This is a genomic window from Pseudomonas fulva NBRC 16637 = DSM 17717 (assembly GCF_000730565.1).
GTDB lineage: Bacteria > Pseudomonadota > Gammaproteobacteria > Pseudomonadales > Pseudomonadaceae > Aquipseudomonas > Aquipseudomonas fulva.
The window spans coordinates 1-55,686 of sequence record NZ_BBIQ01000013.1; the positions used below are offsets into that span (position 1 = coordinate 1).

Consider the following 55,686-nt stretch of genomic DNA (forward strand, 5'->3'; position numbering starts at 1 on the left):
TCAAGATCAAGATCAACAGCAACAGCAACAGCAACAGCAACAGCAACAGCAACAGCAACAGCAACAGCAACAGCAACACGCATCGAGCATTTCTTCCTGGCCGATATCATGAGCTGTAATGTAAGGGCCGTGATCTATCAAAAGAAGGAGTTGGGTGAACGGGTAATGCCATACAACATGCATCTTACAAACTTTGGAAAACTCTTCCACTATGCATGGAGCGTCCGCCTTGCACCGTACTCCAAAGGCAACGAATTCCGCGTGGGAGCGGCCTCGTGCCGCGATGGGGCGCGCAGCGGCCCTGGCAATATCAGGTGCGAAGCTGAACGCTTGAGGCCACCGCGCCCCCCTCAAGCCCGGTCAGGCGCCCCTGAACCGGCGGGTGCCCCGACAGCCCCACTTGGCCCGCGTCCCTGGAATGCGCCACAATACCCATCATTTGCGGAGCCCTTCATGACCGACCTCACCCCCGATGCCACCCTCGACGCCACCGGCCTCAACTGCCCGGAGCCGGTGATGATGCTGCACCAACACGTGCGTGACCTCGCCGCCGGCGGACTGTTGAAAGTCATCGCCACCGACCCCTCGACCCGACGCGACATCCCCAAGTTCTGTAACTTCCTGGGCCACCAACTGCTGGAACAACAGGAAGACGCCGGCACCTTCCTCTACTGGATCCGCAAGAAAGCCGACTGAGCCGCTCTGGAACACGCTCGGCGTTGAGCCTACACTGCGTTCCCCAGACAGGAGAGCGCCATGCTGATAGTTGCCGACGAAAACATCCCTTTGCTCGATGCCTTCTTCCAAGGGTTTGGCGAGATTCGTCGCTATCCTGGGCGTAGCCTCGACGCCGCTAGCGTCCGGGAGGCCGACATCCTGCTGGTCCGCTCCGTGACCAAGGTCGATCGGCACCTGCTCGAAGGCAGTCGCGTGCAGTTCGTTGGCACCTGCACCATCGGCACCGATCACCTTGACCTCGACTACTTCGACCAAGTGGGTATCCGCTGGAGCAGTGCCCCCGGTTGCAACGCCCGGGGTGTGGTGGACTATGTGCTGGGTAGCCTGCTGACCCTCGCTGACCTTGAGGGTGCATCGCTGCCCGAGCGCGTTTACGGTGTGGTGGGTGCAGGCCAAGTAGGCGGGCGGTTGGTGAGCGTGCTGCGCGCCTTGGGGTGGAAGGTGATGGTCTGCGATCCACTGCGCCAGGCCGCTGAAGGCGGTGATTACGTCGAACTCGATACGCTCCTGCAAGCCTGCGACGTCATCAGCCTGCACACGCCCCTCGAACGCGGTGGCCAGTACCCGACCTGGCACCTGTTCGGCCCTGCGGAACTGGCGAAACTGCGCCCCGGCGCCTGGCTCATCAACGCCAGTCGAGGGGCGGTGGTGGACAATGGCGCGTTACGAGCGCTCCTGCAGCAGCGCGATGACCTGCACGCGGTGCTGGACGTGTGGGAAGGCGAGCCCCAGGTCGACTTGCAGTTGGCAGACCTGTGTACCGTTGCCACCCCCCACATCGCCGGCTATAGCCTCGATGGCCGTCAGCGTGGCACCGCCCAGATCTACCGCGCGCTGTGTCAACATCTGGGCGTGAATGAGGTCATTCAGCTTGCCGACCTGTTACCGCGTCCACCCGTGGCGCAGATCGAATTGGATGCCGAGGTCGATCTGCAATGGGCACTGGCGATGCTGTGCCGCGCCGTCTACGATCCGCGCCGCGATGATGCCGATTTCCGCCGTAGCCTGAGCGAAGACGTGCAGCAGCAACGTGCCGCTTTCGACGCGTTGCGCAAACATTATCCGCCGCGCCGTGAGATCGAAGGACTGTCCGTGCGCATCCATGGGAGCTCGCCCGAGCTCGCGCGGCTGATTGACGCCCTGGGAGCCAAGAGGGTCTGACGCTCGGATGCAGCCCCAGGGCAGAGCAGCATGCATAAAAAACCCGGCGCGAGCGCCGGGTCAGGAATGGGGTGATCAGTTTTTCTGCGAGCGCTCGACCCGGCTTTCTTCCAGGGCCTTGCAGGCCTGCTGGATCATTTGCTCGGTGATCGGCACCTCCCGCCCTTGGGCGTCGATCAGGGCGCCGCTTGCCTGGGGCGACGGTGCGTGACGGGGCGTGTGGTGTTCGCGGTCATGGTGCAAGCTCATGCAGGGTCTCCTCTTCAAATGACGACTGGGGTCAACCTTGCGCCTGGCAGATCGTCGACGCGGGTGCGGCGCAACCTGGGGCAGGGCCTTAGTCCACCAGAGATGGCGAAAAAGTGCCAGAGCGCGGTTAGAACAATAGGCTATAGCAGCACCGGACAGTTCCGTTCTGCGGCATGAATGGTAGGCTGCACGTTCCGCCTTCGTGAGCAGATCCATGGCCTCTACAACTCCGCGCCCCAGCCGCGCTTTGCGCCTTGGCTGGCATTTTGTTCGTCCGTATTGGCGGCGCCTGGTGATGGCCTTGCTGGCACTGGTGGTGACCGCCGGCATTACCTTGTCCATGGGGCAGGGCATCCGCCTGCTGGTGGATCAGGGGTTCATGACCGGTTCTGTCCATCAGCTCAACCAGACACTTGGGCTCTTCCTGCTGCTGGTGTTGGCCCTGGCGGCAGGGACCTTCAGCCGGTTCTACCTCGTCTCCTGGATAGGTGAGCGGTGCGTGGCGGACATTCGTCGCGCTGTTTTCGACCATCTGCTCGAGCTTCACCCTGGTTTTTTCGAAGACAACCGCAGCTCGGAAATTCAGTCTCGGTTGACGGCCGACACCACGTTGCTGCAATCGGTTATTGGCTCTTCCCTCTCCATGTTCCTGCGTAATGCGCTCATGGTGGTGGGCGGTGTGGCCTTGCTGTTCATCACCAACCCCAAGCTGACCAGCATCGTGGTCGTGGCATTGCCGGTGGTGCTGGCCCCGATCCTGCTGTTCGGTCGCCGTGTGCGCAGCCTCTCACGCCAGAGCCAGGACCGGGTGGCAGACGTGGGTAGCTACGTGGCCGAGACCCTGGGCCAGATCAAGACCGTGCAGGCCTACACCCATCAAGCCCATGACCGGGCACTGTTCGCCGATACGGTGGAGTCGGCATTTACAGTGGCCCGCCAGCGCATCGCGCAGCGGGCCTGGCTGATCACCGTGGTGATCGTGCTGGTACTGGGCGCTATCGGCACCATGCTGTGGGTCGGCGGCATGGACGTCATCGCCGGGCGCATGTCGGGGGGTGAGTTGGCGGCGTTCGTGTTCTACAGCCTGGTGGTGGGCAGTGCGTTCGGCACACTCAGCGAAGTGATTGGCGAGCTCCAGCGCGCTGCTGGGGCAGCAGAGCGTATAGCCGAATTACTGGCAGCGCAAAGCCAGATTCTGGCCCCGTCCAGTGGGCGGCAGCTGGCGGGAGGCCGTGCACGGGGCTGCCTGGCGTTTCAGCACGTGGTGTTTGCCTATCCGTCGCGACCCGAGCACAAGGCTATCGATGACCTGAGCCTGGTCATCCAGGCAGGCCAGACGCTTGCATTGGTCGGCCCTTCCGGTGCAGGTAAATCCACCCTGTTCGACTTGCTTCTGCGCTTCTATGACCCCCAGCACGGGCAGATTCTGCTCGATGATCAACCCATCGACCAGCTCGACCCCGACCACCTTCGCCAGCAGTTTGCACTGGTCGCACAGCAACCGGCACTGTTTCGGGGGACAGTGGCGGACAACATTAGCTATGGACGCCCTGACGCTTGCCTGGCCGACATCGAAGCTGCAGCGCGCGCAGCCCATGCCGACTCGTTCATACGCCAGTTGCCAGAGGGCTACCAGACTCGCCTGGGGGAGGGCGGGGTGGGTTTATCGGGTGGGCAGCGCCAACGGTTGGCGATCGCCCGTGCGTTGCTGGTGGATGCGCCGATCCTGCTGCTTGACGAGGCGACCAGCGCGCTCGACGCTCACAGTGAGCACCTGATCCAGCAAGCTTTGCCGCGCCTGATGGCAGGGCGGACGACAGTGGTGATTGCGCACCGTCTGGCCACGGTACAGCACGCCGACCGCATTGCCGTGGTCGACCAGGGCAAAGTGGTGGCCATTGGTACCCACAGTGAGCTGATAGAAACCAGCCCTTTGTATGCACGGCTGGCGGCGCTGCAATTCACGTCAGCCTGAAGGGCTAGCCGACTGATGCAGGTTGCAGGTACGAGCCTGAACCGTGAGTAACAAAAAACCCGCACAAGGCGGGTTTTCAAAGGATTTGGTCGGAGAGACAGGATTCGAACCTGCGGCCTTCTCGTCCCGAACGAGACGCGCTACCTGGCTGCGCTACACTCCGATGAACAAAATCCTACTGCATCCGAAATTCGCCCGCAAGTCCTTGTAAAAGAACGAAGCTTTGGCCAGGTCGGATGGGCTATCAGAGTTCTTTGACGGTGCGAATCTGGTCTTTATTCAGACGCATGCGCTTGCCATCGAGCTGCTCGAACTCGTAGAAGCCGGAATCTTCATCATAGGACGGCTTGTCCACCGCCTGGATTTCGCGACCGTCGTTCAAGGTGATGACGGTTGGGGTCGAGCAGCCGGCCAGGGCAGCCAGGCCCAGGGCGAGCATGAAGGCGGGAAGGGTCCGTTTGATCATCGTGTTTCTCCAGTGCGATGGTGCAAGATGACTGTTAAGACGCGGGACGTTAGTGCAAGTTCCTTGCGCGTGCAGCATAACGGCATTCGCTTGACGCAATCCAGTGCAGGCAGCGCTCCCGCACGCCGGCGGGAGTGCCCTGTGATATAACTGCCGTCATTGCCATTACCAGTGACGGATACCTATGAAAGCCTCGGCAGACACCCCGTTCGTTCCCCTCAACATTGCAGTGCTCACGGTCAGCGACACGCGCACATTCGAAAACGATTCGTCGGGCCAGGTCTTCGTTGACCGGCTGACAGCGGCAGGCCACCGGCTCGCCCAGCGCGTGCTGCTCAAGGATGATCTCTACAAAATCCGCGCCCAGGTCGCGACCTGGATCGCCGACGACAGCGTGCAGGTGGTGCTCATCACCGGCGGTACCGGTTTTACCGGACGTGACAGTACGCCCGAGGCGGTCACTTGCCTGCTCGACAAGCAGGTCGACGGCTTTGGCGAGCTGTTCAGACAGATCTCCGTGGCGGATATCGGTACCTCGACTGTGCAATCGCGGGCACTGGCAGGGCTGGCCAACGGTACCCTGGTGTGTTGCCTGCCTGGCTCGACCAATGCGGTGCGCACCGGTTGGGACGGTATCCTTGCCGAACAGCTCGATGCACGGCACCGCCCCTGCAACTTCGTCGCCCATCTGAAGCAGGCGGCGGCCTGTGAAAGCCGTGGCTGAGGCCGTGCAGCCCAGGCCACTGATGCCGGTGGAGCAGGCCCTTGAGCAATTGCTGGCTTTGGCCGATGCCGCGCCGATTCGCGAGACCGAGCACGTGCCGCTAGCCGAGGCACACGGCCGTGTGCTGGCCACTGCCCTAGTGGCTTCGCTCGACCTGCCGCCCTGGCCCAATAGCGCAATGGACGGCTATGCGCTGCGCCGGTCCGACTGGCAGGGGGCGCCGCTGCCCGTCAGTCAGAGAATCTTCGCCGGGCACGCACCTGAGCCACTGCAGCCTGGCACTTGTGCGCGGATCTTCACGGGTGCACCGGTTCCCGAAGGCGCCGACTGCGTGGAAATGCAGGAAAACACCCAGGTTCATGCCAATGGCCATGTGGCGTTTTTGCACCCCCTCAAGGCGCTGCAGAACATTCGTCCTCAAGGTCAGGAAACCCGCAAAGGCGAGCAGGTGCTCGACGCCGGCACGCGTCTTGGGCCAATCGAGTTGGGCTTGGCCGCCACCCTGGGTTATGGACAGCTCGATGTGGTACGCAAGGTGCGGGTGGCGGTGCTGTCGACCGGGGATGAGCTGGTCGAGCCAGGGCTGCCGTTGGGGCCTGGGCAAATCTACAACAGCAACCGTCGCTTGCTGGTGAGTTGGTTGCAGCGCCTGGGATGCGACGTCACCGACGCCGGTATCCTGCCTGATGACCTGGCTCGGACCCGCGCGAGTCTGGCTCAGTTGCAAGGCGTGGACCTGATCCTCTCGACAGGGGGCGTATCGGTGGGCGAGGCCGATTATCTGGGCGCGGCCCTGCGCGAGGCCGGTGAGCTGGCTTTGTGGAAACTGGCGATCAAACCCGGCAAACCGTTGACCTTCGGTCACTTCCAGGGCGTGCCAGTGATCGGCCTGCCCGGTAATCCGGCCTCTACACTGGTCACGTTCGGCCTGCTGGCGCGCCCCTACTTGTTGCGCCGCCAGGGCGTGATCGATGTCACCCCCCTGCGCGTGTGCCTACCCGCCGGTTTCGATTGGCCCAAAGCCGGGTCACGGCGTGAGTACCTGCGGGCGCGCATCGAGCAGGGCAGGGTATGCCTGTACCCTAACCAGAGCTCCGGCGTGTTGCGCAGCGCGGTGTGGGCCGATGGGTTGGTCGAGGTGCAGGAGGGCACTACGCCCAGCAAGGGTGACCTTGTACCCTTCATCCCCTTCAGCGACATCCTCGGTTGACGCGCGCCAGTGGCGCAGGCTCGCTGCAGTGCGCGAGCCCTGCGCCGCAATATTTGAACGGCCGTGCAACAATTAGTAACGGCTGAGCGTCAAGATGCAAATGGTCAATTATGGAGACACCCACATGCAAGCGCGCAAGGCAATGCTGATTCTGCACGGCAAGCAAGCCATGAACGAAGACGTACGTACCGCCGTGCACGACCTGCGCGACACTGGCTGGGCATTGGACGTGCGTGTGACCTGGGAGGGCGGTGATGCCCAGCGCTTGGTCAAGGAGGCACTTGCCGCTGGATACAGCCACATCGTCGCCGGCGGTGGTGATGGCACCTTGCGGGACGTGGCCGAAGCCATGGGGCTCGCGGGCACCGAAGCCAGCCTCGTCTTGCTGCCGCTTGGAACCGCCAACGACTTCGCCAAGGCGGCCGGTATTGCGCTTGAGCCTGCCCAGGCGCTGGCGCTGCTCAATGAGCCGGCCCAGGAAGTCGATCTTGGGCAAGTGGGCGAGCAGCTGTTCCTGAACATGGCGACCGGCGGCTTTGGTAGCCAGGTCACAGCCAGCACATCCGAAGACCTGAAGAAGTTGATGGGTGCCGCCGCCTATGTGTTCACCGGCTTGTCACGCTTCAGCGAACTGGAGGCTGCCTCGGTCGAGTTGAAAGGCCCTGACTTCCATTGGCAAGGGGAGCTGCTGGCGCTGGGGATTGGCAACGGTCGCCAAGCCGGGGGAGGGCAGGAGCTTTGTCCGGATGCGGTGGTCAATGACGGGTTGCTGGATGTTGCGATCCTGCCCAAGCCGCAGGAAGTGGTCGGTGCATTACGCGATTTGCTGGCAGGCGATGGTCTGTTCATCCGGACGCGATTGCCGTGGGTGGAGATCAACAGTCAACAGGGCCTGGATATCAACCTCGACGGCGAACCGCTCAAGGCGGACAGCTTACGTTTCGAGGCGCGTCCCAAGGCCTTGCGCCTGCACCTGCCGCAAGGGTGCCCATTGCTCAGTCATCGAGGCTGATGATCTTCTCGCGCACGGCAAACAGTACCAGTCCGGCGACGTCGTGAATCTGCAAGCGTTTCATCACTTGCGAACGATGGGTTTCGACCGTCTTGATCGACAAGCCCAATCCATTGGCGATTTCGCGGGTAGACTTGCCGCGCACGATCAGGCGCAGAATCTCCAGCTGCCGGGCTGTCAGGTTGTGTCGCTCGCATGCCGGGCGTCTGGCTGGCCTGGTATGACGTAAAGCCTGATTGATGACGGTGTGGGCAATGGCTGGGCTCAGGTAGCGCTCCCCGTTGCGCACAGCGCGCAGCGCTTGCTCAAGCTCCGATGCGCTGGTGTCCTTGAGCAGATACCCATGGGCACCGCCCTCGAGGGCGCGCATGATCAGCTCAGGGTCGGTGTGCATGGAGAGGATCAGCACTTTGCAGGCGCTGCCGCTGGCATTGAGCTGGGTGAGGGCGTCCAGCCCGCTGGTTGATCGCATGGAGAGGTCCAGCAGGATGATGTCAGGCATCAAGGTTCGCGCCTGATCCAGCAACTGCCCGCCATCGTCGGCCTCGCCGATTACCTCGTACCCGGGTATGTCACTGACCAGGGCGCGGACGCCCGCTCTGATCAACGAATGGTCATCCACAAGCAACAATCTACAGTTCATGGGTATCCACTCGGTCCGCGCGTTGCCGGCTGCGGGGCGGCCAAGGGAAGACGGCCTCGATCCGGGTGCCCTGGCCAATATCGCTGGTGATCTGCAGGCTGCCGTTCAGGGCAGTGACCCGCTCCAGCATGCCAGCCAGCCCACGCTGACTGGCAAGGTGCGGGTGCCTGGCAGGCTTGAAGCCGCAGCCATCGTCCTCGATCGATAAAGCCAGGCCCAGCTCGGTACGCTGTAGGTGGATGACAAGGTTGCGCGCTCCGGCGTGACGCAACATATTGGTCACCGCCTCCTGGGTGATGCGAAACACTGCCATTGCGACATTTTCGCCAATGCCCCCAAGGCGTTGCTTGCAAGACAGGCTCCACTGCACGCCGCTGCCATCCAAAGTGCGCAGCAAGTGCGCGCGCAGGCTGGCCTCAAGGCCAAGGCTTGCCAACTGACGGGGGTTGAGCAGGGCAGAAACGTCGCGCACAGCGCTCAACGTATCGTCCAGCGTGGCATGCAAGGCATCGCAATGCCCCTGCACATCCCCGGGCATTCGTCGCTGCAGCCATTGCAACTGCAATTTCGCAGCGGTCAGCAGTTGGCCGATGTCGTCATGAAGCTCCCTGCTCAGGTGCTGGCGCTCCTCTTCTTGCACTTTTAGCAGGCGCTCGGCGAGTTCCGCAGGGCGCAAGCTGATCGAGCGCGCCTCCCTACGCAGTTGCACGGCAGCGACCAAGGCAGCGGTCAGTTGCAGCAACACCAGGCCGATGGGCACAGGTCGCTCGGCCAGGTGTAACGCCAGGCAGGCGAGGCAGGAGACCACGCTGATGCCTGCCGTGGCCCAGCACAGACTGGTGTACGGGGCGCTGCAACGAAAAGAGGTCATCAAGCGTGGGAACATAGGTAGGGGAGCCACTGAAGTATTGCTGATGGAGGCCTTGCACATTACTGCTCAGAGGCTTTTGCGCCGTACTTTCGATGTTTTTTCGACCACGTGTTCATTCAACCTTGCGTCAAGTTGAAGCGTTTCGGTGGGGCATACTACCACCTCGAATTCCTGCGGTCGCCGCCGAATACGACTTCCTCAAGGCAAAGCTTATTGTGGTGAACTAGTACGGGCACCGACGGACTTGCTTGGTTGAGGCTATTTCCTACAACTTTGTAAATCGAAGCTACAACTTTCAGTTTCATCAAAGTTGCACTTCTGGCATGCAACTGCGCGATGGCAATTTGCCCTACGGCTTGTCGCTGAGATCGGGCTGCTGACAGTCAAGCGCTGCGCCTTCATCTGTGACGCAGGCTAATGCCAGAGAAGGTCGAGCCGCATTGGCCAGTTCGCCGAGCAACACAAATTGCTCTCCAGCGTCCAGGTCCAGCCGCCCCGTGTGCGTGTCCAGCAGCTCGAGCTGCCAGGCCAGGAGCCTCAGGCACGCAGCCGTAATGCGCAGCGTTGCGCGATGCAGGCACGCGCCTTGGCAACAGGGGGCCAGTATCTGCTGAACGGAGGTCGTGAAGTGGGCTACTTCAAGCAGCCCCAAACGCTGTGCGTCGTGTGCCAAGTCGCTTAACGCGGCGTCCAGGCACCTGCAGGCATCAGGGTCATTTTCGATGAGCTCAAGATGCTGCAAGCAGTCCTCTGCTCTGTTGAGGCGCTTCTGGGCCCTCTCGCGAAAACCCCTAAGCGCCTCGCAGAAGGGTAAGGCACTGTCCATCATGGTGTCTCCATGGGCAGGACAGGCGGTAGAGACGGGCACGCCGTTACGATAGCTAGCAAAGCCTGACTCCATTCATGCAGTGAGAATGGCGTCACATTAATGGCTAAAGGATAGAGCGAACATCAGGTTGTACCTGATTGCCACTAGGGGTTTCCCTGATAGGCAAGAAAAAAACGGAACTTTTCAGCGTGTGCGAGTGGAATTAGGAAACCAGTTAAGCATGCTGTTAAAGTGATATCAAATTAGGCAAGGGTGTGGCGTTTCTTGGGGTCAAGATGCTACTCCGGCTGCCGATATACACACAATCGCGCACATTTTCGACATGAGCCTGGGGGCTTACCAATGGCTGGCATTCTCGACACAGTAGACCAACGCACACAACTGGTAGGGGAGAACCGGCTGGAAATCCTGATGTTCCGGCTGGCTGGGCGTCAGCTTTTCGCGATCAACGTCTTCAAGGTGCAGGAGGTGTTACAACTGCCCAAGCTGACACTGATGCCGCAACGTCACGCGTTCGTCTGCGGTGTGGTGAACCTGCGAGGCCAGACACTCCCGGTAATCGACCTGTCCCAGGCGATCGGCATGCGCCCCATTCAGCCAGGCCCCGACAGCACCATCATCGTCACCGAATACAACCGCTCGGTGCAGGCGTTTCTGGTGGGCGGGGTCGACCGCATCGTCAACCTCAATTGGGAATCCATCATGCCGCCACCGACCAGTGCCGGCCGTCAGCATTACCTGACTGCCATCACCAAGGTGGACGACAAGCTGGTGGAGGTGATCGATGTGGAAAAGGTGCTTGCCGAAATCGTGCCTTACAACGCCCGCGTTTCGGGTGAGAAATTGGCCGATCCGGTACTGGCGAGGGCGCGTGGTCGCGAGGTGCTGCTGGTGGACGATTCCAGTGTGGCCCTGGCCCAGTTGCGCGACACGCTCTCGCAGTTGGGGATGAAACTGCACGTTGCCAGCGACGGCCTCAAAGCCTTGCGCATGCTCAAGGCGTGGGCCGATGCCGGGGAGGACATGTGCGAAAAGCTATTGATGATCTTCACGGATGCCGAAATGCCGGAAATGGACGGTTATCGCCTGACGACCGAAATCCGCGAGGATGCGCGCCTGCGCAAACTGTACGTGGTGCTGCATACGTCGCTGTCCGGCAGCTTCAACGAATCCATGGTCAAGAAAGTGGGTTGCGACAATTTCCTGTCCAAGTTCCAGCCTGATCGGCTGGTCGATGTGGTCAAGCAGCGCCTGTTGCTGGACACCACCAACGCGTGATTGCGCGCCCTGCTGGGTATAAGCTGGCGGTTTGGCGATTTATGAGGCAGCAGGGATGTTTCTCAGTGAGCTCTACCGGTATCCGGTCAAGTCGGGGCGGGCGCAAGGCCTGCAGGTCTCTCCCGTTGGTGTGCTTGGGCTTGAAGGAGACCGCCGTTGGATGCTGGTCGAGGAACAGAACGGGCGCTTTCTGACCCAGCGCGTCTGGCCCCAGCTCGGGCAGCTCGAGGCAGTCGAGACAGGCGGAGTACTGTTGCTGCGGGCGCCTGGGCAAGTGCCGCTGAAGGTGGTGTCCCCGGCCGACGATGCCCCGCTGCGAGGGGTGACCTTATGGCGCGACACCTTTCGTGTGCCGGATGCCGGTGATGAGGCCGCCGCTTGGCTCAGTGGCTGGCTAGGCAAAGCGGTGAGGTTGGTGTATTGCCCGCAGCAGCGGGCCAGGTACCTGCCCAATGGCTATGGCACCGACCGGGACCGTGCCGCCTTTCCCGACGGTTTCCCGTTGCTGCTCATTGGCCAGGCGTCGCTCGATGAGCTCGATCGCCGTGTCGGCCGGCCCATGGACATGCTGCGGTTCAGGCCAAACCTGGTGGTGCAGGGGGCCGAGGCTTTCGCAGAGGATGGCTGGAAGCGCATTCGCATCGGTACGGTGGAGTTCCGTGTTTTGAAGCCAAGCGTGCGCTGCATTTTCACCACCATCGACCCTGCCACGGGGCAGCGCAGCCCTGACCGCGAGCCCATGACCACGCTTCGGACGTTCCGGGAAAAGGAAGGGGACATATTGTTTGGGCAAAACCTGGCCGCCGATGGCGACGGGCACCTGGAGGTTGGCATGAAGGTCCAGGTGCTCTGAGTTGTCGGGTAGCCGGACGCCGGTGTGGTCGGCGCCCTGGCTTGATCAGCCGCTAATGGCCTCCTTACATGTCGTCGAAGTAGCGCTCGTGCCAGTCCACCAGGGGTTGTGGCATGTTGAGCTTTTGTCCGTAAATCACCGAATAGGACAGCACGTTCTGAACGTACTGACGGGTTTCATCGAATGGAATGGACTCGACCCACACGTCGAAGCTCAGGTGTTTGGCGCCTTTGAGCCATTGCCGTACGCGGCCTGGGCCTGCGTTGTAAGCGGCTGAGGCCAGTACTCGGTTGCCGTTGAACTGGCTGTGCACCTGGCTGAGGTAGGCAGCCCCCAGCTGGATGTTCTTGTCCGGGTTCAGGACCTGTGCGGGCGAAGCCAGTGGGATGCTGAACTTGCGCGCGGTTTCCTTGGCTGTAGCAGGCATCAACTGCATGAGCCCGCTGGCGCCCACTGGGGAACGGGCATCCTCCATGAAGGCGCTTTCCTGACGGGTGATTGCGAATACCCAGCTCGAGTGCAGGCCGCGCACCTTGGCTTCGCGTACCAGGGTGTCGCGGTGCGCCATGGGGAAGCGTACGTCCAGGTCATCCCAGTATTTGGCCTGGCTGATGGTGCGGATGGCCGGGAAATACCAGCGCAACTCGTAACCCAGGCGCGCCTGGGCGACCATTTCGTCCCGGGTGAAGTGACGGCTCACGTGATACCACTCGCGGCGACCTTCGACGATCTGACCGCGGGCATGGAATTCGAGGGCGCGTTGGATGCCAGGTGTATTGCGCACCTTCTTGACCAGCTGTGGGCTGAGCACCAGGGGCTTGTTGTTCAGTTGGTAGGGGGCTTGCGCACGGTCTGCAGCCAGGAAGCCATAGAAATCGCGCTCGCGGGCAACGGCCTTGTACAACTGCGGGACTTGCGGGTTCTTCGGCTGCGCCAGCTCCAGGCTCCGCGCCTGCCAGTACTTCCAGCGGCTGCTCTGGGCCAGGTCGCCGCTCAGGCGCTTGGTGAGGGCATAGGCATCTTCCCACCGGCCCAGGCGCAGCAACAGGCGCAAGCGCCATTCACTGACGGTATCGTCCCGCAGTTCGGGGTCGTAGCGGGTCATGAGGTCAAGCGCGCGCGGGTCATAGCGCCGGGCCAGGGTCAGGCCGATCTCGCGGGCAATGGCCACTTTTTCATCGCGGGAAAAGTGCATGCGCTGGGCATAGTCGTCAAGCAGCCCCATGGCGCGCTCCGGGTCCTGCCGTGCAAGGCGGCGCAGCCCGAGACTGACGACGTCCGAGGTCGCTTCGTCGGCCTGGGTGAAGCGTGATGGCTGGTTGAGCAATTCGGGTTTCTGCGCCACATCGATCAGCAGACGGCCTTGTGGCGCCAGCGTGGTCAGGGTCTTGACCAGGTTCTCGGCCAGGCCGTAGTTGCGTGCCTGGGCTGCAAGCTTGGCCCGCTCCCAGCGCTTGGCCTCCGTGAGCTGCCCCTCGGCAGCCCACATGGCGAACAACGGGTCGCAGGCAGCAGGCTGGGACTTGCCCACCGACCACAGCTTGTTTGCCGTGGCAAAGCCTTCGGTGCGCATCCCGTGGCTGAGCTGGTACTGGCCGTTCAGGCAATCGAGCTCGGTGAAGTTGAGCTTGGGATCGTAGTACTTGGCGAAGGTCTGCCACTCACCGCGTTCGGCCAGCCAGCGCAACCAGCGCAGTTTCATCCAGTTGGCCTGGGGCAGGTCGCCGTGCTTGGCCAGGAAACCCTCGATCTCCTGGTTGCTGGCAGATTTCAGGCGCGCGGTCAGTTCGTCATAGGCCAGATACGGTGTCAGCGGATAATCGTCGAGCGCCTGGGCATAGCGCAGGTACGGGCCCTTGTCGCCCTTGGCCAGCGCACGCTTGGCTTCATCATAGTATTGGCGTTGCACGGTAATGTCGGTGGCCTGGGCCGCGCCGGTGGCAGCGGTGAGCAACAGGCATGTAGCAATTTGTAACAGGCGGCTGCGCATGATACGTCCGGGCAGTTGAACCATGGGAAAGTGGCGGCGGGGCCAGCACTGTTGAAAACGATGGCCCTAGCTTAGCCGTTTGCGGATGACAGGTGAAAGCACTGTGCTTGTATCGGGATATTAAGTTCGACCGGGTGTCGCCGTGCGCGACGGGTGCAGGCCGTGCGGATGTCGGCGCAGGGCTAACTCAGGTAGAATGCGCGCCCGATTTATGGAGACGAACATGACCCTGCTCAAATTCAGCGATGTGTCCCTCGCATTCGGCGCCATGCCGCTGCTGGACAAGGTGTCCTGGCAGATCGCTCGTGGCGAGCGGGTGTGCATCATCGGCCGCAACGGCACCGGCAAGTCGAGCATGCTGCGCCTGGTCAAGGGCGAGCAGAAAGGCGATGACGGTGACATCTGGCGCGCCCCTGGGCTGAAAATCGGCGAGTTGCCCCAGGAATTGCCGCTGGCCGACGAGCGCACGGTGTTCGACGTCGTGGCGGCAGGGCTGGATGGCGTCGGCGAGCTGCTGGCACAGTTTCATCACCTGAGCCAGAACATCCAGGGCGATGAAGACCTGGAAAAACTGATGCACGTGCAGCACGAGCTGGAGGCCCGCGATGGCTGGCGCCTGCAGCAAGTGGTTGAAAGCACCCTGAGCCGTCTGCAGTTGCCGGCAGACAAGACCCTGGCGGAGTTGTCCGGCGGCTGGCGTCGTCGTGTACTGCTGGCCCAGGCGCTGGTGTCCGAGCCCGACTTGTTGCTGCTCGACGAGCCGACCAACCACCTGGATATCGGTGCCATCGCCTGGCTCGAGGAAGCACTGCGCGGGTTCAACGGCGCCGTGTTGTTCATCACCCACGACCGATCCTTCCTGCAGAACCTGGCCACCCGCATCCTCGAGTTGGACCGCGGCGGCCTGATCGACTGGAATGGCGACTATGCCAGCTTCCTGGTGCACAAGGAGGCCGCGCTGGCCGCCGAGGAAACCGCCAACGCGCTGTTCGACAAGCGCCTGGCCCAGGAAGAGGTGTGGATTCGCCAGGGCATCAAGGCCCGTCGCACCCGTAACGAAGGCCGCGTGCGGGCGCTCAAGGCGCTGCGCGTGGAGCGCGGTGAGCGCCGTGAGCGGCAGGGCAAGGCCAACATTCAGATCGAGGCGGCCGACAAGTCGGGCAAGCAGGTCATGGTGCTCGAGCACGTCAGCTTCTCGCACCCGGACGGGCCGATGCTGGTGAAGGATTTTTCCATGGTGCTGCAGCGCCAGGACCGGATCGGCCTGCTGGGCGCCAACGGCACCGGCAAGACCACCTTACTCAAGCTGATGCTGGGTGATCTGGAGCCCACTTCGGGCAAGATCGAGCGCGGCACCAAGCTTGAGGTCGCCTATTTCGACCAGATGCGCCATCAGTTGGACCTGGAAAAGACCGTCATCGACAACCTCGCCGAGGGCCGAGACTTCATCGAGATCGAAGGGCAGAACCGGCATGTGCTGAGCTACCTGGGCGACTTCCTGTTCAGTCCGCAGCGGGCCCGCACCCCGGTCAAGGCATTGTCCGGCGGCGAACGTGCGCGCCTGCTGCTGGCCAAGCTGTTCAGCAAGCCGGCCAACCTGCTGGTGCTCGACGAACCCACCAACGACCTGGACGTGGAAACCCTCGAGCTGCTCGAAGAGGTGCTCTCCAACTACAAGGGTACCGTGCTGATGGTCAGCCACGACCGGGCGTTTCTCGACAACGTCGTGACCAGCACCCTGGTGTTCGAGGGCGATGGCTTGGTTCGCGAGTACGTGGGCGGTTACGAAGACTGGATTCGTCAGGGCGGTTCGCCAAAGCTGCTCGGCGTTACGGAGAGTAAAGGCGGCAAGTCGGCGCTCAACAGTGCGGTGGTGGAGAAGGTCGAGGCCAAGCCGCAAGCCGTCGCTGCGCCAGTGGCCGAGGAATCGAAGAAAAAGCTCAGCTACAAGCTTCAGCGTGAGCTGGAGATGCTGCCGGGGCAGATCGACGCGCTGGAACAGCGCATGGCCCAGGCTCAGGAAGAGGTGAGCGCGGTTGGTTTCTACCAGCGTCCGATCGCAGAGACGTCAGCGGTGCTGGCGAACATCGAGAAGCTGCAAGGTGAGCTCGATGCCCTGGTGGAGCGCTGGGCCGAGCTGGAAGGCTAAACAGGCAGGGCGTTGATCGCCTGCGCGTAGCGGGCGAGCCCGCTGCCAGGTGCCAGAGGGAGGATGCAACCCCAAGGCACCTGGCGTGGCCGCTTAACCCCTGGCGGTAGACAGGCTCAGTCCTTTTTCTGCAGTCGCACTGCCAGCACATCGCAGGGTGCGCCGTGCAGCACGTCGTTGGCTGTGGAGCCCAGCAGCAGCGCCAGGCCGTGGCGACCGTGGCTGCCCACGACGATCAGGTCGCAGTGCTGTTCTTTGGCCAATTGATGGATTTCCTGGCGGGGCTGGCCGTAGGTCAAGTGCGAGTCGCCGCGCTGGATGCCCGGATACTTGCTGAACAGGCGATCCATGCGTTCCTTGGCCTGATCGAACTGCTGCTGTTGCAGTTGCGACAAGTCCATCGGCACGTCGCCGCCAAACGCCATGGCCATGGGTTCGACGATGTGCACCAGTGACACCTTGGCGTTGGTAGGCTGGGCCAGCGCCATGGCGCGCTTGATCACAGGGTCGCATTCTTCCGTCAGGTCGACGGCGACCAGCAGATGTTGGTAGGTCATGAGCTGTACTCCAGGCAATCGCTATAGAAGAAGTATGGTCGCTTTCGGGCGGGTCATGCGTGAAAAATGGCTAACCAGCTCATTTGCAACGGTTTATGGGAGCTACTGATATGACGGTATTGCTGGTGGTGTCAATCCTTGCGCTGATTCTCAGCCCGCTTTCCTGGCTGCGCAACTCGCGCAATCAGAGTGAGCAGATGCGCCTGCGCCTGGAGGCGCGGCGCATGGGCCTGGCCATGCAGCTGGCGCCTCAGCAGTGGCCGCACTGGCTGGAAAAACAGCCGCCGAGCCCTTGCCCGCAATATCACCGGGCACGCAAGCGGGGGCATGTCGACAGCTTCAGCTTCTGGCAGATCAGCCCTGGCGTATGGTGGAACCAGTGGCGCGAGCCGTGCGAAGACCCGCGCTTCTTGCAAGCCCTGGCCCGTCTGCCAGCAAGCGCCTACAAGGTCGAGGCCGATGCGCGGATGATAGCGCTCTACTGGACGGAGCGGGGGGACACGGCTGTATTGCAGGATGTTGCCTACGTGCTGGAGACACTGGCCTGACTCCAAGGGTGCTCGGCGGGCTGTCCATGGCCCCTGACACGCAGCGCAACGAGAAAGCGGCGATTCGGCGGTTCCTGACAGGAACCGGTCAATCGCCGCTTTCTCGTTCTACCACGCCAAAAGGCTGGGCAGGCCGTTGAATTCACTCCGTCAAGTAACGCCTGGCGCTTGTGCCTGGATCAGCCAGACTGCAAGGGGTGCCGAGGCTGGCAAGGTGTGAGGATTGCCAGCATGAATGGCCAGCGATCAGCGGCATGATCGGTCGTACCCGGCTTGTGGAAAGTGACCGCAAAGTCGGCTTTTCTCCCCGTGGGTGCAGCATTTGACAATGCAGATCTTTTCGGAGAATGTGTGCACACCCAAATCAAACGGGCGTATGAATTGAGCGTTTGCATTGCACGCCACTCATTCATGCGTACGACTCGCGCGCTGACGGGTGTGCCTGGAGCAGGTGGCCATGACGGCTGCGGTGCTGCAGTGATCGGCGTGTACAGTTCAGCTTCCATATCTTGGAGATCAGTTGATGATTTACGAAGGTAAAGCCATCACGGTTAAGGCTCTTGAAAGTGGCATCGTCGAGCTCAAGTTCGACCTCAAGGGTGAGTCCGTCAATAAGTTCAACCGCCTGACCCTGAGCGAGCTGCGCCAGGCTGTAGACGCCATCCAGACCGATGCTTCGGTCAAGGGTGTCATCGTTAGCAGCGGCAAGGACGTGTTCATCGTCGGTGCCGACATCACCGAGTTCGTCGACAACTTCAAGTTGCCCGAGGCCGAATTGGTCGCCGGCAGCCTGGAAGCCAACCATATCTTCAACGCCTTCGAAGACCTCCAGGTGCCTACGGTTGCAGCCATCAACGGTATCGCCCTGGGCGGTGGTCTGGAGATGTGCCTGGCAGCGGACTACCGCATCATGGCCACCACCGCGCGCATCGGCCTGCCCGAAGTGAAGCTGGGCATCTATCCAGGCTTTGGTGGCACAGTGCGTCTGCCGCGCCTGATCGGCTCGGACAACGCCGTCGAGTGGATTGCCGCGGGCAAGGAAAACAGTGCCGAAGACGCCCTGAAAGTCGGTGCCGTCGATGCCGTGGTAGTGTCTGAGTTGCTCATGGCCGGTGCCCTGGACCTGATCAAGCGCGCCATCAGTGGCGAGCTGGACTACAAGGCCAAGCGCCAGCCCAAGCTCGAGAAGCTCAAGCTCAATGCCATCGAGCAGATGATGGCCTTCGAAACCGCCAAAGGTTTCGTCGCTGGGCAGGCCGGCCCTAATTACCCAGCGCCTGTCGAGGCGATCAAGTCCATCCAGAAAGCGGCCAACTTCGGTCGCGACAAGGCACTTGAAATCGAAGCGGCAGGCTTTGCCAAGCTGGCCAAGACGTCGGTTGCACAGAGCCTCATCGGCTTGTTCCTGAACGATCAGGAACTCAAGCGCAAGGCCAAGGCCCACGACGAGATTGCCCGTGACGTCAAGCAGGCGGCCGTGCTGGGCGCCGGTATCATGGGCGGCGGCATCGCCTATCAGTCGGCGGTCAAGAGCACGCCGATTCTGATGAAGGATATTCGCGAAGAGGCCATCGAGCTTGGGTTGAACGAAGCGTCCAAGCTGCTGGGCAATCGGGTCGAGAAAGGTCGCCTGACGCCGGCCAAGATGGCCGAGGCGCTCAACGCGATTCGTCCGACCCTGTCGTACGGCGATTTCGCCCACGTGGACATCGTGGTCGAGGCGGTGGTTGAAAACCCCAAGGTCAAGCAGGCCGTGCTTGCCGAGGTGGAAGGGCAGGTGAGGGAGGATGCGATTCTGGCATCCAATACCTCGACCATTTCCATCAATCTGCTGGCACAAGCGCTGAAGCGCCCGGAAAACTTCGTGGGCATGCACTTCTTCAACCCGGTGCACATGATGCCGCTGGTGGAAGTGATCCGTGGCGAAAAATCCAGCGAAGTGGCAGTTGCTACCACCGTCGCTTACGCCAAGAAGATGGGCAAGAACCCAATCGTGGTCAACGACTGCCCAGGGTTCTTGGTCAACCGTGTCCTGTTCCCGTACTTCGGCGGCTTCGCCAGGCTGGTTAGCGCGGGGGTGGACTTCGTGCGCATCGACAAGGTCATGGAAAAATTCGGCTGGCCCATGGGCCCGGCGTACTTGATGGACGTGGTGGGCATCGACACCGGGCATCATGGCCGTGACGTCATGGCCGAGGGCTTCCCCGATCGCATGAAGGACGAGCGCCGCTCGGCCATCGACGCCTTGTACGATGCCAACCGCCTGGGCCAGAAGAACGGCAAGGGCTTCTACGCCTATGAAACCGACAAGCGTGGCAAGCCGAAGAAAGTCGCCGATGCCGGCGTGCTTGAGGTACTCAAGCCCATCGTGTACGAGCAGCGTGAAGTCAGTGACGAGGACATCGTCAACTGGATGATGATCCCGCTGTGCCTGGAAACCGTTCGCTGCCTTGAAGATGGCATCGTCGAGACGGCCGCCGAGGCGGACATGGGCCTGGTCTACGGCATTGGCTTCCCACCCTTCCGTGGCGGCGCGCTGCGCTACATCGATACCTTGGGTGTAGCCGAATTCGTCGCCCTGGCCGATCGCTATGCCGACCTGGGGCCGCTGTACCACCCGACCGCCAAGCTGCGTGAGATGGCCAAGACGGGCCAGCGCTTCTTCAACTGAGCGGTCAACGAGCTAGAGCGAGAGATTTGATATGAGCCTTAATCCAAGAGACGTGGTGATCGTCGACTTCGGTCGCACGCCAATGGGCCGCTCCAAGGGTGGCATGCACCGCAATACCCGTGCCGAAGACATGTCGGCGCACCTGATCAGCAAGTTGCTTGAGCGCAACGACAAGGTCGATCCCAAGGAAGTCGAGGATGTGATCTGGGGCTGTGTGAACCAGACCCTGGAGCAGGGCTGGAACATCGCCCGCATGGCCTCGTTGATGACCCAGATCCCGCACACCTCTGCGGCGCAGACCGTCAGCCGGCTGTGCGGCTCGTCGATGAGCGCACTGCACACCGCCGCCCAGGCGATCATGACTGGCAATGGCGACGTGTTCGTGATTGGCGGCGTCGAGCACATGGGGCACGTGAGCATGATGCATGGCGTAGACCCCAACCCACACCTGGCGCTGCATGCGGCCAAGGCCTCGGGCATGATGGGCCTGACGGCCGAGATGCTGGGCAAGATGCACGGCATCACGCGTGAACAGCAGGATCAGTTCGGCGTGCGCTCGCACCAGCTGGCGCACAAGGCCACCATCGAGGGCAAGTTCAAGGACGAGATCATCCCCATGCAGGGGTATGACGAGAACGGTTTCCTGAAAGTGTTCGACTTCGACGAAACCATTCGTCCGGAAACCACCCTCGAGGGCCTGGCGTCGCTCAAGCCGGCCTTCAACCCCAAAGGCGGAACCGTGACCGCAGGTACTTCTTCCCAGATCACCGACGGTGCCTCGTGCATGATCGTGATGTCAGGCCAGCGTGCGATGGACCTGGGTATCGAGCCTCTGGCGGTCATTCGGGCCATGGCAGTGGCGGGCGTCGACCCCGCGATCATGGGCTACGGCCCAGTACCGGCCACCCAGAAAGCCCTCAAGCGCGCGGGCTTGAGCATGGCCGACATCGACTTCATCGAACTCAACGAGGCGTTCGCCGCACAGGCGCTGCCTGTGTTGAAAGACTTGAAAGTGCTCGACAAGATGAATGAGAAGGTTAACCTGCACGGCGGCGCGATCGCCTTGGGTCACCCGTTTGGTTGCTCCGGGGCGCGTATTTCCGGCACCCTGCTCAACGTCATGAAGCAAAATGGCGGCACGCTGGGGGTTGCGACCATGTGCGTCGGCCTTGGCCAAGGTATCACCACTGTCTTTGAACGCGTCTAAGGCGCAGGAGAAGGACAGCAACCGGGGCCTCGTGCCCCGGTTTTGTTTTTTGGGTTTCGATGGCATCAGGAGGAAGACGACATGCAGATCCAGCCAGGTGTGTACCGGCATTACAAGGGCCCGGAGTACCGCGTGTTCAGTGTTGCGCGGCACTCCGAGAGCGAGGAGTGGATGGTGTTCTACCAATGCCTGTATGGTGATTACAGCTTCTGGGTGCGCCCGCTGTCGATGTTCCGCGAGTCGGTGGAAGTCGATGGCGAACAGGTGCCCCGCTTTGCGTTGATCAAGGCCGAAGAAGGGCTTTGCGGGATGTCGGACAAGTCGCAGGCGTGATGTTCTGAACTTGACCTCGCAGTTTTGCCACTATATATAGCGGTGCCGCGTCTGGTACCTGACGTGTTTTCAATCTTCAGATTCAGGAATACTCCGATCCATGGGCAAATCGCTGGTCATTGTGGAATCCCCGGCCAAGGCCAAGACCATCAACAAGTACCTGGGCAACCAGTACGTGGTGAAGTCGAGTATCGGCCATATCCGAGACCTTCCCACCAGCGGTTCGGCTAGCGCGAGCAAAGAGCCGGCCGCCAAGCGTGGCAAGGCGGCGGGTGAGGCACCGGCCCTTTCGCCCAAAGAAAAGGCGCGTCGCCAGCTGGTTGCACGCATGGGCGTCGACCCGGACCAGGGCTGGAAAGCCAAGTACGAGATCCTTCCCGGCAAGGAAAAGGTGATCGACGAGCTGCGCCGCCTGGCCAAGGACGCCGACACCATCTACCTCGCGACCGACTTGGACCGCGAAGGGGAGGCGATCGCCTGGCACCTGCGTGAGGCCATCGGTGGCGACGACACCCGCTATAAGCGCGTGGTGTTCAACGAAATCACCAAGAAAGCCATTCAGGAAGCGTTTTCGCAGCCCGGTGAGCTCGACATCGATCGGGTCAACGCGCAGCAGGCGCGCCGTTTTCTCGATCGCGTAGTGGGGTACATGGTGTCCCCGTTGCTGTGGTCCAAGATTGCCCGTGGCCTGTCGGCCGGGCGTGTGCAATCGGTAGCGGTCAAGCTGGTGGTCGAACGCGAACGCGAGATTCGTGCCTTCATTCCTCAGGAATACTGGGAAATCCATGCCGATCTCGGCACTGCCAAGAACGCCAAGGTTCGCTTCGAAGTCGCCCGTGAAAATGGCGAGGCCTTCAAGCCGCTGAACGAAACCCAGGCCATGGCCGCGCTGGAAAAGCTCAAGGCATCGAGCTATAGCGTCGTCAAGCGTGAAGACCGCCCGACCAGCAGCAAGCCTTCAGCGCCCTTCATCACCTCGACCCTGCAACAGGCGGCGAGCAATCGCCTGGGGTTCGGCGTGAAGAAAACCATGATGATGGCCCAGCGTCTGTACGAAGCGGGTTACATCACCTACATGCGTACCGATTCGACCAACCTGTCGAGCGATGCGCTGGAAATGGCCCGTAGCTACATCGAGCGGGAATTCGGCAAGCAGTACCTGCCCGAAACCCCGCAGGTCTACGGCAGCAAAGAGGGGGCTCAGGAGGCGCACGAAGCCATCCGGCCTTCGGACGTGAGCACCCACCCGACCAAGCTCAGCGGTATGGAGCGCGATGCCGAGCGGCTGTACGAGCTGATCTGGCGTCAGTTCCTGGCCTGCCAGATGCCGCCGGCCCAGTACCTGTCCACCAGCGTGACCGTGGCAGCAGGCAGCTTCGAGCTGCGTGCCAAGGGCCGTATCCTGAAGTTCGATGGCTACACCCGCGTGTTGCCGCAGCAGAGCAAGCCTGGTGAAGACGACGTGCTGCCCGAAATGGTCCAGGGTGAAGCGCTCAAGCTGATGCAGCTTGATCCTACCCAGCACTTCACCAAACCGCCTGCACGGTTCACCGAGGCCAGCCTGGTCAAGGAAATGGAAAAACGCGGTATCGGCCGTCCATCCACCTATGCGGCGATCATCTCGACCATCCAGGACCGTGGCTACGTGACGTTGCACAACCGTCGCTTCTACTCGGAAAAGATGGGCGATATCGTGACCGAGCGGCTTTCCGAGAGTTTCTCCAATTTGATGGATTACGGTTTCACCGCCGGCATGGAGGAGAACCTCGACGACGTCGCCCACGGCGAACGCGACTGGAAGAACGTGCTGGACGAGTTCTACGGCGACTTCAGCAAAAAGTTGCAGACGGCCGAATCCAGCGAAGGCGGCATGCGCGCCAACCAGCCGACGATGACCAACATTCCTTGCAAGGAGTGTGGCCGGCCGATGATGATCCGTACAGCGTCCACGGGCGTGTTCCTGGGCTGCTCTGGTTACAGCCTGCCACCCAAGGAGCGCTGCAAGTCCACGGTCAACCTCGTGCCTGGTGACGAAATTGCTGCAGACGACGAGGGTGAATCGGAGTCGCGCGTCTTGCTTGGCAAGCACCGCTGCCCGGTCTGTGCGACGGCGATGGACGCCTACCTGCTCGATGAAAAGCACAAGCTGCACATCTGTGGGAATAACCCCGATTGCCCGGGTTACGAGATCGAAGAGGGCAGCTATCGCATCAAAGGCTACGAAGGCCCAAGCCTTGAGTGCGACAAGTGCGGCAGCGAAATGCAGCTCAAGACCGGGCGCTTCGGCAAGTTCTTCGGGTGCACCAACCCTGCGTGCAAGAACACGCGCAAGCTGCTCAAAAGCGGTGAAGCGGCGCCGCCGAAGATGGACAAGGTCGACATGCCTGAGCTCAAGTGCGAGAAGGTGGACGACACCTATGTGCTGCGCGATGGTGCTTCGGGGCTGTTCCTGGCTGCCAGCCAGTTCCCGAAGAACCGCGAAACGCGTGCGCCCCTGGTGTGCGAGATTGTTCCGCACAAGCATGAGATCGATCCCAAGTACCATTTCCTGTGCGAAGCGCCCCAGAAGGATCCGGACGGTCGTCCTACCGTGATCCGCTACAGCCGCAAGACCAAGGAGCAATACGTCCAGTCCGAAGTGGACGGCAAGCCTACTGGTTGGAAGGCGTTCTACGATGGCAAGACCTGGAAAGTCGAAGACAAGCGCTGAGGACTAGCGTTCAAGGATGGGGCCGCGCGGCGGCTTTTCGTGAGCTGATGCCACGAAAGGCCGCAGCACGGCCCCTTTCATTTATGATGCAGCAATCCGCTTAGCCACCTGATGGGAGGGCGACACATGGCCCAGGAGCTCTATACCCGTACCAATCAAAAACTGTTCTTTGCCGGGCTGGCACTGGAATCGATGGCCAAGGCTGAACAGAGTCAGGCCATGAACGCCCAGGGGCTGGTGCAGGCTGAGCGGGAGTCGGCATTGTTTCATCTGCACGGTGCATTGCTTGGCCTGTGTCACGAAATCAGTGGGTACTATCGCTTGCCTGCGCTGGCAACCGTCGAGCAGGCCCTGGCCCATGACGCCTTCAACGGCATCGCCATACCAGAAGTTGCCGAGCTTCTGGAGCTTGCCCGGCAACGGGAGACCTGGCTGGCGCAGATGCTGGCTGCGTATGCTGACTTGTTCCGAGCGCCCGTGATGCGCAAACCACCCAAGACTGACGTCACCCAGCCGCTGATCCAGGCCGTCAGCCTCGATGAGCAGGTGCCTGCGCCGCTGTCCCGTGCCGAGCTTGAAGCGTGGCGCAGCAACCTCAAGGCGCTTGTCAGGCGTTTTCGTGATGCGTTGAGTGAGTGCTGACGGCCTCGAGCGCTGGTACAATGCTCGCCTTTCGTGGAGAACCGCCCTTTATGTCTACGTCTTTTCTGGAAATTGTCGAGTTGCCTGATGGCCGCATCGAACTGCGTCGCGCCGAGGATGAAGGCTCACTGGTAACCCTGGATTTCTCAGAGGATGCCAAAGTATTTCTGCAAGGTCAGCACGTCGAGGTGGCCAAAGCCATGCTCAGCGTGGGGGTACAGATGGCTGGACGGCTTGTGGATGGCGAGCTCGAACGTGACGAAGGGCCGCGCGTTCTGCACTGAAACGCGCAGTCGTGTGATCGCTGTCACCGGCCTGGCCGGTGATGGCGGCAAGCGTATCAGACGGATGAATGTGGGGCAGTCGGAAAGGCGTTGCGCTTTCCCGGCGATCTTTACTCGTCAGGGTGAGCATGGCCTGGGAGCGGTCAGGCTGGTAGCGCGAATGCCGCAGTGTTAGCCGAAACGAATGTTCAGGCTTTGCGCGTTACCCACGCTTGCTGCACGCAACAGCAACTGACGTGCATTGGCATTGACGCTCCCCAGCCAGCTGACCACGGTGTGGCTACGGCCCAGGCGTAGGGCTTCACACGCCAACTGAAGGGGAGGCTGGTTGCCGCGCGGATGAAGCAGCAGAATGCGCTCGCGGTTTAGGCCAGCCCTGCGCAGCCAGGCCTGTGTCAGGCTCGACGGTGGCGCAATGAGGGTCAGCCAGCGCGTTTCGTCTTCTTCGCTGAGTTCACGTAGTACAGGTGCCAGCAAGGTATGACAGTGACTGGGGGCGCCGTGCAGTGACAATTCGCTGAACAGGTCGGGCAAGTCACTCTTGCGCGCCAGTTCGCTGGCCTTGAGGCCAGGCAGGACGGGCTGGGCGAGGAATGCTTCGAACAGCGGCAACTGGACTTGCTCGGTTGTATGGGTGAATGGCTGCATGACGCCTCCTGATTCAGCGGCGAATGACGCCGACGCTCAAGCCCTCGATCACCAGTTCCTGATCTTTCAGGTTGACTTCGATAGGGGCGAATTCCGGGTTTTCGGCCAGCAGCCAGACCTTGTTGCCTTCGCGCTTGAAGCGCTTGACGGTGACTTCGTCGCCGATGCGCGCCACGACGATCTGGCCGTTGCGGGCTTCACGGCAGGTATGCACCGCCAACAGGTCGCCATCGAGGATGCCCACGTTCTTCATGCTCATGCCGTGAACACGCAACAGATAGTCGGCCTGGGGGTGGAAAAAGGCGGGGTTGATGTTGCAGGATTGCTCGATGTGTTGCTCGGCAAGGATTGGGGCGCCGGCAGCAACGCGGCCGATGATCGGGAGCCCGGCCTCCTCGGCCTTGGCTTCGAGGCCGGGAATGCGAATGCCTCGGGAGGCGCCGGGCGTCATCTCGATAGCGCCTTTACGGGCCAGCGCCTTGAGATGCTCCTCGGCGGCATTAGGGGATTTGAAACCCAGCTCCTGGGCAATCTCGGCACGGGTCGGCGGAAAGCCGTTGTCCTCGAGGCTGCGCTTGATGAAGGCGAGGATTTCGGCTTGGCGTGGCGTCAGTTTCAACATGATCAGCGCTCTGTCTTTTTGTACAGTGACTGGGATTATATACAGTATTGGTCTAGCCGCAAGCTTTGGCAGTCTCTGGGTAAGCCGACTGGAGCAGATCACCTCGAGATCACCGCTTCACGACCTTGCAATGGCTTGACTGACCGGCCGGTCACGAGCGCTTGACAGATGTGGGGTTGAAACGTATGTTTCAAACACCTGTTTGTATGGCGGAGTGCTCGGAGTAGTCATGGCCCAATCGGAAACCGTTGAACGCATCCTCGATGCTGCCGAGCAGCTGTTTGCCGAGCGCGGGTTCGCCGAAACCTCGTTGCGGCTGATCACCAGCAAGGCCGGGGTTAACCTGGCGGCGGTGAACTACCACTTCGGTTCCAAGAAAGCCCTGATCCAAGCGGTCTTCTCTCGTTTCCTGGGGCCCTTCTGCGCCAGTCTCGAACGCGAGCTGGAGCGGCGTCAGGCCCGCCCCGAGCACAAGCCTACCCTTGAAGAATTGCTGGAGATGCTGGTCGAGCAAGCCCTTGCTGTGCAGCCGCGCAGCAACAACGACCTGTCGATCTTCATGCGGCTGCTTGGCTTGGCGTTCAGCCAGAGCCAGGGCCATTTGCGCCGTTACCTCGAAGACATGTACGGCAAGGTCTTCCGCCGCTACATGTTGCTCGTCAACGAAGCCGCGCCACGCATTCCTGCGATCGAATTGTTCTGGCGTGTGCACTTCATGCTCGGGGCTGCTGCGTTCAGCATGTCGGGCATCAAGGCGCTGCGGGCCATCGCCGAGACTGACTTCGGCATCAACACCTCCATCGAGCAGGTGATGCGCCTGATGGTGCCGTTCCTGGCTGCCGGCATGCGTGCCGATACCGGCGTCACCGACGCGGCCATGGCCAGCGCCCAGTTGCGCCCGCGCAGCAAAACCGCCAACGGTGCAGCTCCCGTCAAGGCATAACTTGGCCTGTTGCCAGCCGCAAGCGGGCTTTTCCCTGTCTCTATTGAAGGATTTCTCATGACCGTCAGCCTGCAAGGCTCCTTGATGGTGGATATCGCCGGCACCTGGCTGACCGCCGAAGACCGGCAGCTGTTGCGCCAGCCTGAAGTGGCGGGGTTGATCATCTTCGCCCGCAACATCGAAAGCCCGCGGCAGGTGCGCGCGTTGTGCGCCTCCATTCGCGCACTGCGCCCTGACCTGATCCTGGCCGTCGATCAGGAGGGAGGCCGAGTGCAGCGTCTGCGCCAGGGGTTCGTGCGCTTGCCGGCCATGCGTGCCCTGGCCGACACTGCCAATGCCGAGTACCTGGCCGAACAATGTGGCTGGTTGATGGCGACCGAAGTGCTTGCCGTTGGCCTGGACCTGAGCTTCGCCCCGGTGCTGGACTTGGATCACCAGCGCAGCGCGGTGGTGGGCAGCCGAGCCTTCGAGGGCGATCCGCTTCGAGCTACGCAACTGGCGGGCGCATTCATCCGCGGCATGAACGCGGCAGGCATGGCGGCCTGTGGCAAACATTTCCCAGGCCATGGCTGGGCAGAAGCTGATTCCCACGTAGCGATACCCACTGACGAGCGTAGCCTGGAGCAGCTGCGAGCGGCGGACCTGGTGCCGTTCAGCCGGCTGAGCGGTCAATTGGCGGCAGTGATGCCTGCCCATGTGATCTATCCGCAGGTCGACAACCGCCCGGCAGGCTTTTCCCGCCGGTGGCTGCAAGATATTTTGCGCGGCGAGCTGGGTTTTGACGGGGTCATCTTCAGCGACGACCTGTCCATGGCCGGTGCTCATGTGGTGGGTGATGCGGCCAGCCGCATCGAAGCTGCGTTCACTGCCGGGTGTGATATGGGGCTGGTTTGCAACGACCGGGCTGCAGCCGAATTGGCGCTGGGCGCGGCTCAGCGCCTGCGGGTCACGCCGTCGCCTCGGATCGCCAGCATGCGCGGTCAAGGCACGGCCTGCACCGATTATCGCCAACATCCGCGTTGGCTGCAGGCGCTGGGTGCGCTCAAGGACGCGCAGTTGATCGACTAGCCGCTTATTGCCAAGCAGGCTGTCGGGACGCGTTCACCCAGCCAGTGCGCGTCCCGACAGGTTTTACCGACCCCGCTTGCCCGGCAAGGGCGCAAACAACGCTTCGATTTCCTCGTCCCCCAGTCGCCACTGCCCAGCCTTGCCTCCGTCAAGCAGGCTGGTGGCCAGCGCTGCTTTCTCCTGCTGCAACAGCTGGATCTTTTCCTCCACCGTGCCCCGGGTGATCAGCTTGAACACGAACACGGGCTTGTCCTGGCCGATGCGGTAGGCCCGGTCGGTCGCCTGGTTTTCGCTGGCCGGGTTCCACCACGGGTCGTAATGAATCACGGTGTCGGCTGCTGTCAGGTTCAAGCCCACCCCGCCTGCCTTGAGGCTGATCAGAAAGACCTGGCTATCCCCCGCCTGGAATTGCTGGACAGGGGTGCGACGGTCGCGGGTGTCACCGGTCAACAGGCTGTAGGAAATGCTGCGTTTTTTCAGTTCCTGCTCGATCAACGCCAGCATCGAGGTGAACTGGGAGAACAGCAGCACGCGGCGACCTTCGCTCATCAGCTCTTCGAGCATCTCCAGCAGCGCGCCCAGCTTGCCCTTGTCGCTCTGGTTGCCCTTGATGTCCACGCCCTTGACCAGGCGCAGGTCGCAACACACCTGGCGCAGCTTGAGCAGTGCGTCGAGAATGACGATCTGGCTGCGTGCGGCACCATTACGGGCTACCTCGTCGCGAACCTTCTTGTCCATCGCCACCCGCACGGCCTCGTAGGTGTCACGCTGTGCGTCGCTCAGTTCGACCCAGTGCACCAGCTCCGTCTTGGCTGGCAGTTCGGTGGCGACTTGCTCCTTCGTGCGGCGCAGCAGGAAGGGGCGAATGCGCGTGATCAGGTGGGTCAGGCGCTCGGTATTGCCCTGGCGCTCAATGGGCGTGCGGTAGTCCTGATTGAAACGCTTGAGGTCACCCAGCCAGCCGGGCATCAGGAAGTGGAAGATCGACCACAGCTCGCCGAGGTTGTTTTCCATCGGTGTACCGGTCAGGCACAGGCGCTGGGTAGCCTGCAGTTGGCACACAGCCATGGCGGCCTTGCTTGTGCTGCTCTTGATGTTCTGCGCCTCGTCGAGCAACAGCAGGTGCCATGGCTGCGCACGCAAATGCGCGAGGTCGCGGGGCACCAGGGCATAGGTGGTCAGGATGAGGTCGTAATCCTGCAGACGGGTGAAATGCTTGCTGCGTGCTGGCCCGTGCAGGGCCAGCACCCGAAGGTCAGGTGCAAAACGCTGCGCCTCGTCCAGCCAATTGGGTAGCAGGCTGGTCGGCATGACCGCCAGTGCTGGCGTCGTCAAACGGCCCGCTTCTTTTTCCAGCAGCACATGGGCAAGGGCTTGCAAGGTTTTGCCCAGGCCCATGTCATCCCCAAGGATGCCACCGGTGCCCATCTCCCGCAGTGCTTGCAGCCAGTTGAGCCCTTGCTGCTGGTAGCCGCGCAGGCTGGCGTGCAAGCCGGCAGGTGGGGCGACCTGCAGATCCCTGGCATCCCGCAGGCGGCGACCCAAATCGCGCACATGCTCCCCGCCTTCCCAATGCAGCGGCAGCGCTTCGATCCCGTTCAGGCGCGCAGCGTCTGCTCGGCTCATGCGCAGTGCCGTTCCGGCTTCGGGTTCGCTCATGTACAGCTCGCCCAAGGTCGCCATCACGGCCTTGACCCGGCCATAAGGCAGTGCCACGCGCAGGGCGGAGGCGTCGATCCGGCCGCGGTTGAGATCGATCAGCAGGTGCTCCTCGTCATTGCGCTTGGCCAGTTCGCTGGGACGCAGCAGTTCAGGGCTATTGCGCAACAGCTGCAGCACGATGGGCAGCAGGCTGTGCCGCTGTCCATCGACGACGATACCCAGTTCGAGGTCGAACCATTCATGGCCTGGCGTTTCATCGACGGTGGCGTACCAGTCCTCCACTTCCTGCAAGTCGAACGCGAAGTCGCGGTTGACATCCACCTGCCAGCCCGCCTCACGCAGCCGGGGCAGGTCTGTGCGCACGAACTGCAGCCAGGCTTCGTCGTCGGCGAGCAGGAACATCTCGCCCGCGCTGTCGGGCAGCGCCTTGCTCTGCCGGGTCGCGACCTTGAACCCCATGTCGCGCAGGACATTGCGCAGGGCTTGCTCAGCCTTGGGTTGACGGCTGATGCGCTGGCTCACACTGCCCACCAGGCGCGTGAGCGGCTTGTCGGTATTACCGCTGGCCGACAGGCCGTCGTAGTCGAACGACAACGCGGCGCGATGCTGCATCTGGCGCTGCATGCGGCCGGTCTTGGGCATGTAGGCGGTGAACTCCAGGCTCCCGAGCGCGAGGTGCGCCTTGGGCTGGATGTCATCGACGTGTTGCTCTTCGACCTCGGTCGGCGTCGGCACGGCATGGCTCAAGGCATTGAGCTTGTGGCTGAGTGGCACGACCAAGTGCTCCGGCACCTCGGGTGCGAGGGTCAGTTGCATTGCAACGTGGGGGTTGAGCCCATGTTCGAGAATACCGATCTCATGGGTGACCATGTCCAGGTAGTACAGCGGAAGCAACGGGATGACGCAGTTGGTTTTATCCCCGCCGGTGAACCACAAGCCACGGTACGCACCATTGTCCAGGCGCACCCAGCGAAACTCGCCCTGGCGCACCGGCCCGGGCACCAGTTGCGGTTGGGTGTCGAACAGGTACAGTCGGCCCGTGTCGATGATGCGCTGGAGCAACTCACCGCCTTCGGCCCCGGTCAGCCTGTAGCCTCGCTCCTGGCCGCCCCCCTGATTGAGCGAGGAGAGCAGACGCAGGATGCGCGCGTCTTCTTCGGTCACGAACTTCGGTCGGTCGTACAGGAAGTCGTAGACCGACTGCACCCGGCTGAAGCGAATGCCGTCTTCGGTTTCGGCGCCCTTGCGCACGACCACTGAGCAACTGGCATCGTCCTGAAGGCGCAAGTTGTAGCAGACCGAGCGCCCGCGCCTGTCTTTGCCCGGTTCGACCGGCGCGGGCGCTTGTTCGAGATTGCTGAGCCAATGTTGAAGCTCGGCTGACATCTTTGCAGAGGTGGGCTTGGCTATCAGTGGCGTGTCGAAGGGGTCGCTGATCAGCAGCAGCGCAGCTGCGCAGTGCTTGCAGTTGCGCGCAACAGGGCAACTGCACCGGCCTTTTACGAGCAGGCGCCCGGCATGCACGCTCACTTCGATGTCCTGCCGGTAGGTTTGTCCTGCACTGCCTTTGCACAGAGCGGAAAACCTTTGCCCGTTTAGGTACTCCAGCTCGGACATGCCCTTGCTCGCGTAAACCTCGCCTCGCCTCAGAGTGCCTGCGTCGAAACATTCGATCCAGTTGGGGTACTCGTTCAGCAGCTCGAAGGCATCCGGTCCATTGCGGCTCATGGGCTACTGCTCCAGCATGTCCAGCGATGGCATCTTGGGTGTGCCGGGTGGGGTGATCTTCAGGAGCATGGCCAGATGGCCGCCGTCCAGGTAGGTCAGTTGTCCGCCTTTCACATTGCTGTTGGCCTGGCGAAACTGCTCGCTCTGCAGCACGCTGCCGTTGCTGTCGAGCTGGTTGACCCAGAGGTTGGCTTCAACCTGGATGAAGCGGCCCTGGGTGATGCTCAGGTTGCCCTCGATCGGGAAATGGCCGAACTGCTCGGCACCCTCACCCAATGCGATGCGACTGGGCCCATCGCCTACCTGCTGTTGCCAGGCCCGATGCATGAGCACCGTGTAGTCGGCCGTGGCGCCCAGGCGCGTGGCCTCGTCTTCCAGGGCTGGGCGCTGCTCTGCGCTCTTGTCCAGCCGTGGCGCCCCGGCGCTCCAGTCTTCGGGAGCGAAGGGGCTGGTAAACGCGGGTACGTTGTTCTGCCGTACCAGGATCATTTCGACCTGGTACGGGCCCTGGGCGAATGCCGCTGGGGCAAACGCCACCAGCAGCAGGGTCAGACAGCGAATGGCGCGCATGGATCTTCCTTAGGCAGGCTTTGGTGTCAGGCGCTCGAACAGCGCCTCAAGGGTGTTGAAGCGCTCATCAGGCCGTTCCATCGGAACCAGGAAGCGGAACTGAGTGGCGCCCTCGAACTTGTAGCGCTTGGGCTGGCTCTGGATCAGCTTGATCAGGGTCAGAGGATCGACCGGCGTTTCGGCCTCGAACTCCAGCTTGCCGCCGTTGGGGCCGGCGTCGACTTTCTTGATGCCGAGTTTCTCCGCCTGCAACTTGAGCAGCGTCAGGCGCATGAGGTTCTTGGTGGGCTCTGGCAGAAGGCCGAAGCGGTCGATCATTTCGACCTGCAGGTCCTTGAGCCCTTCCTCATCGGCTGCCGAGGCGATGCGCTTGTACAGGATCAGCCGCGCATGCACGTCCGGCAGGTAGTCCTCGGGGATCAGGGCCGGCAGGCGCAGGTTGATTTCCGGGCCGCCGCCCAGTGGTTGCTCCAGGTTGGGCTGGGTGCCCTTGCGGATCGCCTTGACGGCGCGCTCGAGCATTTCCATGTACAGGGTAAAGCCCACCGCCTGAATCTGGCCGCTCTGGCCATCCCCGAGCAATTCGCCAGCCCCGCGGATTTCCAGGTCGTTGGTCGCGAGCACGAACCCGGCGCCCAGGTCTTGAGTGTTGGCGATGGCTTCGAGGCGTTTTTCGGCGTCGCCGCTGACCTTCTGGCGCGTTGGCGTCAGCAGGTAGGCATAGGCCTGGTGGTGGCTGCGACCGACTCGGCCACGCAGTTGATGCAGCTGGGCCAGGCCGAACTTGTCGGCACGCTCGATGACGATGGTGTTGGCGCTGGGCACGTCGATGCCGGTTTCGATGATGGTCGAGGCCACCAGCACGTTGAAGCGCTTGTGGTAGAAGTCGCTCATCACCTGTTCCAGCTCGCGCTCGCGCATCTGGCCGTGGCCAATGCCGATGCGCGCCTCGGGGACCAGCTCGGCCAGGTCGGCGGCGCATTTCTCGATGGTTTTCACATCGTTGTGCAGGTAGTACACCTGGCCGCCGCGCAGCAGTTCGCGCAGCAGCGCTTCCTTGACGGTGCTGTTGTTCTGTTCCATGACGAAGGTGCGTACCGACAGGCGCCGCGCCGGTGGCGTGGCGATGATCGACAGATCGCGCATACCCGCCACAGCCATGTTCAAGGTGCGCGGGATGGGCGTGGCGGTCAGGGTGAGGATGTCCACTTCGCTGCGCAGCGCCTTGAGCTGCTCTTTCTGACGCACCCCGAAACGATGCTCTTCGTCGATGATGGCCAGGCCCAGGTCCTTGAAGCGCACGTCGTCCTGGAGCAGCTTGTGGGTGCCGATCAGGATGTCGATCTTGCCCTCGGCCAGCTCGGCCGCGGCGTTGGCCACTTCCTTGGCCGACTTGAAGCGGCTCATTACCTCGACGGTGACTGGCCAGTCCGCGAAACGGTCGCGGAAACTGTTGTAATGCTGCTGGGCCAGCAGGGTGGTGGGCACCAGCACAGCCACCTGGCGACCACTGTGCACGGCGATGAACGCTGCACGCATGGCCACTTCGGTCTTGCCGAAGCCCACGTCGCCGCACACCAGGCGGTCCATGGGCTTGGGCGCCAGCATGTCGGCGCGTACCGCTTCGATGGCCGCTTGCTGGTCGGGGGTCTCCTCGAACGGGAAGCCTGCGCTGAACGTGGCGTAGTCGGCGGCGGGGTCGGCGAACGCATAACCCTTGCGCGCTGCTCGGCGGGCATAGATGTCGAGCAGCTCGGCGGCGACGTCGCGTACCTGTTCGGCAGCCTTGCGCTTGGCTTTCTGCCAGGTTTCCGAGCCCAGGCGGTGCAGGGGCGCCAGCGCGTCATCGCTGCCAGTGTAGCGGGCGATCAGGTGCAGGTTGGCAACCGGCACGTAGAGCTTGGCGCCCTCGGCGTATTCAAGGGTAAGGAACTCGGCGGCCTGGCCGTCGATTTCCAGCGTGGCCAAGCCCAGGTAGCGGCCTACGCCATGGTCGATGTGCACCACCGGTGCGCCTTCGCGCAGCTCGGTCAGGTTCTTGATGACGGCGTCGTTGGCGGTTTCGCCGCGCTTGTCGCGGCGGCGACGCTGCATCACCCGCTGACCGAACAGCGGGCTTTCGGCTATCAGGGCCATGGCCGGATCGTCGAGCAGCAGGCCTTCGTCGAGCGGTGCGATGGTGATGTTCAGGCGTTCGCTGCCGGTGACGAAGTCGGTCCAGCCTTCGACCGTGTTCGGGCGCAGCTTGAGCCGTTCGAGCAGCTCGAGCAGCACTTCGCGGCGCCCGGCCGACTCTGCGGTGAACAATACGCGGCCATCGAACTGGTCGAGAAACCCTGCCAATGCCGCCAGCGGCTGGTTGGCCTTGGCTTCGATGGCAAGGTCGGGCAGGGCGCGGGCGGCGAAGCGCTGGCGCCCGGCGCCGGGGTCCAGGTCATCACGGCTGACCACCACCCTTGGCCACTGCTTGAGGCGTGCGAAACAATCTTCCACTGGCATGAACAGCTCGGCCGGCGGCAGCAAGGGCCGGCTCAGGTCGCCCCGGCGGTCCTCATAGCGCCCGCGCACGTCGTTCCAGAAATGCTCGGCCGCCTGCTCGACGCCCGGCAGCGAAAACACCTGGGTATCGGCTGGCAAGTAGTCGAACAGGGTCGAGGTTTCTTCGAAGAACAGCGGCAGGTAGTACTCGATGCCTGACGGGATGATGCCGCTGGCCAGGTCCTGGAAGATCGCGCTGCGGCGAAAATCCACGTCGAAACGCTCGCGAAAGCGTGCCTTGAACCGGGTGACTTCCTCTTTTTGCATCGGAAATTCGCGAGCCGGCAGCAGGCGAATGGAGTCGACCTTGTCGATCGAGCGCTGGGTCTCGGGGTCGAACGTGCGCAGCGTCTCGATTTCGTCGTCGAACAGGTCGATGCGGTAGGGCAGCTTGCTGCCCATCGGGAACAGGTCGATCAAGGCCCCACGCACGGCGAACTCGCCATGCTCATAGACGGTGTCGACGCAGCGGTAGCCACTGGCTTCGAGGCGGCTGCGCATCTGCTCCACATCGATGGTCTGACCCACGTCCAGCACCAGGCTGCTGCCCAGCAGGAAGCGGGTAGGGGCCAGGCGATGCAAGGCCGTGGTAATGGGCACCACCAGGATGCCGTGGCTCAGCTCGGGCAACCGGTACAGGCTGGCGATGCGCTGGGAGATGATGTCCTGGTGGGGCGAGAACAGGTCGTAGGGCAGGGTCTCCCAGTCGGGAAACGGCAGCACTGGCAACTCGGGCGCGAAGAACTTCAGTTCCTGCTCCAGGCGGTCGGCGGCCTGGCTGTCTGCCGTCAGTAGCAGGGTAAAGCGGCCAGCGCTGCTGGCGGCCTCGGCGATGGCAAGGCTGAGGGCGGCACCGGGCAGGTTGCCCCAGGTTTGTTTGCCGGCGGTAGCCGACAGTTGCGGTAGGCGCAGAACTGACACGGGAGATTGCACTCCAAGCGTTTCGGCAAAGAGACCGATTGTACCGGTGACGCTGGCGGCTGTCAGGCTCCAATGGGGCAGGATGATCGATGTGCGTGACCTCGACAGGCGCTCATTGCCGGTTACGCATCGGGGCGTCATAATGTAGCCCCTTTTTTCTGTCCCTACATGTGGAAGGTTCCCGTGACTCAGAAGCCCGACCAGTGTCTTGGTGAGTGGATCGATCGTGAAGCCCTGGCTGAAGCGATGATCCCGCTTATCGGTCAGCTCTACCGCAACAACAATGTGGTGAGCTCGATCTATGGCCGCAGCCTGATCAACCGTTCGGTTATCTCGATCCTCAAGGCACACCGCTTTGCGCGTCATCGCCAGACCGACGAAACCGAACTGTCCGTTCACGAGACATTCCCCCTGCTCAAGGCCATGAGCGAGCTGAAGCTGGGCGCCGCCTCGGTCGACCTGGGCAAGCTGGCCAACAAGTTCAAGCTCGAAGGCAACGGCCGCAGCGCCGAGCAGTTCGTGCGTGAGGAGCTGGCCGACGTGGTGGGCCAGCAGAACGCCGCTGCGCGCAAGGGCACCGACGTCGTGCTGTATGGTTTCGGCCGTATCGGTCGCCTGCTGGCGCGTATCCTGATCGAGAAGACCGGTGGCGGCGACGGCCTGCGCCTGCGTGCCATCGTCGTGCGCAAAGGCGCCGAGAACGATCTGGTCAAGCGTGCCAGCCTGCTGCGTCGTGACTCGGTGCACGGGCCGTTCGATGGCACCATCACCATCGACGAAGCCAACAACACCCTGACGGCCAACGGCAACCTGATCCAGATCATCTATGCCAAGAACCCGAGCGAAGTCGACTACACCCAGTACGGTATCGACAACGCGCTGATCGTGGACAACACCGGCGTATGGCGTGATGCCGACGGCCTGGGCCAGCACCTGGCGTGCCCGGGTGCCAGCCGCGTGATCCTCACCGCACCTGGCAAGGGTGCCCTGAAGAACATCGTGCACGGCATCAACCATGGCGAGATCACGGCCGATGACAAGATCATCTCCGCCGCCTCCTGCACCACCAACGCCATCGTGCCGGTGCTCAAGGCCGTCAACGACCAGTACGGCATCGTCAACGGCCACGTCGAAACCGTTCACTCGTTCACCAACGACCAGAACCTGATCGACAACTTCCACAAGGGCAGCCGCCGTGGCCGCGCCGCGCCGCTGAACATGGTCATCACCGAAACCGGTGCTGCCACCGCCGCCGCCAAGGCCCTGCCAGTGCTCAAGGGCAAGTTGACCGGCAACGCCATTCGCGTGCCGACGCCGAACGTGTCGATGGCCATCCTCAACCTGAACCTGGAAAAGGCCACCAGCCGCGAGGAAATCAACGAGTACCTGCGCCAGACGGCCATGCACTCGGACCTGCACAAGCAGATCGACTACGTCAGCTCCCAGGAAGTGGTCTCCACCGACTTCGTGGGCTCGCGCCACGCCGGTGTGGTAGACGCCGAAGCCACCATCTGCAACGACAACCGCGTCGTGCTGTACGTGTGGTATGACAACGAGTTCGGCTACAGCTGCCAGGTCGTGCGCGTGATGGAAGACATGGCCGGGGTCAACCCACCTGCCTTTCCACGCTGATCGGCCGTTCAGACGCTGAACACACGGGAACCTTCGGGTTCCCGTTTTCGTTTGGGCGGCCGGGCACGGGTGCTTGTACTCGCAGAGCGCAGGGGGCACCGAGTGACTCAACGCGACATTTCAGGGACAATGACCGCCGTTTGGCAGGTGCCTGAGCGGTTTTTTCGCCTGAGCAGGTAGTGAAAGGTGATCGAAAGCGGGGACGAGGATGATTGCCGCCAAGGAGAAGGTGGTTTATGTAGTGCGGGCGAAATTGGCCTACGACGCGACCAAGGGTTAATGTGCGCGCCGTTCATGCTTGATTAGACTGCACCCGATTTTTTCTCATGGCGCCCAGGCGGCATGATCGTGCGCCGCAAGCGACCGTGGCTTGCGGGCCAGTTCTGAAGGAGTACGCATGGCTGTCTACAACTACGACGTAGTGGTGCTGGGTTCCGGCCCAGCCGGGGAAGGTGCGGCAATGAACGCCGCCAAAGCAGGGCGCAAGGTGGCGATGGTCGACACCCGCCGCCAGGTCGGGGGTAACTGCACCCACTTGGGCACCATCCCCTCCAAGGCACTGCGTCACTCGGTGCGGCAGATCATGCAGTTCAACACCAACACCATGTTCCGCGCCATCGGCGAGCCGCGTTGGTTCTCCTTCCCGGACGTGCTCAAGAGCGCCGAGAAGGTCATCGCCAAACAGGTGGCCTCGCGTACGGGCTACTATGCCCGCAACCGCGTCGACCTGTTCTTCGGCACCGGCAGCTTCGCCGACGAGCAGACCGTCGAAGTGGTCTGCCCCAATGGCGTGGTAGAAAAACTCAACGCCAAGCACATCATCATTGCCACCGGTTCGCGCCCTTACCGGCCAGCAGACATCGACTTCAACCACCCGCGTGTGTACGACAGCGACACCATCCTCAGCTTGAGCCATACCCCGCGCAAGCTGATCGTCTATGGCGCCGGCGTGATCGGGTGCGAGTACGCCTCGATCTTCAGCGGCCTGGGTGTGCTGGTCGAGCTGGTGGACAACCGTGGGCAATTGCTCAGCTTCCTGGATTCGGAAATCTCCCAGGCCCTGAGCTACCACTTCAGCAACAACAACATCACCGTGCGCCACAACGAAGATTATGAGCGGGTCGAGGGGCTGGACAACGGTGTCATCCTGCACCTGAAGTCGGGCAAGAAGATCAAGGCCGATGCCTTGCTCTGGTGCAACGGGCGTACCGGCAACACCGACAAGCTGGGGCTTGAGAACATCGGCATCAAGGTCAACAGCCGCGGCCAGATCGAAGTGGACGAGGCCTACCGCACCAGCGTGCCGAACATCTACGGCGCCGGCGACGTGATTGGCTGGCCAAGCCTGGCCAGTGCCGCGCACGACCAGGGCCGCTCGGCCGCAGGGAGCATCGTCGACAACGGCAGCTGGCGTTTCGTCAACGATGTACCGACGGGTATCTACACCATTCCGGAGATCAGCTCGATCGGCAAGAACGAGCAGGAACTGACCCAGGCCAAGGTGCCCTATGAAGTGGGCAAGGCCTTCTTCAAGAGCATGGCCCGGGCGCAGATTGCCGGTGAGCCCCAGGGCATGCTGAAAATCCTGTTCCACCGCGAGACGCTGCAGGTGCTGGGTGTGCACTGCTTCGGCTATCAGGCGTCGGAAATCGTGCATATCGGTCAGGCGGTGATGAACCAGCCGGGCGAGCTGAACAACCTCAAGTACTTCGTGAACACCACGTTCAACTACCCGACCATGGCCGAAGCCTATCGGGTAGCGGCCTATGACGGTCTGAACCGGCTTTTTTGAGCGGCTCCGACCGGTGGCCTGAGCCGGTCGGAGAGACCGAATTCAACCCTGCCCGAGGGTGGTCCTGGCCAAACCGGGAAAGTCTGTAATCAGGCTGTCCACGCCAAAATCAGCGAGCCGGCGCATCAGTGCCGGCTCGTTGACCGTCCATACCGACACGTGCAAGCCCTGCTTTTGCGCTTTTTGCAGGCGTTCCGGGGTGCACAGCGTCCAGTTCAAGGCCAGCATCTGGCAACCATAGTTCTGTGCAACTTTCAGCGGGTCGAGCCAGGCGTACTCGGCCACCAGGCCGCGTTGCACATCCGGCACCAGTTCTTGAGCGGCGCCCAGCACTTCGCGTGAACTGGAGGTGATCGTTACCTTGTCCAACAAGCCAAACTGTTGGGCCAGTTCGCGAATGGCCAGCACCGTGCTGGCTGCGCGGGTGCGCGAGGCGCTCTTGACCTCCAGCTGCCAGTGCTCGAACGGGCATTTCTCGAACAACTCTTCCAGGCGTGGGATGGGGCAGGGCTGGACCCAGCCCGGGCCACCCTGACGTGCGTCGAGCTTGACCAGGTCTTCGGCCGGGTGCTCGACCACCTTGCCGCGCTTGCCGGTGGTGCGCTTGAGGGTAGGGTCATGGATCACCATCAGCTGGTTGTCGGCCGACAGGTGCAGATCCAGCTCGCAGCGCATGATGCCGTGGGACAGGCACTGGCGGAAGCTGTTCAGGGTGTTCTCGGGCGCTTCGCCCTTGGCGCCGCGATGGCCATAGATCAGGGTCACGTTCGTTCCTTCAGTGAGAAAAATGGAGTCAGGATGATGGGGCGTTCTGTTCCAGTTGCTGGCGTCTTTGCTGCTGCTGGCGCTGCAGGATGTAGCGGGCAAGCAGCTGGCGCTGGGCATCGACCATGTCGATGAACTCGATGCCGACCTCGAAGCCCTCCTCGGGCCTGGCCTCGCAATGGGTGATCTTGCCACGCAACAGCAGGCCATGGGCGCGTGGCATCAGCACCATTTGTACCTTCACTTGGGTACCCGGTGCAAAAGGCCCTGGCTGGACGCACTCCAGGCCGCCTTCGGACATCACCACTGCCTGCGGTTGGCCTACCTCGCCCAGCAGGGTATGGGCGACCACGGCGCTGAGCACGTCCAGGCGCTTGTTCTGTACCCGCAGAAACGCTGCGAGGGTGCGGTCCTTGTCGCTGAGCTGGCGCAGCAGGTGCTGGGCCTCGAAGTCGGCCAGGTGCAGCTCGCTGAGCAGATTGAACAGTGGGGAATCATCCTGCAACACATCTGGATCAAGGGCTTGGGCCGCGCTCAATGGGCTGATTTGAAGTGCGATCCGATCAGCAATGCGGTAGTATTCGCGGCGATCTTCTTCGTCTAATGTCGTCATGGCGAACCCATGGTAGCGGCGGTGGTCCGAGTGTAAAGCCGCCGTAGGCGCCTCGCCACAAGGACGTTCCCTTCCATCCGAACAAGCCCCGACATGTTCAGACCTCTTTTCGCATTCATCGGCACGCGTTATACCCGTGCCAAACGTCGCAATCACTTCGTCTCGTTCATTTCCCTGACCTCGATGATCGGCCTCGCCCTGGGCGTGGTAGTCATGATCGTGGTGCTGTCGGTGATGAACGGGTTCGACCACGAGATGCGCACCCGCGTGTTGGGCATGATCCCTCACGCCACGCTCGAGAGCGGCCAGCCCATCGCCGACTGGCCTGCCCTTGCCGAACAAGTAAAGCAGAATCCGCAGGTGGTGGCGGTCGCGCCCTTCACCCAGATGCAGGGTTTGCTTACCCATGACGGCAAGGTGCAGAAGGTGTTGCTCAACGGCATCGATCCGGCCCGGGAACGGGAGGTGTCGATCATCGATAACTTCGTCCAGCAGGGCCAGCTGGACCAATTGGCGCCCGGTGAGTGGGGCATCATGATCGGCGACAAGGCGGCAGCCAAGCTGGGCGTGGCCGTCGGTGACAAACTCACCTTCGTGGCCCCGGAAGTCAGCGTTACACCGGCCGGCATGTTCCCGCGCATGAAGCGCTTCACCGTGGTCGGCACCTTCCATGTGGGGGCCGGCGAAATCGACGGTTACCTGGGGCTGACCAACATCGCCGACCTGTCGCGCCTGCACCGCTGGAAGCCCGACCAGGTGCAGGGCCTGCGCTTGAAGTTCGATGACCTGTTCCAGGCCCCGCGGGTGGCTTACGACATCGCCCAACAGCTGGGCGACCAGGACTTCTACAGCCGCGACTGGACTCGTACCCATGGCAACCTCTACCAGGCCATTCGCATGGAAAAAGCCATGATCGGCCTGCTGTTGCTGCTGATCGTCGCTGTTGCCGCGTTCAACATCATTTCCACGCTGGTGATGGTGGTCAACGACAAGCGAGGGGACATCGCCATTCTGCGCACGTTGGGTGCCACCCCCGGGCAGATCATGCTCATCTTCATGGTGCAGGGCACCGTGATCGGTGTCGTGGGCACGTTGATCGGCGCCGTGGTGGGCATCATCGCCGCGCTCAACGTCAGTACGGCCATCGCCGGGATCGAGCATTTGATCGGCCACAAATTCCTCAACGCCGACGTGTATTTCATCGATTACCTGCCCTCGCAGATCCAAGCCCAGGACGTGTACATGGTCTGTGGTGCGGCATTGGTCCTGAGTTTCTTCGCCACCCTGTACCCTGCCTGGCGTGCGGCACGCACCCAGCCGGCAGAGGCGTTACGTTATGAGTGAGTCGCGCATGAGTGATAAAGCCGTTCTGAGTTGCCGCAACCTGGGCAAGTCCTACGACGAGGGCCCCGAGTCGGTGCAGGTGTTGTCTGGCCTGAACCTGGAACTGCACGCCGGCGAGCGCATCGCCATCGTCGGCAGTTCGGGGTCGGGCAAGAGCACCTTGCTCAACCTGCTGGGCGGCCTGGATCGCCCCACACAGGGCAGCGTGTGGTTGGCCGGCGAGGAGCTGTCGGCGTTGGGCGAGCGCGCCCGTGGCCTGCTGCGCAACCGCGAGTTGGGCTTCGTGTACCAGTTTCATCACCTGCTGCCCGAATTCACGGCCCTGGAGAACGTGTGCATGCCGCTGCTCATCGGCCGTACCGCTATCCCAGAGGCGCGTGAACGTGCCGAGGCGCTGCTCAAACGCGTTGGGCTGGGGCATCGCCTCAATCACAAGCCGGCCGAGCTGTCTGGCGGTGAGCGTCAGCGGGTGGCCATTGCGCGTGCGCTGGTCAACCGCCCGGGCCTTGTGATGCTGGACGAACCCACCGGGAACCTCGATCACCACACTGCCCAAGGCATCCAGGAATTGATGCAGGAACTGTCCAGTGCTTCGCGCACGGCGTTCCTGGTGGTGACCCACGACCTGAGCCTTGCGCGTCAGATGGACCGTGTACTGAAACTCGACAATGGCCACCTGGTGGCGATCTGACCGACCGAGCGGGATGACCCTTTCATCCCGCGACCTGTTTTGATTGGGTGTATTCGCACATGTTCAGACCCCTGCCCATCTTCATCGGCGCGCGCTATACCCGGGCCAAGCGTCGCAACCATTTCATCTCGTTCATCTCCATGACCTCGATGATCGGCCTGTCCCTGGGCGTGCTGGCCATGATCGTGGTGCTGTCGGTGATGAACGGCTTCCAGCGCGAAATGAGCTCGCGCATCCTGGGCTTGGTCCCCCACGCGGCCATTCTGGGCCAGCAGCCGCTGGACAACTGGCAGCAGGTGGCCGATGCGGCCATGAAAAACCCTGCCGTGGTTGCCGCGGCCCCGATCACCGAGATGGAAGGCATGTTGTCCTATAAGGGCGCCATGCAACCCATTCAGGTGGGCGGTATCGATCCGGCCGAGGAAAACAAGGTTTCGATCGTAGGGCGGCACATCGTTCAGGGCCGCTTGCAGGACTTGCAGCCCGGCGAGTTCGGCGTGGTGATTGGCGAGCTGACGGCCCGCCGTTTTCGCCTGAATACCGGGGACAAACTGACCTTGATCGTGCCAGAGATCAGCAGCGAGCCTGGCGGGATCACCCCACGCATGCAGCGCTTGACCGTGGTGGGCATTTTCAAGGTGGGCGCCGAGCTCGATGGCTCCCAGGCCTACATTCACATGGCCGATGCCGCGACTATGCAGCGTTGGGCACCCGGCCAGGTTCAAGGTGTGCGGCTGAAACTGCATGACCTGTATGCCGCCCCGCAAGTGTCCAAGGCCATCGCAGCGCAGCTTGGCGAAGGCTACCGGGCAGATGACTGGTCCCACACCCAAGGCAGCCTGTTCAGCGCCATGAAGATGGAAAAGACCATGATCGGCCTGTTGTTGCTGATGATCATCGCCGTGGCCGCGTTCAACATCATCGCCACCTTGGTCATGGTGGTGAACGACAAAGGGCCGGATATCGCCATCCTGCGCACCCTGGGGGCTACGCCTGCGCAGATCATGGGGACATTCATGGTCCAGGGCAGCTTGATCGGCGTCGTCGGCACGCTGATCGGTGGGGTGCTCGGGGTCATCGCCGCGCTCAACGTGAGCCAGATCGTGGGCTGGCTGGAGCGCATCAGCGGTCAGCATATCTTCACCTCCGACGTGTACTTCATCAGCAGCCTGCCCTCGGAGCTGCAAAGCGGAGATGTGGTGATGATCTGCGCGGCAGGGCTGGTGATGAGCTTCCTGGCTACCCTCTACCCAGCCTACCGGGCTTCCCAGGTACAACCGGCCATTGGCCTGGCGGTTTGACCAAGCCTTTACCGGCCTGAGAAATCGAGCGTGAAGCGGGTCCAGCCCGCCTCGCACGCCACCTGAATCCGCCCGCCATGGGCCTGCACGATCGACCGCGTGATCGCCAGGCCCAGCCCGGCATGTTCGCCCCCGCCTTCATGCCTGGACGGGTCCACCCGGTAGAAACGATCGAACAGCCTAGGCAATGCCGTCGCCTCGATGGCGCTGCCGGTATTGCTCACGGTGATGCGCGGTCCTGTCGCCAGCGTGATCCGCACCTGTCCCCCCGTCGGCGTGAAACGCAGGGCGTTGTCGAGCAAGTTGGAGAGCGCCCGGCGCAGCATGGTCCTGTCGCCGGGCAGCCACGCCTGTCCCTCGCGTGTCAGCTGCACGGCCGCTTCTTCAGCAGCCAGGGCGTAAAACTCCAATAGAGAATCCACTTCATCATGCAGGGCAAGTGGGGTGTCACCTGGTGTCAGTAGTCCCTGGTCAGCCTTGGCGAGAAAGAGCATGTCATTGATCATCTGCGCCATCGCCTGCAATTCTTCGAGGTTGTCGTGCAAGGCCTCTCGGTAGGTGTCGAGGCTGCGTGGGCGAGTCAGGGTGACCTGGGTGTGGGTCAGCAGGTTGGACAGCGGCGTGCGCAGCTCATGGGCGATGTCGGCCGAAAACGCCGACAGGCGCTGAAACGCATCGTCCAGGCGCTGCAGCATGGCATTGAGGCTGTCAGCCAATTGAGCCAGTTCGGCGGGCATTTGCTCCACGGGTAGCCGGGTGGTGAGCGAACGGGCAGAGACGCGTGCGGTGATGCGGCCCATCTGCCTCAAGGGCCGCAGGCCGCTGCGCGCCGCCCAGGCCCCCAGCAGGGCGGTGACCAGCGCCGACAGTCCGACTGTCAGCCAGATCAGGCGCTGCATGCCTTGCAGAAAATGCTGGTGATGGGTGATGTCAAGGTATAACACAAGGTACGGTGAGTTCGCGCTATCGGGCATCAGCGCCACAGCAAGGCTGCGGTAGTCAGTGCCCTGCGCATGCAGCGTCTTCAACCCCGTGGAGGAGGGCGCCGGGGGGAGGCCGGCCTGGCTCTCGAACCAAGTGACGCCCCCACCCGAGGTGACCCGCACGGACAGGTCGGCCTGATGGCTCAGCTCCTCGCGCAGGGCCGGCAGGCGGGTTTGCAGGTCGGCCTGCGTGCCGACGTCCGTCAGGTGACGGCGCAACAACGACAAGCGCGAGGCCAGCAACTGCTGGTCAAGTTCGATGAAATGCTGCTCGCTGGCCTGATTGAACACCAGGCCCGCCCCGAGCGAAACCGCAGCGGTGCAGGCAGCGAACAGCAGCGCCAGGCGACTGGTCAGCGAAATGCGGCGCCTCACGATGGGCGCACTTCCAGCACATAACCCATGCCGCGTACCGTATGGATCAGCTTGTCCTCGTAGGCATCGTCCACCTTGGCCCGCAGTCGGCGGATGGCCACTTCGATCACGTTGGTGTCGCTGGCAAAGTTCATGTCCCAAACCTGGGACGCAATGAGCGCCTTGGACAGCACCTCGCCCTGACGGCGCAGCAGCAGTTCGAGCAAACCGAACTCCTTGGCGGTCAGGTCGATGCGTTGGCCGCCGCGCTCGACACGTCGACGAATCAGGTCAAGACGCAGGTCTGCTACCGTCAGCAAGGTATCGGCACTGGGCGTGGAGCCGCGCCTGAGCAGGCTGCGCACGCGCGCCAGCAGCTCCGAGAAGGCGAATGGCTTGATCAGGTAATCATCAGCGCCCAGTTCCAAGCCATGTACCCGGTCCTCGACGGCATCGCGGGCGGTCAGGAACAGCACGGGCGTATCGATACCGGCTTGCCGCACGGCCTTGAGGATCTGCCAGCCGTCGCGCCCTGGCAGCATCACATCCAGGATCAGCAGGTCATGATCGCCCGTCAGGGCCAGAAACTGGCCTGTTTCGCCGTCGGTGGCCAGCTCCACCGTGAAGCCGGCCTCGCTCAGGCCCTGATGCAGGTACTGGCCAGTACGGGCCTGGTCTTCGACGATCAACAGTTTCATTGAGGCAAGCTCCGGCGGTTGATGCGGCGCGCCGCAGTGAGGTCCAGCCGGCGCGTGGGTGCCAGGATCATACGTGACCTGCGCGGCATTGAACCAAACTGACACGCTTGTAATGCAGCGGTCAGCTTCATGGCAGTCGCGTGGCCTTAATCTGGCGCCGTTCAATCCAACGCATGGGAGCCTCGATGTCTCGCTTTATCATTGCCTGCGCACTGACGCTGGCCAGTAGTCTTGCCCAGGCAGGCACCGCACACCCGCTAGCTTTCGGTGAGCCTGCACCAGCCGAGGAGGCAACCCGTACGGTTGAAGTGCGGCTCAAGGATATCGCCTTCGAGCCCGCCAGCCTCACTGTCAAGGCAGGTGAGACGGTGCGCTTCGTGTTGATCAACGAGGGTCAGTTGCCCCACGAGTTCAACCTGGGTGACAAAGCCATGCATGCCGAACATCAAAAACAGATGGTTGCCATGCAAGCCAAGCTGTTCAATGCAGCCGCAGATGAGCAGGGCATGGGGCATGGCGACATGAGCGGGCACAATCACGGTGCAGGTCATGGGCATGGCGGCGGTAACACGGTGCTGGTGATGCCTGGCCAGCGCGCTGAGTTGACCTGGACCTTCAAGGCCTCTGCACCCATCGAATTCGCCTGCAATGTGCCAGGCCATTACCAAGCGGGCATGGTTGGGCCGCTGACCATCGAGTGAGGGGCGCTGCAAGGCGGCAAGCAACAGGGTAGACTGGGCGCCCTACGCGTCATCCTGTACACGACAGGGTTACCCCAGCAATGGGGGCGCGCACCGTACGAACGCTAGCGTCCACTCCACACTTTCAGGTCAGTTCCAATGCACCCTGCCGCCGAACACTCCCCGCTGGGCAAGTCCAGTGAATACGTCGCCACCTATTCCCCGGAGCTGCTGTTCCCGATCCCACGCACCGCCAAATGGGCGGAGCTGGGTGTCACCGCGCAGACGCTTCCCTGGCAAGGGGTGGATTACTGGAACTGTTTCGAGCTGTCCTGGCTGCTGCCCTCGGGCAAGCCCGTGGTAGCCATAGGCGAGTTCGCCATCCCCGCCGATTCGCCCAACATCATCGAATCGAAGTCATTCAAGCTGTACCTGAACTCCTTGAACCAGACCGTTTTCGCAGGCATCGAGCCCTTGCAGGCGTGCCTTGAGAAAGACCTTTCGGCGGCCGCCGGCAAGGCGGTAGGGGTGAAGGTGAGGACGCTGGAAGAGGTCGAGGCCCAAGGCGTGGTCGCTTTGCCAGGCACCTGTATCGATGGGCTGGATGTGGCTATTTCCAACTATGCGCAGCCGCAACCGGAGTTGTTGCAATGCGACGCTCATCAGGTGCTCGAAGAGACGCTGCACAGTCACCTGCTCAAATCCAACTGCCCGGTTACCGGTCAGCCGGACTGGGGAAGCGTGGTAGTGACCTATAAGGGCAGGGCGCTCGATCACGCCAGCCTGCTGACCTATCTCATCAGCTTCCGCCAGCATGCGGATTTCCATGAACAATGCGTCGAGCGCATTTACCTGGACCTGAAGAATCTCTTGCAGCCTGAGCACTTGACCGTTTATGCCCGGTATGTGCGCCGGGGTGGCCTGGATATCAACCCCTACCGCAGCATGGGGGAAATCGTCGTGAGCAATGGGCGCCTGGCCAGGCAGTGACCGCCGCCGGGGTGCGCCTGCGTTGAACCGCACCCGACCCTGACAACAGGCCGCGTGCTGTTCGACCCTGGACGCAGTGCGGGTAATGGCAGGCCACTGCGCTGCGCTGTGTGCGCAGCAGCCCGAGCCGTATGCCTCAGATACCCATGCTGTGCAGCGAGTTGGCAATGCTGCGCAGGGTGGCCGTCAGGTCAGGGTGGTCGGCTTCAAATCGCTCCACGGCAAGGTTCACACCGTCGGCCAGGTTGTTGTCAGGCGTGGCGTTTTCCAGCTTCAGCTGCGCTTCGATTTGACGCGCTTCTTCATGGAGCGCAGCCAGCTCTTCGTCCGAAAGCGGCACGTTGCGATCCAGTTGCTCGCGCAGGCTGTTGAGGCGCTCTTGCAATTCGCGGGCAGGCATTGGCACTTCTCCATCATAGGTTTGGCAAGCCATGGACCTCAGCGAGGCGGCAAAGGTTCTGGCCTGTATTGAGCGTAAACCTTTCGCGTGGGATTTGCATGGCTGGCAGCCGCTGAGCTGTGTCCGTATTTTTCGCGCATTCGCTGGGAAGCGGTTCGTTTCATCCATGAGGTTGGCGAGCAACAGGTTCTCGTTAAATCTTGCTGCCATTGCGTAGCACCACTGACGTAACACTTGGTCACATTAAACTTCATGGATGCCGAAAGCTGTCTATCGGCCTGCAAAACTCTATACTGCCGCACTACAGCAGCGCGACCGTTGCGCTTGCGGCCGATAATCCTGATGGAGAAACACTATGCGTAGGATCGGTGCCAGTGTGATCGAACGAGTCACCCAGGCCTGTGTATGCGCCAGCATGCTGCTGGCGCCCGTGGCGGCTACTCAGGCCGCCACTGAAGAAGATCCCTGGGAAGCGGTCAATCGCCCGATCTTCCGCTTCAACGATACGCTCGATACCTACGCGCTCAAGCCGCTCGCCAAGGGTTACGACGCCGTGACGCCGCAGTTTCTCGAAGACGGCATCCACAATATGTTCCGCAACCTGGGCGATGTGACCAACCTGGCCAACAACGTCCTGCAGCTCAAACCCCATGCGGCAGGGGTGGATACGGCGCGCTTGATCGTCAACACCACCTTCGGCGTGGCCGGGTTCTTCGATGTCGGCACCAAGATGGGGCTGCAGCGCAGCGATGAAGACTTCGGTCAGACCCTGGGCTACTGGGGTGTGCCCAGCGGCCCGTACGTGGTCATTCCCTTGCTGGGCCCAAGCACTGTGCGCGATGGCGTAGCCAAGTACCCGGACACGTTCACCCGGCCTTATCGCTACGTGGACCATGTGCCTACCCGCAATTCGGCCTTCGCCCTGGACGTGGTGGACACCCGTGCAAGCCTGCTGCCGGCTGAGAAGCTGATTCAGGGTGACAAGTACATCTTCATTCGCAACGCTTACCTGCAGAACCGCGAGTTCAAGGTGCGCGATGGCGAAGTCGAGGACGATTTCTAAGGCTACCGCATGGCCAGGATGCGCAGCCCAAACGTGTGCTGCCCATCCGCCTGGGCCGCGATCCACACGACTTCCGCCGTGGCGTGCAAGCCTTCGAGCGAAGGGTGATCCGACTCCAGGCGCACCTGCAGCCGATCCCCGACGTGGAACGGCTGAGGCGCCTGTACTTGCATCCCGCTGCTGGCCAGGTCGAGACACACCGCGGCGATGACCTTACCCTCGTGTACCAGGGTAACCGGCGTGTCGATGCGCATGCGGATGAAATCGCGTTTCTCGCTGTGGCTGGTGGCGTTATCGGGCATGCTGCATCCTTCCTGTGAGGTTACATCGTGAGGGTTTCTTATAACTCTCGGTCATTTGCCCTGTAAAGCCGCTCAAGCGTACCGTTCGATGCTTGAAACCCCTGGCGGATGGGAGTACCGTCTGCGCCTTACACCGCATATCTCGCAGTTGCCGGGTAGGCTTTCTTGCCCTACAGCTCGCAGAACGTGCGACCTGTTCAGAATTCCCGCAGCTGTTGGTCTGCCTTGCCGGCTCGCTGCACAAACCCCAATCGGCGCCGTTCGCCCACATGCAGAAAACCAGTGCAACGCTGCTGATCATCGATGACGACGACGTGGTCCGTGCAAGCCTCGCCGCGTATCTTGAAGACAGTGGCTTCAGCGTTCTCCAGGCTGGCAACGGCCAGCAGGGGCTTCAGGTCTTCGAAGAGCACCAGCCTGATCTTGTGATCTGCGATTTGCGCATGCCGCAAATGGGCGGGCTTGAACTGATTCGTCAGATCAGCGCCCGTGCACCGCAGATACCCGTGATCGTGGTGTCGGGTGCCGGGGTCATGGCCGATGCGGTGGATGCATTGCGACTGGGCGCTGCGGATTACCTGATCAAGCCACTTGAAGACCTGGCGGTGCTTGAGCACTCGGTGCGCCGTGCGTTGGATCGAGCGCACCTTGTGCTGGAAAACCAGCGCTACCGCGAGAAGCTCGAGGCTGCCAACCGCGAACTGGAGGCCAGCCTGCACCTGTTGCAGGAAGACCAGACCGCTGGTCGGCAAGTGCAGATGAACATGTTGCCCCAAAGCCCTTGGCACGCCGGTGATTTTGCCTTCGAGCACCAGATCATCCCGTCGCTGTACCTGTCGGGTGATTTCGCCGACTACTTCCGTGTGGACGAGCGGCGTATCGCTTTCTACCTGGCCGACGTGTCCGGGCACGGTGCTTCTTCGGCTTTCGTCACCGTGCTGCTGAAGTTCATGACCACCCGCCTTCTGTTCGAATTCAAGCGTGGCGGCAACATGCGCGAGTTCCAGCCTTCTGAAGTGCTCAGCCACATCAACCGTGGGTTGATCAACTGCAAGCTGGGCAAGCATGTGACCATGGTGGGCGGGGTGATCGATGAAGACACCGGGTTGCTGACCTATGCCGTAGGCGGGCACCTGCCGCTGCCGGTGCTGCATACACCCGAGCACACCCGCTACCTCGAAGGCCGCGGTTTGCCCGTGGGGCTGTTCGAGGAGGCCCGCTACCAGGACCTGGTGGTTGAACTGCCACCACGTTTCAGCCTGAGCCTGATGTCCGATGGCATCCTGGACCTTTTGCCAGGTGATACGCTCAAAGATAAAGAAGCTGCGCTGCCTGAAATCGTCAGGGCGGCAGAGGGTAGCCTGGATGGGCTGCGTCAACGTTTTGGATTGGCTACGCTAGGGGAGATGCCGGATGATATCGCCCTATTGGTGTTGAGCAGGAACCTTCAATGAGTACCGGTAGAATCCAGTTCGCCGAGCAGGACGGTACCTTCGTACTGAAATTCGTCGGTGAAGTGCGCCTGACCTTGTGTTCGGCGCTCGATGCAACGATCGAGCGAATATTCACCGCGCTGAATTTCTCGACCATCGTGATCGACCTGACCGAAACCGAAAGCATCGACAGCACCACCCTTGGCTTGCTCGCCAAGCTGTCGATCCTGTCGCGACAGAAAGTGGGCCTGCTGCCGACCGTCGTGACCACCAACCCGGATATTTCCCGCCTGTTGCAATCGATGGGGTTCGATCAGGTATTCAACATCGTCGACCGCCCCATCCCGTGCCCTGAATGCCTGTCTGACCTGCCATCCCAGGACCAGACCGAGGAGGTGGTGCGCTCCAAGGTGCTGGAAGCGCACCGGATTCTGATGGGCTTGAATGAGTCCAATCGCGAAGCCTTTCATGACTTGGTGAGTGCGCTGGAGCGCAGTTGATCGAGTCACCAGGTTCTGGGGTCAAGAGCAGCCTGCCTCCTTCCTGGTAGGCTTTCTGAGGCCTATGCTGCCCGGGCGAGCTGTATGAACCTGTCCGTCGGTGGGGCGCCAGCTGCCTCCAGAGGGTCATGCCTTCGGGATCGGGTTGTCTTGCCAAGCCATGCAAAGCTTTTGTGACTATGGACTTGGCGCATCTGAGACAGCATGCAGGCCGCACGACGGCACCACCTGTAAAAACAACACGGGCGGGAAATGTCGAACACTTCCCGCCCGCGAGACAACCTGAATTGGATCAGCCTTCTTCACCCATGACCTTCTCAAGCTTCTCCTGATCGCGCGCAAACTGGCGGATGCCCTCGGCCAGCTTCTCGGTAGCCATGGCGTCTTCGTTCATGTCCCAGCGGAACTCGCTCTCACTCAGATGACGCTTGGGCTCACCGGCATTGCCTGGCTTCAATACCTGCGGCAGGTCGCCTTGGTCTTCGCTCAACTGCTGCAGCAATTCCGGGCTGATGGTCAGGCGATCACAACCGGCGAGCTGTTCGATCTGGTTGGTATTGCGGAAGCTGGCGCCCATGACCACGGTGTCGTAGCCATTAGCCTTGTAGTAGTTGTAGATCCGCGTGACGGACTGTACGCCTGGATCATCGGCACCGGTGTACTCCTTGCCCGTGCTTTTCTTGTGCCAATCGTAAATCCGGCCCACGAACGGCGAAATCAGGAACACACCAGCGTCGGCGCAGGCCTGGGCTTGGGCGAAGGAGAACAGCAAGGTCAGGTTGGTCTGGATGCCTTCCTTCTCCAGCTTCTCGGCGGCGCGGATACCTTCCCAGGTGGACGCCAGCTTGATCAGCACACGGTCCCGGCCAACACCGGCCTTGTCGTACAGCTCGATCAGCGAGCGAGCCTTGGCCAGCAGGGCAGGTTCATCGAACGACAGCCGCGCATCCACTTCGGTCGAGATACGCCCGGGGATGGCTTTGAGAATGCCGGAACCCACCGCCACCGCGAACATGTCGCAGGCCTGGTCCAGATCACCGTTGGCCTCGCCCTTCACGCGCGTGAGCAACTCGGCATAGGCCGGGATGGCGGCAGCCTTGAGCAGCAGCGACGGGTTGGTGGTGGCGTCTACCGGTTTCAGGCGCGTGATGGCGTCCAGGTCACCGGTGTCGGCGACCACGGTAGTGAACTGCTTGAGTTGTTCCAGCTTGGAAGTCATGGGCGTGCTCTGTCCTGTGCAATGACTCGACATTACCCCAGCCCCCACGGTCGCTCAAGGGCCCGGCTGTACGAGAGGTGAATGTTCGAGTACCCACCGTCCCTCAGGTTCCCTTCAGGCCGGGCCTTGCATCGTGTCGCGCAACCGGCAGGCGCCTGCGTGACACGCCAGCGCCTCAACGCCCCTGCAACAGCTCAACGGCCTGGTCGAACACGGCCAGCGGCTCGGCTGCCTTGTGAATGTCTGCCGAAAGCAGCTGACGGAACCGACGAGCGCCCTTGAAGCCCTGGGCAAGGCCGAGAATATGCCGGGTCACGTGATGCATCGCGCCCCCTGCCTGCATATGGGCCACGATGTAAGGCCGTAACTGCGCCAGCACTTCGGTGCGGGTGACCACCGGTGCCGTGCTGCCGAACAGCTGTTGATCCACCTCGGCCAGCAGGTAAGGGTTGTGATAGGCCTCGCGGCCCAGCATCACGCCGTCGAAGGTCTGAAGGTGGGTATGGCAGTCGGCCAAGGTTTTGATGCCACCGTTGAGCACGATCTCAAGGTCCGGGAAATCAGCTTTCAGTTGCGCGGCCACGTCATAGCGCAGCGGCGGCACTTCGCGGTTTTCCTTGGGCGACAGCCCTTCGAGAATGGCGATGCGTGCGTGCACGGTGAAACTGCGGCAACCCGCCTCGCGCACTTGCCCGACGAAGTCACACAGTTCTGCATAGCTGTCGCGGCCATTGATGCCAATGCGGTGCTTGACGGTCACCGGTGTCGAGACGGCGTCGCGCATGGCCTTTACGCAATCGGCCACCAACGCCGGGTGCGCCATCAGGCAGGCGCCGATCATGTTGTTCTGCACCCGGTCACTGGGGCAGCCGACATTGAGGTTGACCTCATCATAGCCATCGGCCTCGGCCAGCCGCGCACACGCCGCCAGGTCCGCCGGCACGCTGCCGCCCAGTTGCAGGGCCAGCGGGTGCTCGGAGGCATCGTGGCGCAGGAAACGCTGGGCGTCATTGTGCAGCAGGGCACCGGTGGTGACCATTTCGGTGTAGAGCAGGGTGTGTTTGGAGAGCAGGCGCAGGAAGAACCGGCAGTGGCGGTCGGTCCAGTCCATCATCGGTGCAACGCTGAAGCGGCGTGACGGCTCAGGGCTTGTGGTTTGTGGCTTTGAGGTGGATTTTGCAGTGATTTGATTCAACGTGTTTTGTACCGGATTTCGGGGGTTTTGGGGCATTTTTACCAAGCGCTTGGTACAATGTACCAATCGAATCCAGACGTGTACCAATCCTCATGGCAACCATCAGACCCCGCAAGAAGGCCGACGGCACCATCAGCTATACAGCTCAGATCCGCATCAACCGCGACAAGGTGACAGTCTACCAAGAGAGCCAGACGTTCGCCCGCAAACAAGCTGCAGTGGCCTGGGCGAAGCGACGAGAAACTGAGTTGGCGGAGCCAGGTGCAATCGAGCGGGCGAGCCGAGTAGGACACACGGTTAAGCAGATGATCGACCGCTACCTAGTCGAGGCCGAGAAAGCCCGGCCGCTGGGTGAGACGAAGCGGCGTACGTTGAATGCCATCAAGAACAGCTACCTGGGTGAGAAGGTGGATTCCGACCTCACTCAGCAGGTGCTGGTGGATTACGCGCTTTGGCGCATGAGTCCTGAAGGAGGAGGCATCAAACCGCAGACGGCGGGCAATGACATGGCGCACCTGGGGTCGGTGCTGTCCTTGGCCAGGGCGGCGTGGGGGTATGAAATTGATGCGCAAGCAATGCCGGATGCCCGCTTGGTGCTGAAGAAGTTCGGCTACAACCTGAAGAGCCGAGAGCGGGATCGCCGCCCTACTCTGGATGAGATCGATAAGGTGCTCGAGCACTTCTTCGAGATGCTACAGCGGCGTCCAAGCGTCATTCACATGCCCAAGGTGGTGGCGTTCGCGATTTTTTCGACCCGCCGAATGGACGAGATTACCCGTATACGCTGGGAAGACCTGGATGAGCACCGGCAAGCTGTGAAGGTACGGGATATGAAGAACCCGGGTCAGAAGATAGGCAACGATGTCTGGTGTTACTTGCCGGATGAGGCGTGGATCATTGTGCAGAGCATGCCACGAGAGTGTCGTGAGATCTTCCCATACAACACTGATTCAATCGGTACTGCCTGGTCCAAAGCATGCAAGATTAAAGGGGTCGAGGATTTGCACTTCCATGACTTGCGTCACGAAGGGGTGAGTCGACTGTTTGAAATGGACTGGGATATACCGAGGGTTTCGAGTGTATCCGGGCACCGCGATTGGAACTCACTGCGGCGGTATACCCATTTGCGTGGTCGAGGGGATGTGTACAAAGGCTGGAAGTGGCTGCATCAGATCATTCTGGCACCGGTTAAACTTGGCGCCCGAGCTGAGTAGGGGGTGGGTAACGATGCTACCTTTATCAGCGCCTACCCGTGGTAGGCATCCGCTTTGTTGTGATTGCGGTCAGCCGCGACTGGCTGCTTTCGAGCCAATGCAGTCAGGCATTAAAGTCTGGGTGTGGTACACCAGCTGGCACGGATAGGACAGGACAGACGTCGATTCTAGTCATAGTGGGGTTGAGTATGGATTTCAACGAGCAACGAACACCTGTAGATGAGCCGGTTGCGGACCTGCACCTTGAAACTCTGTCGAATATTTTAAGGGAGCTCAAACAAGAGCACATTCCGAACAATGGTTCTGTTCAGGACGCAAAATCACTGGTGGATAGTGCGTTCGAAATCGCGCAGGCAAAGCTTCATGCTAGCTTGAAAAAAGGAAACCCTGATAGTTGGGTGCTCGAAGCCTACAAGCAAATATTTATGTGGACTGGAGTATATAGAGGCTTACCATTTCAGGAATTTACGAGCCCAGTGGAATTGGCACCGGTGGGCCGGTTCGGATGGCGGTTCGTTATTGAGCATATACTATCAGGCGGACCTGGAGATAGCCTTCAGCGTAGACAGCCTAGCCTTGAAGACGTTAAAAAAGTATTTACCATCTTGGCAGTTATGACCATGGCGGCTGAGTGGTCTAACCTTATTCACTTTTTTCCTGATGTATATGGGGATGTTGAATTTGACCTGTCTTCTCCATTAGGGATATTGGATCCGA

50 protein-coding genes and 1 tRNA gene (1 of these 51 only partly in view) are annotated in these 55,686 nt (G+C 61.7%); 30 read left to right on the plus strand and 21 right to left on the minus strand.

Going from position 1 to position 55,686, the window contains the following annotated elements:
• Positions 1-453 precede the first annotated feature (453 nt).
• Positions 454-696 carry a sulfurtransferase TusA gene (gene tusA / locus PFU01S_RS13895; protein WP_023534172.1) on the plus strand — a complete coding sequence of 81 codons (243 nt, stop codon included), beginning with the start codon at positions 454-456 and terminating at the stop codon, positions 694-696.
• A 60-nt stretch (positions 697-756) separates the two neighbouring features.
• Positions 757-1,899 (plus strand): 4-phosphoerythronate dehydrogenase PdxB, encoded by a 1,143-nt coding sequence (gene pdxB, locus PFU01S_RS13900; protein WP_028687371.1) that lies wholly within the window; start codon positions 757-759, stop codon positions 1,897-1,899.
• Between the two features lie 75 nt (positions 1,900-1,974).
• Here pdxB and PFU01S_RS22375 read toward each other — a convergent pair whose 3' ends face one another.
• Entirely contained in the window at positions 1,975-2,148 is a 174-nt protein-coding gene (locus tag PFU01S_RS22375; protein WP_165919263.1) for a PA1571 family protein, read from the minus strand.
• A 214-nt stretch (positions 2,149-2,362) separates the two neighbouring features.
• On the opposite strand from PFU01S_RS22375, the gene PFU01S_RS13905 reads away from it, so the two are divergent.
• Positions 2,363-4,123 carry an ABC transporter transmembrane domain-containing protein gene (locus PFU01S_RS13905; protein ID WP_033695066.1) on the plus strand — a complete coding sequence of 587 codons (1,761 nt, stop codon included), beginning with the start codon at positions 2,363-2,365 and terminating at the stop codon, positions 4,121-4,123.
• Between the two features lie 86 nt (positions 4,124-4,209).
• On the opposite strand, the gene PFU01S_RS13910 is transcribed toward PFU01S_RS13905, so the two are convergent.
• Both PFU01S_RS13910 and PFU01S_RS13915 read right to left on the minus strand, forming a co-directional pair.
• Positions 4,210-4,286, minus strand: a tRNA-Pro gene (locus PFU01S_RS13910).
• Between the two features lie 81 nt (positions 4,287-4,367).
• Positions 4,368-4,589: a YgdI/YgdR family lipoprotein gene (locus PFU01S_RS13915; protein WP_023534255.1), complete on the minus strand. Its 222-nt coding sequence runs from the start codon at positions 4,587-4,589 to the stop codon at positions 4,368-4,370.
• Positions 4,590-4,773: 184 nt separating this feature from the next.
• On the opposite strand from PFU01S_RS13915, the gene moaB reads away from it, so the two are divergent.
• The 3 genes from moaB (at position 4,774) to yegS (ending at position 7,535) form a co-directional block, all read left to right on the plus strand.
• A complete protein-coding gene (gene moaB, locus PFU01S_RS13920) occupies positions 4,774-5,313 on the plus strand; it encodes a molybdenum cofactor biosynthesis protein B (protein WP_028687370.1) in 540 nt (179 codons plus the stop codon).
• Entirely contained in the window at positions 5,297-6,523 is a 1,227-nt protein-coding gene (locus PFU01S_RS13925; RefSeq protein WP_042139597.1) for a molybdopterin molybdotransferase MoeA, read from the plus strand. The genes moaB and PFU01S_RS13925 overlap by 17 nt, the downstream gene beginning before the upstream one ends.
• Positions 6,524-6,647: 124 nt before the next feature.
• Positions 6,648-7,535 (plus strand): lipid kinase YegS, encoded by an 888-nt coding sequence (gene yegS / locus PFU01S_RS13930; protein ID WP_027915100.1) that lies wholly within the window; start codon positions 6,648-6,650, stop codon positions 7,533-7,535.
• Here yegS and PFU01S_RS13935 read toward each other — a convergent pair.
• The 3 genes from PFU01S_RS13935 to PFU01S_RS13945 form a co-directional block, all read right to left on the minus strand.
• The gene (locus PFU01S_RS13935) at positions 7,519-8,178 is read right to left on the minus strand and encodes a response regulator (RefSeq protein ID WP_027915099.1); all 660 of its coding nucleotides are present in this window, start codon (positions 8,176-8,178) and stop codon (positions 7,519-7,521) included. The two genes, yegS and PFU01S_RS13935, sit on opposite strands and share 17 nt — an antisense overlap.
• Complete coding sequence (locus PFU01S_RS13940; RefSeq protein ID WP_028687368.1) at positions 8,168-9,064, minus strand: sensor histidine kinase; 897 nt, start codon at positions 9,062-9,064, stop codon at positions 8,168-8,170. Before PFU01S_RS13940 ends, PFU01S_RS13935 begins: the two co-directional genes overlap by 11 nt.
• Before the next feature lie 334 nt (positions 9,065-9,398).
• On the minus strand, positions 9,399-9,878 hold the full coding sequence (locus tag PFU01S_RS13945) for a histidine kinase (protein ID WP_111475696.1): 480 nt from the start codon (positions 9,876-9,878) through the stop codon (positions 9,399-9,401).
• A 342-nt stretch (positions 9,879-10,220) separates the two neighbouring features.
• Here PFU01S_RS13945 and PFU01S_RS13950 point away from each other — a divergent pair, with 342 nt between their 5' ends.
• Together PFU01S_RS13950 and PFU01S_RS13955 are read left to right on the plus strand one after the other, a co-directional pair.
• Complete coding sequence (locus PFU01S_RS13950; RefSeq protein WP_027915097.1) at positions 10,221-11,156, plus strand: chemotaxis protein CheV; 936 nt, start codon at positions 10,221-10,223, stop codon at positions 11,154-11,156.
• A 55-nt stretch (positions 11,157-11,211) separates the two neighbouring features.
• The gene (locus PFU01S_RS13955) at positions 11,212-12,009 is read left to right on the plus strand and encodes an MOSC domain-containing protein (RefSeq protein WP_028687366.1); all 798 of its coding nucleotides are present in this window, start codon (positions 11,212-11,214) and stop codon (positions 12,007-12,009) included.
• 64 nt (positions 12,010-12,073) lie between these two features.
• Here PFU01S_RS13955 and PFU01S_RS13960 read toward each other — a convergent pair whose 3' ends face one another.
• On the minus strand, positions 12,074-13,999 hold the full coding sequence (locus PFU01S_RS13960; protein WP_027915095.1) for a transglycosylase SLT domain-containing protein: 1,926 nt from the start codon (positions 13,997-13,999) through the stop codon (positions 12,074-12,076).
• Between the two features lie 223 nt (positions 14,000-14,222).
• Between PFU01S_RS13960 and PFU01S_RS13965 the strand changes: the two genes are divergently transcribed.
• Positions 14,223-16,148, plus strand: a complete 1,926-nt coding sequence (locus tag PFU01S_RS13965; RefSeq protein WP_028687365.1) for an ATP-binding cassette domain-containing protein — start codon at positions 14,223-14,225, stop codon at positions 16,146-16,148.
• Positions 16,149-16,264: 116 nt separating this feature from the next.
• Here PFU01S_RS13965 and PFU01S_RS13970 read toward each other — a convergent pair whose 3' ends face one another.
• Positions 16,265-16,705, minus strand: coding sequence for a universal stress protein (locus tag PFU01S_RS13970; protein WP_027915093.1), 441 nt, complete (start codon positions 16,703-16,705; stop codon positions 16,265-16,267).
• A 110-nt stretch (positions 16,706-16,815) separates the two neighbouring features.
• Between PFU01S_RS13970 and PFU01S_RS13975 the strand changes: the two genes are divergently transcribed.
• From PFU01S_RS13975 to PFU01S_RS14005, 7 genes are all read left to right on the plus strand, one after another.
• A complete protein-coding gene (locus PFU01S_RS13975) occupies positions 16,816-17,253 on the plus strand; it encodes a hypothetical protein (protein WP_027915092.1) in 438 nt (145 codons plus the stop codon).
• Positions 17,254-17,776: 523 nt separating this feature from the next.
• A complete protein-coding gene (gene fadB / locus PFU01S_RS13980) occupies positions 17,777-19,924 on the plus strand; it encodes a fatty acid oxidation complex subunit alpha FadB (protein ID WP_028687364.1) in 2,148 nt (715 codons plus the stop codon).
• 31 nt (positions 19,925-19,955) lie between these two features.
• Positions 19,956-21,131 (plus strand): acetyl-CoA C-acyltransferase FadA, encoded by a 1,176-nt coding sequence (gene fadA, locus PFU01S_RS13985; protein WP_027915090.1) that lies wholly within the window; start codon positions 19,956-19,958, stop codon positions 21,129-21,131.
• A gap of 81 nt (positions 21,132-21,212) precedes the next feature.
• Positions 21,213-21,464, plus strand: a complete 252-nt coding sequence (locus tag PFU01S_RS13990; protein WP_027915089.1) for a DUF1653 domain-containing protein — start codon at positions 21,213-21,215, stop codon at positions 21,462-21,464.
• A 100-nt stretch (positions 21,465-21,564) separates the two neighbouring features.
• Positions 21,565-24,174, plus strand: coding sequence for a type I DNA topoisomerase (gene topA / locus PFU01S_RS13995; protein WP_027915088.1), 2,610 nt, complete (start codon positions 21,565-21,567; stop codon positions 24,172-24,174).
• A 126-nt stretch (positions 24,175-24,300) separates the two neighbouring features.
• Positions 24,301-24,816: a DUF6586 family protein gene (locus tag PFU01S_RS14000; RefSeq protein WP_028687363.1), complete on the plus strand. Its 516-nt coding sequence runs from the start codon at positions 24,301-24,303 to the stop codon at positions 24,814-24,816.
• Positions 24,817-24,866: 50 nt separating this feature from the next.
• Entirely contained in the window at positions 24,867-25,100 is a 234-nt protein-coding gene (locus PFU01S_RS14005) for a hypothetical protein (RefSeq protein WP_023534164.1), read from the plus strand.
• 171 nt (positions 25,101-25,271) lie between these two features.
• Here PFU01S_RS14005 and sulA read toward each other — a convergent pair whose 3' ends face one another.
• Together sulA and lexA are read right to left on the minus strand one after the other, a co-directional pair.
• On the minus strand, positions 25,272-25,748 hold the full coding sequence (gene sulA / locus PFU01S_RS14010) for an SOS-induced cell division inhibitor SulA (RefSeq protein WP_023534256.1): 477 nt from the start codon (positions 25,746-25,748) through the stop codon (positions 25,272-25,274).
• Positions 25,749-25,761: 13 nt separating this feature from the next.
• Complete coding sequence (gene lexA / locus PFU01S_RS14015) at positions 25,762-26,370, minus strand: transcriptional repressor LexA (protein WP_023534260.1); 609 nt, start codon at positions 26,368-26,370, stop codon at positions 25,762-25,764.
• Positions 26,371-26,599: 229 nt separating this feature from the next.
• Between lexA and PFU01S_RS14020 the strand changes: the two genes are divergently transcribed.
• Positions 26,600-27,313, plus strand: coding sequence for a TetR/AcrR family transcriptional regulator (locus PFU01S_RS14020; protein ID WP_028687362.1), 714 nt, complete (start codon positions 26,600-26,602; stop codon positions 27,311-27,313).
• A 69-nt stretch (positions 27,314-27,382) separates the two neighbouring features.
• Entirely contained in the window at positions 27,383-28,381 is a 999-nt protein-coding gene (nagZ, locus tag PFU01S_RS14025; RefSeq protein ID WP_174435402.1) for a beta-N-acetylhexosaminidase, read from the plus strand.
• Positions 28,382-28,444: 63 nt separating this feature from the next.
• Here the strand turns inward: nagZ and PFU01S_RS21805 are convergent, their stop codons facing one another.
• Genes PFU01S_RS21805 through mfd form a run of 3 tightly spaced genes read right to left on the minus strand, consistent with a single transcriptional unit; the run spans position 28,445 to position 35,800 of the window.
• Positions 28,445-31,771, minus strand: a complete 3,327-nt coding sequence (locus tag PFU01S_RS21805; RefSeq protein ID WP_081783951.1) for a DEAD/DEAH box helicase — start codon at positions 31,769-31,771, stop codon at positions 28,445-28,447.
• A 3-nt stretch (positions 31,772-31,774) separates the two neighbouring features.
• Entirely contained in the window at positions 31,775-32,341 is a 567-nt protein-coding gene (locus PFU01S_RS14035) for a peptidoglycan binding protein CsiV (RefSeq protein WP_027915084.1), read from the minus strand.
• A gap of 9 nt (positions 32,342-32,350) precedes the next feature.
• On the minus strand, positions 32,351-35,800 hold the full coding sequence (gene mfd / locus PFU01S_RS14040; RefSeq protein ID WP_023534170.1) for a transcription-repair coupling factor: 3,450 nt from the start codon (positions 35,798-35,800) through the stop codon (positions 32,351-32,353).
• Positions 35,801-35,968: 168 nt separating this feature from the next.
• Between mfd and PFU01S_RS14045 the strand changes: the two genes are divergently transcribed.
• Together PFU01S_RS14045 and sthA are read left to right on the plus strand one after the other, a co-directional pair.
• Positions 35,969-37,432, plus strand: coding sequence for a glyceraldehyde-3-phosphate dehydrogenase (locus tag PFU01S_RS14045; RefSeq protein WP_027915082.1), 1,464 nt, complete (start codon positions 35,969-35,971; stop codon positions 37,430-37,432).
• 397 nt (positions 37,433-37,829) lie between these two features.
• Positions 37,830-39,224: a Si-specific NAD(P)(+) transhydrogenase gene (gene sthA, locus PFU01S_RS14050; protein WP_023534167.1), complete on the plus strand. Its 1,395-nt coding sequence runs from the start codon at positions 37,830-37,832 to the stop codon at positions 39,222-39,224.
• Between the two features lie 42 nt (positions 39,225-39,266).
• Here the strand turns inward: sthA and PFU01S_RS14055 are convergent, their stop codons facing one another.
• Positions 39,267-39,989 (minus strand): glycerophosphodiester phosphodiesterase, encoded by a 723-nt coding sequence (locus PFU01S_RS14055; RefSeq protein ID WP_027915081.1) that lies wholly within the window; start codon positions 39,987-39,989, stop codon positions 39,267-39,269.
• Positions 39,990-40,017: 28 nt separating this feature from the next.
• Entirely contained in the window at positions 40,018-40,602 is a 585-nt protein-coding gene (locus PFU01S_RS14060; protein WP_028687361.1) for a PilZ domain-containing protein, read from the minus strand.
• A gap of 93 nt (positions 40,603-40,695) precedes the next feature.
• Between PFU01S_RS14060 and PFU01S_RS14065 the strand changes: the two genes are divergently transcribed.
• The 3 genes from PFU01S_RS14065 to PFU01S_RS14075 are packed head-to-tail and all read left to right on the plus strand — an operon-like array spanning position 40,696 to position 43,938.
• Complete coding sequence (locus tag PFU01S_RS14065; protein WP_028687360.1) at positions 40,696-41,946, plus strand: lipoprotein-releasing ABC transporter permease subunit; 1,251 nt, start codon at positions 40,696-40,698, stop codon at positions 41,944-41,946.
• Between the two features lie 7 nt (positions 41,947-41,953).
• On the plus strand, positions 41,954-42,637 hold the full coding sequence (lolD, locus tag PFU01S_RS14070; protein WP_174435400.1) for a lipoprotein-releasing ABC transporter ATP-binding protein LolD: 684 nt from the start codon (positions 41,954-41,956) through the stop codon (positions 42,635-42,637).
• A gap of 59 nt (positions 42,638-42,696) precedes the next feature.
• Complete coding sequence (locus tag PFU01S_RS14075) at positions 42,697-43,938, plus strand: lipoprotein-releasing ABC transporter permease subunit (protein ID WP_023534194.1); 1,242 nt, start codon at positions 42,697-42,699, stop codon at positions 43,936-43,938.
• 8 nt (positions 43,939-43,946) lie between these two features.
• Here PFU01S_RS14075 and PFU01S_RS14080 read toward each other — a convergent pair whose 3' ends face one another.
• A complete protein-coding gene (locus PFU01S_RS14080) occupies positions 43,947-45,296 on the minus strand; it encodes a heavy metal sensor histidine kinase (protein ID WP_028687359.1) in 1,350 nt (449 codons plus the stop codon).
• Positions 45,293-45,973: a heavy metal response regulator transcription factor gene (locus PFU01S_RS14085; RefSeq protein WP_027915076.1), complete on the minus strand. Its 681-nt coding sequence runs from the start codon at positions 45,971-45,973 to the stop codon at positions 45,293-45,295. The genes PFU01S_RS14080 and PFU01S_RS14085 overlap by 4 nt, the downstream gene beginning before the upstream one ends.
• 185 nt (positions 45,974-46,158) lie before the next feature.
• Between PFU01S_RS14085 and PFU01S_RS14090 the strand changes: the two genes are divergently transcribed.
• Entirely contained in the window at positions 46,159-46,674 is a 516-nt protein-coding gene (locus PFU01S_RS14090; RefSeq protein WP_027915075.1) for a cupredoxin domain-containing protein, read from the plus strand.
• Positions 46,675-46,812: 138 nt separating this feature from the next.
• On the plus strand, positions 46,813-47,643 hold the full coding sequence (gene queF, locus PFU01S_RS14095; RefSeq protein ID WP_028687358.1) for an NADPH-dependent 7-cyano-7-deazaguanine reductase QueF: 831 nt from the start codon (positions 46,813-46,815) through the stop codon (positions 47,641-47,643).
• A 136-nt stretch (positions 47,644-47,779) separates the two neighbouring features.
• Here queF and PFU01S_RS14100 read toward each other — a convergent pair whose 3' ends face one another.
• Positions 47,780-48,043: a DUF4404 family protein gene (locus PFU01S_RS14100; protein WP_023534264.1), complete on the minus strand. Its 264-nt coding sequence runs from the start codon at positions 48,041-48,043 to the stop codon at positions 47,780-47,782.
• Positions 48,044-48,398: 355 nt separating this feature from the next.
• Between PFU01S_RS14100 and PFU01S_RS14105 the strand changes: the two genes are divergently transcribed.
• Complete coding sequence (locus PFU01S_RS14105; RefSeq protein WP_027915073.1) at positions 48,399-49,106, plus strand: MlaA family lipoprotein; 708 nt, start codon at positions 48,399-48,401, stop codon at positions 49,104-49,106.
• Between the two features lie 2 nt (positions 49,107-49,108).
• Here the strand turns inward: PFU01S_RS14105 and PFU01S_RS14110 are convergent, their stop codons facing one another.
• Positions 49,109-49,408 carry a PilZ domain-containing protein gene (locus PFU01S_RS14110; RefSeq protein WP_028687357.1) on the minus strand — a complete coding sequence of 100 codons (300 nt, stop codon included), beginning with the start codon at positions 49,406-49,408 and terminating at the stop codon, positions 49,109-49,111.
• Positions 49,409-49,677: 269 nt separating this feature from the next.
• On the opposite strand from PFU01S_RS14110, the gene rssB reads away from it, so the two are divergent.
• The gene (rssB, locus tag PFU01S_RS14115) at positions 49,678-50,862 is read left to right on the plus strand and encodes a two-component system response regulator RssB (protein WP_027915071.1); all 1,185 of its coding nucleotides are present in this window, start codon (positions 49,678-49,680) and stop codon (positions 50,860-50,862) included.
• Positions 50,859-51,341, plus strand: coding sequence for an anti-sigma factor antagonist RssC (rssC, locus tag PFU01S_RS14120; protein WP_028687356.1), 483 nt, complete (start codon positions 50,859-50,861; stop codon positions 51,339-51,341). Before rssB ends, rssC begins: the two co-directional genes overlap by 4 nt.
• Positions 51,342-51,633: 292 nt before the next feature.
• Here the strand turns inward: rssC and tal are convergent, their stop codons facing one another.
• On the minus strand, positions 51,634-52,560 hold the full coding sequence (tal, locus tag PFU01S_RS14125; RefSeq protein ID WP_027915069.1) for a transaldolase: 927 nt from the start codon (positions 52,558-52,560) through the stop codon (positions 51,634-51,636).
• A gap of 175 nt (positions 52,561-52,735) precedes the next feature.
• The gene (gene dusA, locus PFU01S_RS14130) at positions 52,736-53,791 is read right to left on the minus strand and encodes a tRNA dihydrouridine(20/20a) synthase DusA (RefSeq protein WP_420835087.1); all 1,056 of its coding nucleotides are present in this window, start codon (positions 53,789-53,791) and stop codon (positions 52,736-52,738) included.
• Positions 53,792-53,847: 56 nt separating this feature from the next.
• Between dusA and PFU01S_RS14135 the strand changes: the two genes are divergently transcribed.
• Positions 53,848-54,969 (plus strand): site-specific integrase, encoded by a 1,122-nt coding sequence (locus PFU01S_RS14135; protein ID WP_028687354.1) that lies wholly within the window; start codon positions 53,848-53,850, stop codon positions 54,967-54,969.
• 188 nt (positions 54,970-55,157) lie between these two features.
• Positions 55,158-55,686: the 5' portion of a hypothetical protein gene (locus PFU01S_RS14140; protein WP_028687353.1), read on the plus strand. The gene runs 1,094 nt beyond the window's last position; 529 of the gene's 1,623 nt are visible here — the first part of the coding sequence; its start codon is at positions 55,158-55,160; the stop codon falls past the right edge of the window.

Excerpts from the sequence above, each read along its gene's own strand:
- sthA (WP_023534167.1), top strand. The coding sequence starts at position 37,830 with ATGGCTGTCTACAACTACGACGTAGTGGTGCTGGGTTCCGGCCCAGCC.
- PFU01S_RS13960 (WP_027915095.1), bottom strand. The coding sequence starts at position 13,999 with ATGCGCAGCCGCCTGTTACAAATTGCTACATGCCTGTTGCTCACCGCT.
- PFU01S_RS13965 (WP_028687365.1), top strand. The coding sequence starts at position 14,223 with ATGACCCTGCTCAAATTCAGCGATGTGTCCCTCGCATTCGGCGCCATG.
- sulA (WP_023534256.1), bottom strand. The coding sequence starts at position 25,748 with ATGCAGCCATTCACCCATACAACCGAGCAAGTCCAGTTGCCGCTGTTC.
- tal (WP_027915069.1), bottom strand. The coding sequence starts at position 52,560 with ATGACTTCCAAGCTGGAACAACTCAAGCAGTTCACTACCGTGGTCGCC.
- lolD (WP_174435400.1), top strand. The coding sequence starts at position 41,954 with ATGAGTGATAAAGCCGTTCTGAGTTGCCGCAACCTGGGCAAGTCCTAC.
- PFU01S_RS13955 (WP_028687366.1), top strand. The coding sequence starts at position 11,212 with ATGTTTCTCAGTGAGCTCTACCGGTATCCGGTCAAGTCGGGGCGGGCG.
- PFU01S_RS13905 (WP_033695066.1), top strand. The coding sequence starts at position 2,363 with ATGGCCTCTACAACTCCGCGCCCCAGCCGCGCTTTGCGCCTTGGCTGG.
- queF (WP_028687358.1), top strand. The coding sequence starts at position 46,813 with ATGCACCCTGCCGCCGAACACTCCCCGCTGGGCAAGTCCAGTGAATAC.
- fadA (WP_027915090.1), top strand. The coding sequence starts at position 19,956 with ATGAGCCTTAATCCAAGAGACGTGGTGATCGTCGACTTCGGTCGCACG.
- rssC (WP_028687356.1), top strand. The coding sequence starts at position 50,859 with ATGAGTACCGGTAGAATCCAGTTCGCCGAGCAGGACGGTACCTTCGTA.
- topA (WP_027915088.1), top strand. The coding sequence starts at position 21,565 with ATGGGCAAATCGCTGGTCATTGTGGAATCCCCGGCCAAGGCCAAGACC.
- rssB (WP_027915071.1), top strand. The coding sequence starts at position 49,678 with ATGCAGAAAACCAGTGCAACGCTGCTGATCATCGATGACGACGACGTG.
- PFU01S_RS14000 (WP_028687363.1), top strand. The coding sequence starts at position 24,301 with ATGGCCCAGGAGCTCTATACCCGTACCAATCAAAAACTGTTCTTTGCC.
- PFU01S_RS14060 (WP_028687361.1), bottom strand. The coding sequence starts at position 40,602 with ATGACGACATTAGACGAAGAAGATCGCCGCGAATACTACCGCATTGCT.
- PFU01S_RS13975 (WP_027915092.1), top strand. The coding sequence starts at position 16,816 with ATGACGGTATTGCTGGTGGTGTCAATCCTTGCGCTGATTCTCAGCCCG.
- PFU01S_RS14100 (WP_023534264.1), bottom strand. The coding sequence starts at position 48,043 with ATGCCTGCCCGCGAATTGCAAGAGCGCCTCAACAGCCTGCGCGAGCAA.
- PFU01S_RS13940 (WP_028687368.1), bottom strand. The coding sequence starts at position 9,064 with ATGTTCCCACGCTTGATGACCTCTTTTCGTTGCAGCGCCCCGTACACC.
- PFU01S_RS14005 (WP_023534164.1), top strand. The coding sequence starts at position 24,867 with ATGTCTACGTCTTTTCTGGAAATTGTCGAGTTGCCTGATGGCCGCATC.
- PFU01S_RS13970 (WP_027915093.1), bottom strand. The coding sequence starts at position 16,705 with ATGACCTACCAACATCTGCTGGTCGCCGTCGACCTGACGGAAGAATGC.
- tusA (WP_023534172.1), top strand. The coding sequence starts at position 454 with ATGACCGACCTCACCCCCGATGCCACCCTCGACGCCACCGGCCTCAAC.
- moaB (WP_028687370.1), top strand. The coding sequence starts at position 4,774 with ATGAAAGCCTCGGCAGACACCCCGTTCGTTCCCCTCAACATTGCAGTG.
- PFU01S_RS14085 (WP_027915076.1), bottom strand. The coding sequence starts at position 45,973 with ATGAAACTGTTGATCGTCGAAGACCAGGCCCGTACTGGCCAGTACCTG.
- lexA (WP_023534260.1), bottom strand. The coding sequence starts at position 26,370 with ATGTTGAAACTGACGCCACGCCAAGCCGAAATCCTCGCCTTCATCAAG.
- PFU01S_RS21805 (WP_081783951.1), bottom strand. The coding sequence starts at position 31,771 with ATGAGCCGCAATGGACCGGATGCCTTCGAGCTGCTGAACGAGTACCCC.
- PFU01S_RS14075 (WP_023534194.1), top strand. The coding sequence starts at position 42,697 with ATGTTCAGACCCCTGCCCATCTTCATCGGCGCGCGCTATACCCGGGCC.
- PFU01S_RS14035 (WP_027915084.1), bottom strand. The coding sequence starts at position 32,341 with ATGCGCGCCATTCGCTGTCTGACCCTGCTGCTGGTGGCGTTTGCCCCA.
- dusA (WP_420835087.1), bottom strand. The coding sequence starts at position 53,791 with ATGCCCCAAAACCCCCGAAATCCGGTACAAAACACGTTGAATCAAATC.
- fadB (WP_028687364.1), top strand. The coding sequence starts at position 17,777 with ATGATTTACGAAGGTAAAGCCATCACGGTTAAGGCTCTTGAAAGTGGC.
- PFU01S_RS14020 (WP_028687362.1), top strand. The coding sequence starts at position 26,600 with ATGGCCCAATCGGAAACCGTTGAACGCATCCTCGATGCTGCCGAGCAG.
- PFU01S_RS13990 (WP_027915089.1), top strand. The coding sequence starts at position 21,213 with ATGCAGATCCAGCCAGGTGTGTACCGGCATTACAAGGGCCCGGAGTAC.
- pdxB (WP_028687371.1), top strand. The coding sequence starts at position 757 with ATGCTGATAGTTGCCGACGAAAACATCCCTTTGCTCGATGCCTTCTTC.
- PFU01S_RS14045 (WP_027915082.1), top strand. The coding sequence starts at position 35,969 with ATGTGGAAGGTTCCCGTGACTCAGAAGCCCGACCAGTGTCTTGGTGAG.
- yegS (WP_027915100.1), top strand. The coding sequence starts at position 6,648 with ATGCAAGCGCGCAAGGCAATGCTGATTCTGCACGGCAAGCAAGCCATG.
- PFU01S_RS14105 (WP_027915073.1), top strand. The coding sequence starts at position 48,399 with ATGCGTAGGATCGGTGCCAGTGTGATCGAACGAGTCACCCAGGCCTGT.
- PFU01S_RS14065 (WP_028687360.1), top strand. The coding sequence starts at position 40,696 with ATGTTCAGACCTCTTTTCGCATTCATCGGCACGCGTTATACCCGTGCC.
- PFU01S_RS14110 (WP_028687357.1), bottom strand. The coding sequence starts at position 49,408 with ATGCCCGATAACGCCACCAGCCACAGCGAGAAACGCGATTTCATCCGC.
- PFU01S_RS14135 (WP_028687354.1), top strand. The coding sequence starts at position 53,848 with ATGGCAACCATCAGACCCCGCAAGAAGGCCGACGGCACCATCAGCTAT.
- PFU01S_RS13935 (WP_027915099.1), bottom strand. The coding sequence starts at position 8,178 with ATGAACTGTAGATTGTTGCTTGTGGATGACCATTCGTTGATCAGAGCG.
- PFU01S_RS14090 (WP_027915075.1), top strand. The coding sequence starts at position 46,159 with ATGTCTCGCTTTATCATTGCCTGCGCACTGACGCTGGCCAGTAGTCTT.
- PFU01S_RS22375 (WP_165919263.1), bottom strand. The coding sequence starts at position 2,148 with ATGAGCTTGCACCATGACCGCGAACACCACACGCCCCGTCACGCACCG.
- PFU01S_RS13915 (WP_023534255.1), bottom strand. The coding sequence starts at position 4,589 with ATGATCAAACGGACCCTTCCCGCCTTCATGCTCGCCCTGGGCCTGGCT.
- PFU01S_RS13945 (WP_111475696.1), bottom strand. The coding sequence starts at position 9,878 with ATGATGGACAGTGCCTTACCCTTCTGCGAGGCGCTTAGGGGTTTTCGC.
- PFU01S_RS13950 (WP_027915097.1), top strand. The coding sequence starts at position 10,221 with ATGGCTGGCATTCTCGACACAGTAGACCAACGCACACAACTGGTAGGG.